This window comes from Mesorhizobium onobrychidis, assembly GCF_024707545.1.
Taxonomy (GTDB): Bacteria; Pseudomonadota; Alphaproteobacteria; order Rhizobiales; family Rhizobiaceae; genus Mesorhizobium; species Mesorhizobium onobrychidis.
The window spans coordinates 4275954-4333624 of sequence record NZ_CP062229.1; the positions used below are offsets into that span (position 1 = coordinate 4275954).

The window sequence follows — 57671 nt, forward strand, 5'->3', positions numbered from 1 at the left end:
GATGTGCCGCAATGCGGCTACTGCCAGGCCGGCATGATCATGGCTGCGGCGGGTCTGCTCATGCAGAACCCGAACCCCGCGGACGAGGACATCAACGCCGAGATCACCAATATCTGCCGCTGCGGCACCTACAACCGGGTGCGCGCCGCGATCAAGCTGGCCGCCAAAGGCGGCGAAGCCACGCAACGCGGTTGAGGAGAACAGTCATGAACGCCATAATTTCCATCTCCCGCCGCAGCTTCATCGTGGGCGTGGCCTCCACGGCAGGCGGCCTGTCCCTCGGGTTCAACTTGCCGTTCATCAAGCCTGCACTTGCCGAGGGCGCCGAGACGGCGCCGGAGATCAATGCCTGGGTGGTGATCAGGCCCGACGACACGGTGGTCATCCGTATCGCCCGCTCCGAGATGGGGCAGGGGACGCTGACCGGCCTGGCGCAACTCGTCGCCGAGGAGCTGAATTGCGACTGGTCAAAGGTCACGACCGAATATCCGTCGCCGGCCCAGAACCTCGCACGCGACCGCGTGTGGGGCAATTTCTCGACCGGGGGCAGCCGCGGTATCCGCGAGTCGCACGAGTATGTACGCATTGGTGGCGCCGTTGCGCGCGAGATGCTGATTGCCGCCGCGGCCGCCGAATGGGGCGTGCCGGCCAGCGAATGCACCGCGAGGATGGGCATGGTCACGCATGCGGCATCAGATCGCGCCACCTTTTATGGACAGTTGGCTGCCGCCGCCGCGCGGATGACGCCGCCCGCCAACGTAACGCTGAAGGACCCGAAGGATTGGACCATAGCCGGCAAGCCGCTGCCGCGGCTCGACACGGCCGACAAGCTCAACGGCAGCCAGGTCTACGGCGTCGACCTCAAGCTGCCGAACATGCTCAACGCCGCGATCCGAGCCTGCCCGTATTTCGGCGGCAAGGTGGAGAGCTTCGACGCGGCGGCGGTCGCGGCCATGCCCGGCGTGCGCACTGTCGTTCAGGTCGACGAGACCGCCGTTGCGGTTGTCGCCGATACGTGGTGGCGGGCGAAGACCGCTCTCGATGCCTTGCCGATCGTCTGGGACGAAGGTCCCAACAGGCAGGTCACCAGCGCCTCGATCACGGCGATGCTCGAAGAGGGGCTCGGCGCAAATGACGCCTTCATTGGCGCCAAGCAAGGTGACGCCGGTACTGCCCTGTCCGCCGCCGGCCGGACGGTCACGGCGACCTATGCCTACCCCTATCAGAACCACGCAACCATGGAACCGATGAACGCGACGGCGCTCTACACGCCGGAGCGCTGCGAGGTTTGGGTGCCTACCCAGAATGGCGAGGCGAGCCTTGCTGCAGCGGCCGAAGCCGCCGGCCTGCCGGTGCAGCAATGCGAGGTGCACAAGATCCATCTCGGCGGCGGCTTCGGCCGGCGCGGCAACTTCCAGGACTATGTGCGCCAGGCGGTCAGCATTGCCAAGCAGGTGCCGGGAACGCCCGTAAAGCTCATGTGGTCGCGCGAAGAGGATATGCTGCACGGCGCCTATCACCCGACCACCCGATGCCGGCTGACGGGCGCGCTCGACGCGGACGACAACCTGACCGCTCTGCACATGCGCATATCCGGCCAGTCGATCCTTGCCGCGGTGCGGCCGGAAGGCATGCAGAACGGCATGGACCCGGTCGTCTTCCAGGGCCTAGTCCTCAGCGGCACGGAAGGCACGCTGGGCTATACGGTGGACAATCTGCTCGTCGACCATGCCATGCGCAACCCGCCGATCCCGCCAGGCTTCTGGCGCGGCGTGAACCTCAACCAGAATGCGCTCTACGTCGAGTGCTTCATGGACGAACTCGCCCATGCCGCCGGCCTCGACCCGCTCGCGTTCCGCCGCAAGCTGATGGCCAAACATCCGAAGCATCTCGCCGTGCTGGAGGCGGTTGCCGAACGGATCGGCTGGGACACCCCGGCCGCGGCCGGCGTTCACCGCGGCCTGGCGCAGATCATGGGTTTCGGCAGCTATGTCGCGGCGGCAGCGGAGGTTTCGGTCACCGACGGGCAGCTCCGAATCCACCGCATCGTGGCGGCCACCGACCCGGGTCATGTCGTCAATCCCGCACAGGTGGAACGGCAGGTCGAGGGCTCCTTCGTCTACGGGCTTTCCGCCTGCATCTATGGCGAGTGCACCGTCAATGGCGGCCGCATGGAGCAGGAGAATTTCGACAGCTACGAGGTTCTGCGCATGGCCGAGATGCCGGAGGTGGAGACGATCATACTGCCGTCCGGCGGCTTCTGGGGCGGCGTCGGCGAGCCGACCATAGCGGTCGCCGCGCCGGCCGTCCTCAATGCGATCTTCGCCGCCACCGGAAAGCGCATCCGCACGCTGCCGTTGAAAAACCATGACCTCGCATGACAATGAGGCACTCGAAGAACAGGCGCGGCAGACTGGCGCTCGCGCCTGTCCTGCTTGCGGCGCTCGCGGCCAGCGCGTCGGCGTGGGCCGACGCGGCGCCTGGTGCGACGGCGTGCACCGGCTGTCACGGGCCGGCGGCGCTCGGCTCAGCCATACCCTCGCTCGACGGCCACGCGGCGGACGACATCGTCGCCCAGATGCAAGCCTTCCGGTCCGGTGAGCGCAAGGCGACGGTCATGGACCGCATCGCCAGGGGATTTACCGAAGAGGAGACGCGCGCCATCGCCGAATGGCTCGCCAAGCCGGAGGCGGCACGCCATGCCCAGCCGTAGAGCCCTGATCGGCGGCGCGGCGGCCAGCGTCGCCGCCGCAGGTGCGCGCACAGGCGCAGCCCCGCGTGATCGTCGTCGGCGGCGGCTTTGCCGGGGCAAGCTGCGCCCGCGCACTGAAGCAGTTGGATCGCGACCTTGCCGTGACGCTAGTCGAGCCAGAGACCGCCTATCTGGCCTGCCCGTTCAGAAATGCCGTGCTTGCAGGGCTGCGCGGCATCGAGGCGCAGACCTTCCGCTATGACCAATTCGGCGACATCGGGCTCATCCGCACGCGCGCCGTTGCCGTCGATGCCGAGCGCCGGCGCGTTCGGCTGGAGGATGGTACGGACATAGGCTACGTCAGGCTGGTGCTGGCGCCCGGCGTCGACCTGCGCTTCGACGCTTTGCCGGGCTACGACGAGGCGGCGGCGGCGATCATGCCGCATGCCTGGAAGGCGGGGGCGCAGACGCTGCTGCTGCGCGACCAGCTCGCAGCGATGCCGGACGGTGGGGTCGTCATCCTCTCCGCGCCAGCTAATCCGTTCCGCTGCCCGCCCGGTCCCTACGAGCGGGCAAGCCTGATCGCGCATTACCTCAAGACCAGCAAGCCACGCTCCAAACTGATCATCCTCGACGCCAAGGACGCCTTTTCGAAGCAGCGGCTGTTCGAAGCGGCCTGGCAAGAGCTCTATCCCGGCTTGATCGAATGGGTGCCGCTGTCGTCGGGCGGCAGGGTGACGGAAGTCGACCCGGCGACAAGAACGCTGGTGACTGAGTTCGGCAGCCACAAGGCCGATGTCGCCAACGTGATCCCGCCGCAGCGTGCGGGCAGGATCGCGCAGTCGGCCGGTGTTGCCGACCAGACGGGCTGGTGCCCGATCGACCCGGTCACCTTCGAGTCCCGCCTGCAGCCGGCGATCCACGTCGTCGGCGACGCGGCGATCGGCGGAGCGATGCCGAAATCCGCCTTCAGCGCCAACGCCCAGGCAAAAGCCTGCGCTGCGGCGGTAGCCGCGCTGGTCAGGGAGCGGCAGCCGGCGCAGCCAAAGCTCATCAACACCTGCTACAGCCTGGTCGCGCCCGGTTACGGCATCTCGATCGCCGGCGTCTACCAGCCGCGCGACGGCCTGCTTGCCGAGGTGGAGGGTGCGGGCGGCACCAGCCCGCTCGAAGCGCCGCTTTCCGTCCGCGAACTGGAAGCGGCCTATGCGGAGGACTGGTTCCGAACGATCACCAGTGAAGTGTTCGGATGATGAGGATGGCTAGCCTCGCTCTTGCGGGATTGCTGCTTGCGGATTTGCCCGGTGTCGGCGAGGAGATGCGATCCTACGTCGTCACCGGCGATGCGCTCATGGAGCCTCTGGTCGGCGGCAAGGGTGATCCGGCGCGCGGCGCTGCGCTGATCTCGGACCGGCAGCGCAGCCTCTGCACGCTCTGCCATAGTGGGCCGTTTCCAGACGCGCATCTGCACGGGACGCTGGCGCCTGACCTGACCGGCGTCGGAGCAAGGCTTTCGGAAGGCCAGATCCGGCTGCGCGTGGTCGACATGAAGCGGCTCACGCCGAATACGATCATGCCTTCCTACTACCGGGTCGCGGATGAGCAAGGCCGGCGTGTCGCCACCGTCTGGCGCAGCAGGCCGATCCTGAGCGGTGCCGACATCGAGGATATCGTCGCCTATCTCACGACGCTGAAAGGGTGATTATGCGCGAAGACCCGCTTCGAGTTCACGGAGGCTTGGTCGGACGGCGGCAGTTTCTTCGGGGATAGTTTCGGCGGAAGCCACTATCCATTCTCCGAAGGCAGAGATCGGCCTTGTGGAGATGCTGGTGCGTTGTGGTCTGGCGCCCTCGAAGCGAGGCGTCTGGGCTGCCCCGACGCGTCTAGGCGTGTTGGATAGCTTTCGCTGTCGGCCAAGGCAAAAGATCGTGAGCGCGTAGGGTTCAGCCCGTTGGCGACAAGGTTCGTTCAGATCGCGTTGCGCAACGCGGAACCCGCACCTCTGCTGGTTGAGGGCGGAATACGCTTGCATTCAGCTCCAGGCGTGGCTCGCCAATCCATAAACCCAAGGTTTGTTGCTTTCCCGGTTCAGGAACCGGCGGCCTTTGGACATTGTCGTCACGGTCTCGGCAATGCCGAGGCCGCTCTGCTGAAGGAACTCGGCAAACACGCCATCCCTCTCGCGCGAATCGACGCGGGCGAATCGACCTGCCAGCTTCTTCAGATGGACGGCGGTGAGATGGACCGCGTCCTGGTCGCTTCGAGCCACAATGGGGCCAATCACATGGCCGCGCCCGAACTCGCGACACATGGAATAGCCAACAACCTCGCCACCGCGGCTCAGAGTGGCTATCGAGGCATCCTCTGCGAGCAACGCAAGTAGCCCCGCACGATTTGTCCCAAACGCACGCGCGTCCAGCTCGGTGATCTCGCGAAGTCTGTCGCTGGGCAGCTCACTTAGTTCACCATCAAGAGCTGGCATTGGCGGGAGTTTTTGTGGGGCCTCGCCCTGGCGCATGTAGACGATCGCCTCGCTCGTGAAGCCGAGTGAAATATACAGAGGATAGGCGGGATGGGTTGCATTCAGGGCCAGATTGCGATCCCCGCACTGCTCAAGGACCTGTTCCATGAGCCATCGGCCACCTCCCTGCGCCTGTGCGCGAGGCGTCGTGATCACCAGGCCAATGGTGGCAAAATCGTCCCCGTGGGGAAACCACATCGCGCTTCCGAAGACGCGCCCAATTCCGTCAACGGCGACGATGCCGTGGCCGGCGCGGCGCAGTAGGTTCCAGTCCTTGGGGCGATGCGGCCAGCGGACAGAAATCGATAGTGCATGCAGCAGATCAACGTCGACATCATTGATGTCCCGCGCGACCAGTTCAAAGGATTTCAGGCGCACTGATCTCTGCATCTCAGTCGATCCGCTCCTTCAACGAATGCCCAACGCACGCGTCTTGATCCTGGCGCCTTTAGCCATGTTTGCGACAGGCCTCATTTGCCGCAGCTTTACAGGGGAAAGCCAGCAGGTTTCGCTGGTTCGAGGCGTTTTTTCGCAATCTTCAGCCAAAGCACGACACGATTCGGCAGGGAATACTGCTGCCTACGGATAGGCTGGTCGCACCCGGTGACAATGTGCAAGCAGAGCGGACCGCCATGAACGTGGAAGAAATCCTCGCGACCCTGATTGCATTTCCCTCTGTTGTGGGCACGCCGAACGGCGCGATCGTCGATTGGATCCGCGACTACTGTCAGGCAGCCGGAGCCGAGGTGACGGTTCTGCCCGGTCCCGAGGGCGACCGGTCCAACCTGTTCGTCACGGTCGGCCCGCGTGCCGGTCGGGGCTACATCATCTCCGGACATGTGGATGTCGTGCCGGCCGGCGAGCCGGAATGGAGCTCGGATCCGTTCGTCCTGCGCCGCGAGGGCGGCAGGCTTTACGGCCGCGGCACCACCGACATGAAGGGCTTTCTCGCCTGCGCATTGGCCGCGCTCCCAGGACTTGCGGCGATGAACCTGCGGCAACCAATTCATCTCGCATTCTCCTACGACGAAGAGGCGGGGTGCCGTGGCGTGCCGCATCTCTTAGCTGCGTTGCCAGGCCTATGCGAGAGGCCGCTTGGCGCGATTGTCGGCGAGCCGAGCCGGATGCAGCCGGTGCGCGCACATAAGGGGAAGGCCGCCGCGCGGCTCGAGGTGATCGGGCGATCCGGCCATTCGTCTCGCCCCGATCTCGGACTCAATGCCGTGCACGCCATGGCCGGCGTCATCACGCACGCCGTGGCCTATGGCCAATCCCTCGCCAACGGACCGCTCGATCAGGATTTCGAGCCCCCATATTCTTCGTTGCAGGTGGGCGTCATCGCCGGTGGACAGGCGGTCAACATCATCGCTGGCCAATGCACTGCCGATATCGAGGTACGTGCCGTGCCGGGCGTTTCTCCATCCTCCCTGCTTGAGCCGGTCAAGGCCGGGCTTTTTGCCCTGCGCGACAGCGGCTTCGAGGTAATTTGGCAAGAGTTGAGTTCCTATCCCGCCCTTGCACCCGCGAAGGGGAGTGAGCTAGCGGCGGTTCTGACCGAGCTGACGGGGCAGGAGCCGCTCACAGCGGTCAGTTACGGCACGGAGGCCGGGCTTTATCAGCAGGCCGGTATCGATGCGATCATTTGCGGCCCCGGCGACATCGGCCGTGCTCACCGTGCCGACGAATATATCGAGACCGGTGAACTCGCCGCTTGCCGGAAGATGATCCAGGGGCTCGGCGCACGTCTCGCGGCCTGAAGGAAGGGGCGGTTTCCATGGCGTTTCTTTTCAATTCCGATGCCGCGCGTGCTGCGGTGTTCCGCGAGGTCTTCGCGCGCGAGCTCCCGGAGCTGGAATTCTTCCATTCCGGCGAGGAGATGGAGCCGGAGAAGGTGCGCTATCTCATTACCTGGACGGTGCCGGACGAGATCTCGCGCTACCGCAATCTGGAAGTGCTGTTTTCCATCGGAGCGGGCGTCGACCAGTTCAAGCAGGACGTGGTGCCAAGCCATGTGAAGCTTGTGCGCATGGTCGAGGATGGCATCATACGCATGATGCAGGAATACGTCGCGCTCGGCGTGTTGGCGCTCCACCGGGAGATGCCCGCCTATCTCGAGCAGCAGAAAAGGTGCCTCTGGCAACCGATTGCCGCTCGACAGGCGGCCGAGCGCCGGGTCGGTTTTCTTGGTCTTGGCATGCTGGCGCAGGCAGCTATCGAGCGCCTGAAGCCGTTCCAGTTTCCGCTTGCCGGGTGGAGCCGCAGCGAAAAGCGGATAGAGGGCGTGGCCTGTTTTCATGGCGCGGATCAGTTGCCCCGCTTTCTGAAGCAGACGGACATTCTCGTCTGCCTGCTACCGCTGACACAGGAAACGAGCAGCATTCTCAATGCCGGGCTCTTCTCCTTGCTACCAGCCGGGGCGCGGCTGCTGCATGTCGGCAGGGGTCCGCAACTCGACCAGGCCGCGCTGATCGACGCGCTCGACACCGGTCACGTATCTGCGGCGATGCTTGATGTAACTGATCCGGAACCGCTCCCGGAAGACCATCCGCTGTGGTCGCATCCGAAGGTGATGATAACGCCGCACATTGCCTCGGTGACGCAACCGCATACGGCGGCGCAATCCGCCGTGGACAACATCCGGCGCCACCGCGCCGGCGAAGAACTGATCGGCCTCGTCGATCGGACACTCGGCTATTAACCAGGAGACCCCACATGTCACTGCTGACCACGATTGACACAAATCCCGCCTTCACGCCCAAGGAGGCCTTGCCGCTGCCGGAGCGGCTCATTTCCGGAACTCCATCCTTCAAGACCTGGGCGCAGGATGCCTCGAAAGGCGAGAAGGTTCTGACCGGCGTCTGGGAGGCGACCCCCGGCGAGACGCATTCGATCAAGGGCACTACCTACGAGTTCTGCCACATCATTTCGGGTCTCGTCGAAATCGAGGAGAAGGGCGGTGAGACCAAGACTTACCGCGCCGGCGACAGCTTCGTGATGAAGCCCGGTTTCGTCGGCGTCTGGCGCACGATCGAGACCGTGCGCAAGATCTACGTCTGCGTTTATGACTGAGTTCAGTGCTCAAGGTCCGGCCGAGTAGAGTGCGCGCCGGTTCCAGAACAATCGACTTTCCAAGTTCGGCCCGACGCGATTCGACGCTGTCGGGCCGCTCATCCACGACGAAAAATGCGGCGCGCCGTCCACTATTGTTCCGCTAGTGCGAATGAGGATCTCCATCAAATGAAGACCTACAACATAGCGCTCATCCCCGGCGACGGCATCGGCAAGGACGTAACCGAGTCGGCATGGCAGGTGATGCAGGCGGCGGCAAAACGAGGCGGTTTCGCCCTTGATGGCAAACGCTTCCCATGGTCCTGCGCCTACTATCTGGAAACCGGCGCAATGATGCCGCCAGACGGCATCGAGACACTTCGAAAATTCGATGCGATCTATCTCGGCGCTGTCGGCTGGTCCGCGGAAGTGCCCGACTCAGTATCGCTTCACGGACTGCTCCTGCCGATCCGGAAAGGGTTCACGCAGTACGCCAACATACGGCCGCACCGGCTGTTGCCGGGCGTTCAGGGCCCCCTCCGCTCCGATGGTTTCGATATCCTGTGCATCCGCGAGAATACGGAAGGCGAATATTCCGGCGCCGGCGGGCGCGTTCATTCCGGCACAGCCAATGAGGTCGCGATTGAGACAGCAATCTTTACGCGTGCGGGTGTCGAACGGATCATGCGTTTCGGTTTCGAACAGGCGCGGGCGCGCCGCAAGAAGCTCGCATCTGTGACCAAATCCAACGCGCAGAAACATTCCATGGTTTTCTGGGATGAGGTGACGCGCGAGATTGCGAAGGACTATCCCGATGTAGAGGTCTCGCACTACCACATCGACGCCATGGCTGCCCGCATGGTGCTTGCGCCGGAAAGCCTCGACGTGATCGTCGCCTCAAATCTTTTTGGCGACATCCTCACGGATATTGGAGCGGCCATTCAGGGCGGGCTGGGTTACGCCGCCTCTGCCAATATCAATCCCGATCGCAGCGCGCCTTCCATGTTCGAGCCGGTCCATGGTTCGGCGCCCGACATCGCGCATCTCGGCGTCGCCAATCCGATCGCCGCGATCTGGTCCGGTGCGATGATGCTCGAGCATCTGGGCGAGGGGCATGCTGCGGCAGAAGTGATGTCGGCAATCGAGTCCATAACCGCGCGGGGCATAGGCACGATCGCAGGCAAGGACCGGACTGAAACAATCACGCAAGCTGTGCTTGCGGCATTGAGCTGAAAGGGCAGAGGAAAGACCATGAATGCGATAACGAAGATTGGCACGTTTGACGATGCGGACCTGTTCCGCCAGCAGGCGTTGATTGGCGGTGTGTGGCGGGAAACGGATACAAAGGTCGTCGTCGATGTCACCAATCCTGCCACCCTGAATGTTCTTGGCAGCGTTCCCGACATGGGCGGCGACGAGACCAGGGCCGCGATCGGTGCTGCGGCCGAGGCATTCAAAAGCTGGAAGAAGACGACCCATGCCGAGCGTGCGAGACTGCTGGAGCGATGGCACGACCTCATTCGCCAGCACGAACAGGATTTGGCGCTTCTGCTGACGCTGGAGCAGGGTAAGCCGCTTGCCGAGGCGTCGGCGGAAATCCGCTACGGCGCATCTTTCGTGAAATGGTTTGCGGAGGAGGCGCGCCGGATCGGTGGCTCGACCATTCCATCACCCACCGCCGATCGCCGCATTCTGGTTCTCAAGGAAGCAGTCGGCGTCTGCGCCATCATCACCCCGTGGAATTTCCCCAATGCGATGATCACGCGCAAGGTGGCGCCCGCCCTTGCCGCCGGCTGCACGGTGGTGATCAAGCCGTCGGAGTTCACACCCTTTTCGGCGCTCGCGCTCGGCGTGCTGGCGGAGCGAGCGGGCATCCCGGCCGGCGTTATCAACATCGTGACCGGCATGCCGGGAGAGATCGGCAAGGAACTGATGGCCAACGAGACGGTGCGCAAGATCTCGTTCACCGGTTCGACCCGCGTCGGCGCGCTTTTGATGAAGGGCGCCGCCGACGGCATCAAAAGGCTCAGCCTCGAGCTCGGCGGGAACGCGCCTTTCATCGTCTTCGATGACGCAGATCTCGATCTCGCCGTCGAAGGCGCGGTAGACTCCAAATTTCGCAATGGCGGCCAGACTTGCGTCTGTGCCAACCGCATTCTTGTGCAGGCCGGCATCTATGAGGCGTTTGCTGCGAAGCTCGCCAGCCGAGTTGCAGACATGAAGGTTGGCGCCGGTACAGAGGAGGGCGTCGTCATCGGGCCGATGATCAATGGTGCCGCCATCGAGAAGATCGAGCGGCATGTCGCCGATGCTTTGGAGAAAGGGGCCCGGATAATTGCCCGGAGCGAAGCAGTGCCGGAAGGCAAGCAATACGCCCGGCCTATTCTGCTCGGCGACGCCACGACCGAAATGCTGCTGGCGTCGGAAGAGACGTTCGGGCCCGTTGCGCCGTTGTTCCGTTTTGAAACCGAGGAGGAAGCCATCGCGATCGCCAATGGAACACCCTTCGGCCTTGCCGCCTATTTCTACACGGAAAACCTCAAACGATCGTGGCGTGTGGCCGAGGCGCTGGAGTTCGGCATGGTCGGACTCAACACCGGTCTGATCTCGACGGAGGTCGCGCCGTTCGGCGGTGTGAAGCAATCGGGGCTGGGGCGCGAAGGATCGCAACTGGGGATTGAGGAATATCTGGAGGTCAAGACGCTTCACGTCGGCGGGTTGAATTAGAGCGGGGATGAATTGAGTCTGAATCGAAAGGGGATTCCCGAAGGCGAGCAAATCTGATTCAACCTGCTGGCTGGGTCAGGAGGCCAGCATGGATGGGCAAGCCTTACTCGATGGATCTTCGCACGCGGGTGGTAGCGTCGGTTGAGCAGGAGGGCCTGTCGCGACGTCAGGCGGCAGAGCGCTACGGGGTTGGAATCAGCACGGTCATCCGATGGGTGCGCCGCTTGCGCGAGACGAACAAGCTGACACCCGGCAAGATGGGTGGGCACAGACCGAAGAAGATTGCCGGAGAGCATCGGGAGTGGCTGCTGCGGCGCTGCCGGGCGGCGGAGTTCACACTGCGCGGTCTTGTGGCCGAGCTTGGCGATCACGGCCTGAAGGTCGATTACCGCTCGGTGTGGGAGTTCGTTCACGCCGAGAAGCTCAGTCACAAAAAAAGACGCTGATCGCCAGTGAGCAGGATCGCCCGGATGTGGCGCGCCGGCGGGCACAGTGGGTAAAGTATCAGGACCGCATCGATCCTTCCCGCCTGGTGTTCATCGACGAGACCTGGACCAAGACCAATATGGCGCCGCTCAGAGGATGGGCGCCGCGCGGCGAGAGGATCAAGGCCAAGGTGCCGCACGGTCATTGGAAGACCATGACCTTCTTGGCGGCACTGCGCCACGACCGTGTCGATGCACCATGGCTGATCGACGGACCGATCAACGGCGAGCGTTTCCAGCTCTATGTCGATGCGGTTCTCGTCCCAACCCTCAAGCCCGGTGACATCGTCATCATGGACAATCTCGGTTCGCACAAGGGCAAGGCCGTGCGCCGTGCCATCCGCTCGGCCGGCGCCAGGCTGTTCTTGCTGCCCAAATACTCCCCCGACCTCAACCCTATTGAGAAATTCTTCGCCAAGCTCAAGCATTGGCTGCGCAAGGCTGCCAAGCGAACGGTCGAGACCGTCTGTGACGCCATCGGCCAAATCCTCGGCACTGTCACTTCAACCGAATGCAGAAATTACTTCATCGAGGCCGGCTATGCGCCAACCTAAATTCATCCCGCTCTAGAGGCCTTTTCGGAATCTCAAGAGCGAGACAAGCAATGAGAAAGGGGCGGCCGAACCGCCCCTTTCTGATTCGATACTTCGGATGCCGCGATGGCCGGAGGCCCGCCAGCCTCAAGCAACTTCCCGAACGGGCTCCAGTCCGACGGCGGCGGCCAGACCTCCGATATCCTTGATCTCGGTATATTCGTAGAAGGGGTTCGCGGGCTCGTGGCCGCGATTCACCCAGACCTTGCTCTTGATACCGAGATCATAGGCGGTCATAAGATCGTAGCGGAATGAGGACGACACATGCGTAATGTCCTCAGGGTCGCAGCCGAGCTTGTCGAACATATATTCGAAACCCTTCATCAGCGGCTTATAGGCGCCAACCTCTTCGGCGGTGATGACGGTGTGAAAGGGCGCGCCGAGCTTTTCCACATTCGACATGATCAGGCTGTTCATGGAGTTGGACAGGATCACCAGTGGGATTTCCTTGGCCACTCTGGACAGGCCCGCCGGGACGTCGGGGTGCGGACCCCAGGTTGGCACTTCGTCATAGATGCGTTGGGCATCTTCGGGTTTGAACTGGATACCGATGCGCTTGCAGCTGCGTTCGATGGAATTCTGCACCACCTCGAGGAAGGGTTTCCATGGCCCCAGCACCTCGTCAAGGCGATAGCCTCTAAAAGCCTCCACGAAGCTGGCCATTGCCTCTGGGGAGAGGCGCTCGCCGTAGACGCGCCTCGCGGCACCGGCCATATCGAAATTGGTGAGCGTGCCGTAGCAGTCGAAGGTGATGTATTTCGGTCTGAACGTCGACATGGCGACCATCCTCCTAGTTTTCTCGGCACAGCGTGCCTGTACCGCAATCACCTTAGTCGGAGATCTGGAAGACTAACGGCCGCATTCGCCGCGACCTGAAGCAGATCGTTTCGTATTGCATCGCCGGTTTGGCAGAGAGTTGCGCCAGATGTCCTTTCGAGCTTTGGGAGCAGCGCGGCCTGTCGGCCATGCTTCGGCAGAAGATGCGGCGCGAGCGGCGAGGGATAGTGAAAACGCGTGGCGCATGGCTGCCGGTCGGGAGGAACTGCTGTCTTTGGTGGTCTACCGTAAGCACCTGAAGACGAAGGCCGGAAATTCATCATGACCACACAACAGATCATCCTTGAAGAGATGACACCGGGGCACCTGGAAGGTGCTGTCGAGTTGTCTCGCCAAGTTAAATGGCCGCATCGCCGCGAGGATTGGGAGCTGGTCCAGTCGGTCAGCCGGGGGATCGTCGCTTTGGAAGAAGAACGCGTGGTGGCGACCATCATGATGACCCCCTACGGCGACGATGCCGCCGCCATCAACATGGTGATCGTTGATGCGGCCATGCGCGGCCGCGGGCTCGGCCGAAAGATGATGGAAGAGGCGCTTGCCAAGGCGGGTGAGCGCACTTGTTGCCTGGCGGCGACACGGGAAGGCCTGCCGCTCTATGAGAAGCTGGGCTTCGTCACGACTGGCGAGATCGTACAGCATCAGGGCGAGGCATTGCCTGTTTCAGCGCCGGCACGTGTATCCTGGGCCGAGAGCGGCGATCTTGCCCGCCTCGGGGTTCTGGATCGCGAGGCATTTGGCCATGACCGTTCGGCGCTGATGAAGCTGCTTCGCGAGCGCGCGAAGTTCGCTGTCATTCGCGATGAAGGCGATACCCAGGCCTTTTCCGCCATCCGGCCATTCGGCCGGGGGCTGGTCATCGGGCCGGTGGTGGCGAGAAACGGTACCGAGGCCAAAGCCCTGATCGACTTTCTGCTCGCCCATCATCAGGGCAAGTTCGTCCGTGTCGATACCGACGTTTCAACGGATCTTGCTGAATGGCTCACCGGGCGCGGGCTCGCGCACGTCGGCGGTGGGATCACGATGCGACGCTCCATGGCCACGCACAAAGAAAGCAAGCCCGCGCATCACCGCACATATGCGTTGGTCAGTCAGGCACTCGGTTGAATCGGAGGAAGAAATGCTGGCAAATTCACTGATCGAACTCGATCGCGCACATCTTGTTCACCCGTTTTCATGCTATCGGAGCCACGAGGAGACGGGCGTGCGGGTGCTTAAATCCGCCAAGGGCGCAACGGTGACCGATGCAAGCGGGAAAACCCTGCTGGACGGATTCGCCGGTCTATGGTGTGTGAACATCGGCTACGGCCAGGAAAGTGTCGTTGAAGCAGCCGCCAAGCAGCTAAGAGAGCTTCCCTATGCGACTGGATATTTCGGGCTGGGGTCCGAGCCTGCCATTCGTCTTGCTGCCAGACTTGCCGAACTCGCGCCCGGCGATCTGAACCATGTCTATTTCACGCTGGGCGGTTCCGACGCAGTCGACAGCACGATCCGTTTCATTCGCTACTACTACCATGCCAGGGGTACGCCGCAAAAGGACCAGTTCATCTCGGTCGAGTATGGCTACCACGGATCCTCTACGGCAGGGTCCGGTCTGACCGCGATCCCCGCTTTCCATGCGGGCTTCGGTGTGCCTTACGACTGGCAGCACAAGATTCCCTCGCACTACGCCTATCGCAATCCGGTCGGTTCCGATCCGCAGACGATTATCGACGCATCGGTCGCGGCCCTGCGCGCCAAGATCGCGGAACTCGGCGCGGACCGCGTTGCGGCCTTCTACACCGAACCCATTCAGGGTTCGGGCGGTGTCCTCGTTCCACCGACAGGCTGGCTGAAGGCCCTGCACGCCGTGTGCAAGGAACACGACATTCTGTTCGTTGCCGACGAAGTCATCACTGCCTTTGGCCGCACCGGTCCGCTCTTCGCCTGTGAAGAGGACGATGTGGTGCCGGATTTCATAACCACGGCGAAGGGACTGACCTCGGGCTACGTGCCGATGGGCGCAGTCTTCATGTCGGACCATGTCTACAATACGATCGCGGACGGAGCCGGCAAAGCGCCTGTCGGCCATGGCTACACCTATTCAGCCCATCCCGTGAGCGCGGCGGTGGGGCTGGAATGCCTGCGTCTCTATGAAGAGGGCTTGCTCGAGAACGGGCGGAAGGCCGGGAAGCGCTTGATGGAAGGCCTTCGCTCGCTCGCCGACCACCCGCTGGTTGGCGATATTCGCGGTCGCGGCATGCTGGCCGCGGTCGAGTTGGTCACTGACAAGGAGCACAAGACGCCCCTGCCGGCGGCAGCCGATCCGGGTCGCCGTATTTTCGACCGCGCATGGGCGAACGGCCTCATCATCCGCGCCTTCAACAGCGGCATCCTGGGCTATGCGCCGCCGCTCTGCTGCACGGAGGACGATATCGATGGAATCCTCGAACGCACGCGGATGACGCTGGATCAAACCCTCGAAGACAAGAACGTGCGGGCGGCGATGAAAAGATGATCGTTCAGACTGCCGCCGTATGCGCGGGGCAGCCTCTTCCTCATCTGTCGAATATGGCGTCGAGCGGCAGGTGAGATTTCACGATAGGGGACTTGAGCACCACGAAGCTGAAATATTTGTCGATGCCGATGTCCATTTCGACAAGGCGCTCCATGACCGTCTGGTATTCGGTGATTCCCGCTGTGACAAACTTCACCAGGTAGTCGTAGCCGCCTGAAACAAGATGGCATTCGATGACGGAATCGATCTTCTCGACGGTGGCAAGAAACCGCGCGAAGTCGTTCTGCCGATGGTTCCTGAGCGTGATCTCGGTGAAGACCGTCAACGTCTGCCCGAGCTTGGAGACGTCGATCTGGGCGGAATAACCGGTGATGAAGCCTTCCGCCTGAAGCTTCTTGACCCGCATCAGGCAGGGGCTCGGTGACAGATACACCAGCTCGGCAAGCTCGACGTTGGATATGCGCCCGTTCTTTTGCAGCTCGGAGAGAATTTTGATGTCGATCTTGTCGAGCTTCATCAGAAACCTGTCACACGTTCGAACCGCGGATCGTCCGGCAAACGGCGTCCGTTACTTCCTGCGTGGTCGCGGTGCCACCAACGTCCGGCGTCAGCACGCCTTCCCTTGTCACCGATTCCACAGCGCGCATCAGCCGGTCGGCCGCTTCGCTTTCGCCCAGATGGTCGAGCATCTGGGCGGCGGTCCAGAAGGTGGCGACAGGGTTGGCGATACCTTTGCCGGCAATGTCGAACGCCGAGCCGTGGATAGGCTCGAACATCGAGGGATAGCGCCGCTCGGGATCAATATTGGCGGTCGGCGCTACGCCGAGACTGCCCGCAAGCGCGCCTGCAAGGTCCGACAATATGTCGGCGTGAAGATTGGTGGCGACGATCGTATCGAGGCTCCGTGGTTTCAGCGTCATCCGCGTCGTCATAGCATCAACCAGCATCTTGTCCCACGTGACGTCCGGGAATTCCCGTGCCACCTCGGCGGCGATTTCGTCCCACATTACCATGCCGTGACGCTGCGCGTTGGATTTCGTAACAACTGTCAGGAGCTTTCGCGACCGTGACTGCGCCAGCCGGAATGCATATCGCATGATGCGGGTGACGCCGACGCGCGTGAAGATCGCGACCTCGGTTCCGACCTCCTCGGGGAGGCCGCGATGGGCGCGGCCGCCGTGGCCCGAATACTCGCCCTCGGAATTCTCCCGCACGATCACCCAATCCAGATCGCCAGGGCCAACGCCCGCCAGCGGCGAAACAATACCGGGCAATATCCTTGTCGGCCGCACGTTCGCGTATTGATCAAAGCCTTGGCAAATCGGCAGCCGGAGGCCCCAGAGCGTGATATCGTCGGGCACATCGGGAGCGCCTACCGCGCCAAAGAAGATAGCGTCGAAGCGCTTCAGTTGCGCCACCCCATCTTCGGGCATCATCCGACCATGGGCCTTGTAGTAGTCTGAGCCCCAGTCGAAATGCCGGACGCGCAGCTTGAAGTCGCCGCAGCGCTCTTCAAGTGTCTCAAGCGCCTGGAGACCGGCGGCAATGACCTCTGGGCCGATCCCGTCGGCCGGAATGGCGGCAATCTCATATTCGCGCATCGTCACTTCCCCATTGTTTTCAGTGCTGGCCGCCTCGCGGCCTCGATCTCGTGTGCGACCGGTTGGACCTTGGCAAATCGGTCTTCTCAGAATTCAGCGACCTTGCCCCACGCAGCTGTCTTCAGACGCTCCGGCCGATAGGGACGCGGATCGACGATCGGCTCGCTGCCGGTGATGATATCGGCGATCATATGCCCAGCGCCGGGCCCGATCCCGAAGCCGTGGCCGCTAAATCCCGCGGCGAGAAGGAAGCCCGGAATCCCCTCCACTTCACCGATTGCCGGGATGCCATCGGGCGTGCTGTCGACATAGCCCGCCCAAGCATGAGAAATCGCGACGCGCTGGAGTTCGGGCAGCAATCCGCAGGCTCTTTGATATGTCAGGCGAATCTGCCTCATGTCAGGTTTAGGGTCGAGAATCCGATTCCGTTCCATTGGTGTCACGTCGTCAAGTACCCATTTCCTCAGGCTTTCATGACCTTGACGCCAGCCCTCGAACGCTCCCGGGGCCAGACTGCGCCAGCGGCGGGCGAACATGGGCACGAACTCGCGGCTGAACCTGAGCTGCTGCGGCGTTGGATCGACTCGCGCCCGCCCGCTGATCGCCAGCGCGTATCCACCGTTGCCGCGTCGCGTCAGCGAGACGCGCGCGGTATGCAGGGCATCCGGCAGGCCATTTGCGCCCGGCGCTACGGCTAGAATGGACTGACGCACGGCAGCTTGCGGGAAACGAATACCAAGCTGGTTGCAGAAGGAAGAAGCCCACGCGCCTCCGGCCATGACCACGGTCGTTGTCCGGATGGTTCCCGCTTCTGTAACGACGCCGCTGACCCGGCCGGCGCTCAGTTCCAGCCCGCGCGCCGCGCAATTCTGATGTACCGTGCCGCCGGCCGCCATGATGCCGCGCGCGGCAACGGGCACCGCCTTTGAAGGATCCGCCGTTCCGTCAGTTGGCGAGAACACGCCGCCTTTCCATTTGCGGCCGGTCGCCTTGCCCCGTTCGGTGGCTTCTTCCGCGCTCAACACATGCGTAGTGACGCCAACCGTCCTTGCGAAATCGCGCCACTTTGCCCAGCCTGCCAACTCGTTTTCGTCCTGCGAGAGATAGAGCAACCCGCAACGGCGAAAGCCGGTGTCTTCGCCAGTCTCCTGCGCCACTTTTTCCCAGAGATCGAGGCTCTTGGTTGCCATCGGCAACTCGCGCGCGTCACGGTTCTGCTGGCGGCACCAGCCCCAGTTGCGGCTGGACTGTTCGGCGGCAACGCGCCCCTTTTCCAGCAGGGCAACGCTGACGCCGCGGCGTGCGAGATAATATGCCGTGAAAACGCCTACCACGCCGCCGCCGATGACGACGACGTCCGCCTCGCGAGGCAGGGAAGGGCTACACTCGATGTGCATGAGCGGCGCGGGCATGGATGGGACTCCGGTAATTTGAAGCATCCTAACCTGCCGCCTGCAGAGGCAGGCTGCGGAGTTCATGCCTGGACGGAATTTCCTGCGGTTTGCAGTCAATAGAATAGGCAATTGTTGCCGAAAAAGCTCGCTGGCGCCCAACCTCGCCGGGGCAAGCAGGAGTACACTTCACCCAGCCGCGTAATCTACGGCATGGGCTTTTCGGGACGCGGCGCGCAATTGTCGACCTTGATCCGCAGTGCCCTGCCGACATTGCTGGGCCGCACGGGGTACCAATCCGCGCGACGGCAAGGCCTGTCGAGCACGAATTGCCGGACGAAGGACTGGTTGTCTGATCCCGGTTTCTGCGCCGGAACGGGAGCAGAGTGAAATGCCGAACGTGACGTTCTTTTCAGAAGTTCCTGCCGCCCGAGGGCCAAATTTCGACGACTATGCGGAAACAGAACAGTCAAACTGGCTGAAAGAACGGAGCAATCCCTCCTTATGGCAGGCAGGCTCCAGAGGACATCCGATAGGCACGGCCTGCCCGTTCGGAGAGTTCTCCAAGAAAAGGGAACAGTGTCCGGTACACGGACCGGATTTCATCAAGGGAGCCGCCAGGATGAGCAGAATCAGTCTCTCGCAGCCTCAGGGCGCGAAACGCCGAGATGACCAGACGACGGACGCTACGGTGAGGCGCTTCTGCTCAAAGCGCGATGATGCGGTCCGCAACAGCGTGGACCCGCTCGGTTCAAAGGGGAGGTGATCGCAATGGTCGCAAGCATCCAGGCTGTAGCCCCCCACGATGTGGCGCTTTCGATACGCGACCTCACGGTGAATTTGCCGCAGGGCATGGAACGGACCCATGCCGTCGAGAACATCTCCTTTGATCTGAAGCGCGGCCAGATCCTGTGCATCATCGGCGAATCCGGATCGGGAAAGTCTGTCACAGCCAATGCGATCATGGGGCTTCTGCCCAAGGTGATCCGCGTCTCCTCGGGCGCCATCCAGCTGGATGGGATGAACATCATAGGCATGTCGCCCGACAAGCTGCGCAGCCTACGCGGCCGGGTTGTGTCGATGATTTTCCAGGATCCGCTCTCGGCGCTCAATCCGCTGATGACGGTGGGCGCGCAGATCGACGAAGTGATGGCGGCACATGGCGTCGGCACCCCGAAATCCCGTCGCGGCCGCGCTGTCGAGTTGCTGACCGAGGTGGGGCTGCCCGACCCCGAACTCATGTATCACCAATATCCGTTCCGCCTCTCCGGCGGGCAGCGGCAGCGGGTGATGATCGCCATGGCGCTGGCACTCGAGCCCACGATCCTGATCGCGGATGAACCGACGACCGCGCTCGACGTGACCACCCAGGCGCAGATCCTGGAACTGATCCGCGACATTCAGCGCCGCAAGGGAATGAGCGTCATGTTCATCACCCACGACTTCGGGGTGGTGGCTGAAATCGCTGACAGCGTCGTGGTGATGGAGAAGGGCCACATCGTCGAGCAGGGTAGCGCCAAACAGGTCCTGCAGTCGCCCAGCCATCCCTACACCCGGCGCCTTATCGCGGCCGTCCCGCACCTGACCGGCGAGGACCGCATTCCTCTTGAGACGACTGACAAAGCGCCGATCTTGAAGGTCGAGGGCCTGATGAAGACCTACCGCAGCGGCAGTTCCCTGTTCGGCTCGCAGCGCGTCGTGCCCGCCGTCAACGAGGTCTCGTTCGAACTGGCGCCCGGGCGCACGTTGGGCGTCGTGGGCGAGAGCGGTTCCGGCAAATCGTCGCTGGGCCGGCTTCTGATCAAGCTGCTCGACAACGACGGCGGCGGGATTCTGTTCGAGGGCCGCGATATCGCCAAGCTTTCCGAAACCGAGTTCCGCGCGCTGCGGCCGCGGGTCCAAATGATCTTCCAGGACCCCTTCGCGTCGCTCAACCCGCGTTCGACAGTCGGCCACATCTTGACCGTTGGCCCAGTCGCGCACGGGGCGCCCTATGCCCAAGCGCGTGAAGAAGCGAAGGCGCTTCTGGCTCATGTCGGGCTCGATGCCGGCGCCTTTGGCCGCTATCCGCATGAATTTTCCGGTGGGCAGCGCCAACGCATCGGCATCGCTCGGGCACTGATGTTCAAGCCGAAGTTGCTGATCGCCGACGAGGCGGTCTCGGCGCTCGACGTGTCGATCCAGGCCCAGATCCTGCAGTTGCTGGACCAGATCCAGCGGGAGACCAGCGTGTCGATGATCTTCATCACCCACGACCTGCGCGTCGCCAGCCAGATCTGCGACGAAATCGCGGTGATGCAGAAAGGGCGGATCGTTGAACGCGGACCACCCTCGCAAATCTTCCTCGACCCGCAATCAGCCTACACACGTGAGCTGGTGGCGGCGATTCCTGGAGAGCAGCCGGGATCTACCCGTCCGGTTGCAGCAAATGGGTAAGAGCCACGGCGGATACCGCCAGAACAAGGGGAATTCCAATGACTGAACGCTCAAACACCAAATCAAACTACTCGCGGCGCGATGCACTGCGATTGATGGCGATAGGCGGGGCTGCAGGCCTCATTGCGCCCAATCTGTTGGGCAAACCCGCCTTCGCCCAGAACCCTCCAGCGAGCCCAACCGGCCGCGTCGTCGTCGGATTTTCGCAGGAACCCACCGTCTTCAATCCACTGATGCCGCATACCGAGTGCGACGACGCTGTGCATTTCTCAGTGTTTGATGCACTCGTTCGCATGGACTCTAAGGGCGTTCTTCAGCCCAATCTTGTGGTCGAAGTGCCAAGCCAAAAAAATGGCGGCATCTCGGAGGATGGACTTTTGTGGCGCATCCGCCTGCGTGATGACGTCCGCTGGCACGACGGCCAACCCTTCACGGCCGAGGACGTGAAGTTCACGCTTGAGCTCATCACCAATCCGAAATTCCGTGCGTGGCGCACGGCCGGCCATTCGCTGGTGCGCGATCTCAAGGTGGTCTCGCCGACCGAGCTCACCTGGCGGATGGAGGAGGCTTTCGCCCCTTACCTGTCGTTTCTCGCCGAAACCTTCATGGTTCCCAAGCATATCCTCGAAAAAGAGGCCGACCCCAACGCCGCCGCCTTCAATCAGGCGCCTGTCGGCACTGGCGCATTCAAGTGGGCGCAGCGCATCGCCGGCGATCATATCGAACTCGTCGCGAACGCGGATTATGCCGGGGAGGGTCCCTATTTGGAGCGGCTCGTCTTCAAATACATCCCCGACATGACAGTGCTCTATACCCAGTTCAAGAGCGGCGACATTGATCTTGTCGACCAGGCATTCATAACCGCCGACCACTATGGGGAAGCCAGCAAACTACCGGATCGCGTGGTCATGTTGGAGCGCGGCGCATCGGTCGAGTCGATCTATCTCAATCTTGAGAAGCCGCAATTCAAAGACCCGGCGGTCCGCCAGGCGCTCTACGCCGCAATAGATAGGAAAGCGATCCTCGAAGGACTCTATTACGGGGTCCACAACCCCACCGAGACCTTCATGCCGCAGAATTCCTACTACTACAATCCGAACCTGCCGGCGCAGGAGTTCAACATCGAGCGCGCGCGCCAGCTCCTCGACGAGGCCGGCTGGGTACCCGGAGCCGATGGAATACGAGTGAAGGACGGGGTGCGTCTGTCGTTCGCCAACTCCACCACCTCCGGCAACCACCTGCGCGAGCAGACGCAGCAGTTCCTGCAGCAGACATTCGCCGAGATCGGGGTGGAGATGACCATCTCGAACCTGCCGGCCGCCGTCATGTGGGGCGATTTCTGGCTCAAATCGCAGTTCGAGTCAGCGATTTCCGGTGTAACCAATGTCATCGCGGGCGACCCCGACGTTTCCAACCGCCTGCACACCAAGGCGATCGTTGCGAAGGGCGGAAAGGGCTCGAACACGGGCCAGTACTCCAACCCGGAGGTCGATGCGCTGCTCGAAAAGGGCGCCCGCACCTTCGACCGGGAAGAGCGGCGCGCCATCTATCTGCGTGTGCAGGAAATCGTTCGTCAGGATCTGCCGTTCCTGCCTCTGTTTGCCTACGCCAATGTGTTCGGCCGCAAGGAAGGGCTGGAGGGTTTCGAGGCAAATTCCAACGCCCGCGTCGCATCCTGGCATGCCGCCGGATGGCATTGGAAGGACTGACATACATACGCCGCCGCCGCCTCGCGGCGGCGGCCAGTCATCGGCGCTGTCTTGAAAGAGGAGAGTTGAAATGCGCGGCTTCCTGCTCAACCGGCTTTCGCAGAGCCTCATCCTGCTCCTGATCGTGTCGGTCATCGGGTTCGTCGTCCTGAACCTGCTACCGGGGGGGCCACTGGCGCAATTCGGGCTCGATCCCGGCATGACGCAGGACGATCTCGATCGCCTAAAAGAGCAACTAGGGCTCAATCGGCCGCTGTGGATGCAATATCTCGACTGGGCCTGGCGGCTTCTCCAGGGCGACTGGGGCCATTCCTTCCGCGATGGCGCGCCTGTGCTGGCAGTGATTGGCCGGCACGTCTTTGCCACGCTGCTGCTGATGGGTACGTCCACTGCGATTGCAATTGCGATCGGCACCTGGATCGGTATCCGCGGCGCCACACACCGCTATTCGCTGTTCGACCATGTGGCGACGGTCGGAGCCATGGTCGCGCTGTCGATCCCGACCTTCTGGTTCGGGCTCGTCGGCATCTACATCTTCTCCCTGCGGCTAGGCTGGCTGCCTGCAGGCAACATGTACACGATCGGCGACGGTTCGGTCCTGAACTACCTGCATCACCTGATCCTGCCAAGCATCGTGCTGTCGCTGGTGCATGTCGCGATCTGGAGCCGCTACATGCGAACCGCGACGCTCGACGCCATCAGCCAGGATTTTGTCAAGACCGCCCGCGCCAAGGGCCTGAGCGAGCGTCGAGTCATAATGAAGCACGTCGTCGGCAATGCGCTTTTGCCGATGATCACACTGGCCGGGGTGCAGCTTCCCAGCATCCTGACCGGCGCGCTGGTGACGGAGACAGTGTTTACCTGGCCGGGGATGGGTCGACTGTTCCTGGATAGCCTTGGCTACAGCGACTACCCGGTCGTGATGGGACTGCTGATGTTCTCAGCCATTCTCGTCATTCTGGGCAACCTGATCGCAGATATTGCCGTGGCGATCGTCGACCCGCGCATTCGTCTGGGTTGAGCGCGTAACCTCACACCCAACAGGAGGCACCCGAAATGACCGCTCTCGCCGCAAATGCAGGACCAAGCCGCTGGTGGCGCAGCCGCACCGTGCGCCGTTTCAAGAGCCATCATCTGGCGTTGCTGGGGGTGGCGATGATCACCCTTCTCACGCTGGCATGCGTCTTCGGCCCCCATCTCCTGCCCTATGATTCCCTCTACATCGATTTGCGCGCCCGCTTTTCACCGCCGCTGACCGGCAACCACTATCTCGGGACCGATCCTTTGGGGCGGGACGTGGCGGCGCGACTATTCATGGCGGGGCGGACCTCACTGCTGGTGGCTTTCTTTGCCATGCTGCTGTCGACGCTGATCGGAACTTTCGTCGGCGTGATCGCGGGCTACCGTGGCGGCTGGATCGGTGCAGCGCTGATGCGCACGGTCGACGGCTTCCTGTCATTCCCCTCCATCTTCCTGCTGCTGGCCTTGGCCGCGGCACTGAAGCCGAGCCCCGCTATGGTCACCGTCATCGTCGCTGTCACCAGCTGGATGGAGGTAGCCCGAATTGTTGAGGCCGAGGTGCGGTCATTGCGCGAGCGCGAGTTTGTGCTGGCCGGGCGCATGCTGGGGCTAAGCGGGACGCATATCATGTTCCGCGAGATCCTTCCCAATGCCATGGGCCCGATCATCGTGGCCGCTACGCTGACAGTCGCGCGCGCGATCCTGCTGGAAGCCTATATCAGTTTCCTGGGTTATGGCATTCAGCCGCCGCTGCCCAGCTGGGGCAACATGCTCGAGGGCGCCCAGCAGTATCTGGACAGTGCGCCGTGGCTGGCGATCATTCCCGGGGCCGCCATCACGATCGCCGTGACCAGCTTCAATTTCATCGGCGACGGGTTGCGCGATGCGCTCGACGTGCGGGACGACCGTGTCTGATCTCGCCGGCAAAGGCGGACCACTCCCGATCCCGAAAACCAAGCGAGAAGTGACGTGACTCAAGTACACGAGCCGAAAGTCGCCGACAAGAACACGCCCTACTGGTGGGAAGCGGCATCCGTCATGCCGCTGCCGCCGCAGCCCCTGGTCAAGAGGCTCGACGTGGTGATCGTCGGCGCCGGCTACGCCGGCCTTTCAGCCGGGCTTGCGCTGGCGCGCGAAGGACGCTCGGTTGCAGCTTTTGATGCGATGAATCCGGGCGAGGGGGCCTCGTCGCGCAATGGCGGAATTACCAGCGGTAGTATCCGGTTGGACTATGCTACGATCACCCGGCGCTTCGGCGAAGAGAAAGCCATGGCGATCGAGGCCGAGGGCAAGATCGCGCGCGAATTCCTTTATGATTTCATCAGAACGGAAAAGCTCGACTGCGACTTCAAGCTGGTTGGCCTTTTCAAGGGCGCCATCGGATACGAGCAGTACGAGAAGATGGCCCGCGGCGCCGAGGCGTTGGCGAAGAAACTTGGGATCGAGTCTTACCCCGTTCCATATGCAAAGCAGCGCAACTACATCGGCACCGACTTCTATCGCGGCGGCATGGTCCGGATGGACATCGGCGGGCTGCACCCGGCCAAGTTCCACGCTGAGCTCCTGCGGGTGGCCCTTGCTTCCGGTCTGACGGTGCATTCGAACACGCCCGTGACGTCGATCGAAAGGGATGGCTCCGGGTTCCGCGTCGTGACTTCGGCCGGAACTGTGCAGGCGCGGCAGGTCCTGGTCTGCACGAACGGCTATACCGATGGCGCCAATCCCTTCCTGCGCCGCCGCCTCGTCCCGGTTCGCAGCCGGATCATCGCGACCGAGGAACTCGCGCCTGAAGTGATGGCGCGCCTGACGCCGAAGCTGATGATGATGAGCGAGGGCCGTGAACTGGGCTTTTATTACCGGCCCTCGCCGGACGGCAGACGCATCCTGCTGGGCGGGCGCGACAGCTCCCGTGTAGGTGATCCAGCAGCCCCCACGCTCCGTCTGCGCAACGGGCTGGTCGAACTTTTCCCGGAACTGGAGAATGTTCGACTTTCGCACAGCTGGTTCGGCAATGTGGCGATGCACCGCGACATGCTGCCCCGCATCTTCGAGAAGAACGGCGTGGTCTATGCCACCGGCTTCTGCGGTTCGGGTGTGGTCTGGGCGCCATGGATTGGCACGCGTGCAGCCCACAAGCTGATGGGACATGGCGAGCAGGCGCGCACCGCGTTCGATTTCCGGCCGCCTGCGGCCATCCCGCTCTATCGTGGCAATCCGTGGTTCATGCCGGCTATCATCAAGGGCTACGCCCTGCAGGACCGAATCGCCTGGTGGCGCGCCAGCCGCTGACACCACTGCAAAATCGCGCGAGACATGTTGTTGCCGGAGAGCACTCCAGTACGGCGAAAAAATCCGTCGGGGCTGGGACTTGTCGGTGCGAAGCTGATCAGCGGTGGGACGCCTTAGCGCGGATCAGCGCGTCGGCCATGTAGAGGTCCTGTAGGGAGATGCCGGAACTGTCGAAGACCGTGATTTCGTTGTCGAAGCGGCGTCCGGGCGCGCGCTTTTCAATGACGTCGCCGATTGGTGTTACCGCAAGCACGCCGGCGTCGATCTCGTCGCGCAAATGTTGGAACTCGCCGATCTGGACGGACTGGGAAAGCAGATCACAAAACAGACGTGCCTTGGGAAATAATTCGCTCGGCAATTCGCGCTTGCCCGGAGCATCCGACCCCATGCTGACGACATGCGTTCCGGGACCGACCCAATCGGCCTGGAACAGTGGTTCGCGTGAGGGGGTCGCTGTGACCACGATGTCGGCCGCGCGCACGGCTTCTTCGGCCGATACGACGCGCGCCTTCAGGCCCCAGTCGTTGATCCGTTCGACAAGAGCGTCGCGTCGCGGCGAAGGGCGAGCCACGACCAGCACGGTTTCGATTGGGCGGATGCGTGCCAGCGCCATCACTTCGAAGCCCGCCTGGTTGCCGGCGCCAAATATCGCCAGAACCTTGGCTTGCTTCCGCGCAAGAAGATCGGCCGCAACCGCGTCGGCGGCGGCCGTCCTGTAGGCGTTGACCTTCCCGGCCTCGATTACGGCGCCGAGCCGACCTGTATGCTGATCGAGCAGCACGATGGTGGAGTTGTGGCGGGGAAGGCCACGTGCCGGGTTGCCCGACCAGAAGGAGCCAATTTTCACCCCGGTCAGGTCGTCCGACGAACCGGATTTGATTGAGAAGGTGTTGGTCGCCTCCTGTGTGCGCCCGAGAACAGCGGGAAAGACCCAGCTCTGCCGCGATGCTGCTGCCACGAGAGCCTCCCGCGCCGCCTCGAAGGCAAGTTCATGCGTGACGAGGGCGGCTGACTCCTCTTCGCTGATGTAGATCATCCAAAATTCCTCCTGAGCATTAAGCGGCTCATCGCTTCAGAGTGTTCGGCCCATGGTGTTGGTCAGGCCCGAGATCGCATCAGAGGTGTGGACGTCACGCCGACTGGCAACCATGACGGGCGACGCAAGGTGGCAGATGAGTATTTCTCCCCCGATTTGCGCCATTTTGTATGCCGACGGACGGGGTCAAAACGAATGATCCCGTCGAGTTGAAAGGGCAAAACAGCAGCGAAATCTGTCCGCCGGACGCGACTCTAAGGTCCGACTTCAATCTGACTTTGGATCAAGCGACAGCGTTGCAATCATGACCGTTGAGCATGACAGAGATATCGTCAGCGCCCCGACCGAGTTGATGAAATTCGAGACCCGCCATGTGCCGGGCGCGCTGAAGCTGTCGCAGGAGATGGGCTGGCCTTATCGCCAGGAGGACTGGGAATTTGCCGTGACGGTCGGCAATGGCCTGGTCCTCGAGCGGGCGGGAGAGGTGATTGGCTCTGCCATGTCCTGGAATTACGGACAGGCCTATGCCACTGCCGGGATGATCATAGTCACTGGCTCCGCACAAGGCGGTGGCAACGGCTCCCGGCTCTTTGATGGGTTGCTTCAGGCCACGGACGGTCGCAACGTGCTGCTCAATTCGACGGAAGAGGGGCTCGCGCTCTATAAGCGGCGCGGCTTTACCGCCTGGGGCAGGGTACTTCAGCTTCAGGGCCCGCTGACCGTCGCCGTGACGCAGAGTGCGCGCAACGACGTTCGCCAGGCGACGGTCTCCGACCTCGCGGCGATCCAGGCCTTCGACGAACGAGCCATGGGCATGCCCCGGCCGTCGATGGTGGCTGCGCTCGCCGATGCGGGCAAGGTCGTCGTTATCGAGCGCGCGGGACGGATTGCAGGCTATGCCATCGCCAGGAAGTTCGGGCGCGGCTATGTCGTCGGCCCCTGTGCGGCCGAGAGCGCTCAAGACGCGCGGCTTCTGATCCTGGCCCAGCTTTCGAAGCTTCACGGGCAATTCGTGCGCATCGACGTCTATGCCGAACACGGATTGGGCGACTGGCTGGAGAGCCTTGGCCTTAAGCAGGTTGGTTGTGCGACTGCCATGGTCAAGGGGCGGCGACCCGTCTCCGATGTACCAGCCCATATGTATGCCTTGGCAAACCAGTCGTTCGGTTAAGGAATGAGGATTCGGGAAAGATGGAGAAACATAAAAGTGCGTGAAGCGGCCAAAACGATCGATGCCCTCATCACCCCGTCGCTGCTTCTGGACCGAGGACGGCTTGAGAGCAACGTCCAGCGTCTCGCCGAGCACGCTAATAGACTTGGTGTGGTGCTGCGCCCGCACATGAAGACGGCCAAGAGCATCGACGTCGCCCGACACGTGTTTCCTCGCGAACCCGGCCCGATCACGGTCTCGACCATAGCCGAGGCGGAATACTTCGCGGGCCACGGCTTTCGAGACATGACCTATGCGGTCGGCATATCGCCGGCTTTGGCCATCCGCGCCGTGGAACTATGTGGCCGCACGGGCGTCGATCTCAAGCTGCTGCTCGATTCGGTGGAGCAGGCCGATGCACTGGCCGGCGTGCGCCAAGCCACCGGCCTGACGCCGTCCGTCTTCATCGAACTGGACTGCGATGACCATCGCGGTGGATTGAAGCCGGACGATCCCAAGCTGCTCGAGGTGGCCGACAGGGTCGTCGCAGCGGGCGCCAACCTCGTCGGCGTCCTCGCCCACGCCGGCGAATCTTATGGCTTGAGCACGCCTGATGCGCTGGTCAAGGCAGCAGAGAACGAGCGTTCGGCCACCGTGCGCGCCGCTGAAGTCCTGCGCGCCCATGGCCACGCCTGCCCGATCGTCAGCGTCGGTTCGACGCCGACGGCGCATTTCGCCGACAATCTCGAGGGGGTCACGGAGCTGCGCGCCGGGGTCTACATGTTCTTCGACCTCGTCCAGCACGGGGTAGGGGTCTGCGGCCGCGACGATATCGCGATTTCCGTATTGGCCACGGTGATCGGGTCCAAGCCGGAAAAGGGATGGGTGCTGGTTGACGCCGGGTGGATGGCGCTTTCGCGCGACCGGGGAACCGCAAACCAGCAGCTCGACCAGGGTTACGGCATGGTCTGCGACGAAAAGGGGCGGGTGCTTGAAGATGTGATCGTGGCCCAGGCCAGCCAGGAACACGGTATTCTCGCCATTCGTGCCGGTTCTGGAAAGTCCATGCCCGACTTGCCGCTCGGTTCTCGGGTCCGAATTCTGCCCAACCATGCCTGCGCGATGGCCGCCCAGCATGACTTCTACAGCGTCGTCAACGGTGAGAGCCCCGAGATTGAAGCGCGGTGGGAGCGGATCCGCGGCTGGTAGAGACTCCGATCTCCACGCTTTGCATGGCGCCCATGCAAACTGACGCTCTGATGGTGCAAAAATGAAACTTACCTCTTACTGGCTGGACACGTCTCAGCCGTTCGATGGCGGATCGTCCAAACCCCTCGAAGGCCGGTACGACGTGGCCGTGGTGGGCGGCGGCTTGACCGGGTCCTCCGCGGCGCTGGCCCTCGCCAAGAAGGGCGCGCGGGTAGCCCTGCTCGAGGCTGAAACAATCGGCAACGCCGCGTCGGGGCGCAATGGCGGCATGTGCAACAACGGTTTTGCCCAGAACTATGGGATCATGGCCGGCAAGTACGGCACGGATGCCGCGAACGCGCTCTACAAGGCCTTCGACGCCGGCGTCGACATGGTCGAGCGGCTGGTGCAGGAAGAACAGATCGACTGCAGCTTCGCCCGTGTCGGCAAGCTCAAGCTTGCTGCCAAGCCTGAGCACTACGACATGCTGGCGCGCAGCCAGGAACTCCTCGCGGCCAATGTCGATCCCGAAACGAGGATGATCGCGCGCGCCGACCTGCGAACCGAAGTCGGCACCAACCGCTACCACGGCGGGCTGCTTTTTCCCAAGAGCGCCGGCATGCATGTCGGAAGGTTCGTCCGGGGCTTGGCGACCGCCGCCGCACGTGGTGGCGCAGAGGTGCATGAACGGACTCCCGTCATGGCAATGCGCAAGGTACCCGCCGGGCATGAAGTAGAGACCCCACGCGGCAAAATCGTCGCGCGGCAGGTCCTGCTGGCGAGCGGCATTTCCAAGGTCGGTCCGCTCGGCTGGATCCGCCGCCGCATCGTGCCGGTCGGCGCCTTCCTGATCGTGACGGAACCGCTGTTGCCTGCGCAGATCGAGCGCCTCATGCCGACCCGTCGCAATGTGGTCGACACGCGCAACCTCGTTGTCTACTGGCGGCTGACCCCGGACAATCGCATGTTGTTCGGCGGCCGGGCCAGGTTTGCCGTGTCCAATCCGCAATCCGACGAGAAGAGCGGGCAGATCCTGAAGGCGGCGATGGTCGACGTCTATCCGGAACTGGCCGACACCCGGATCGACTACTGCTGGGGCGGCATGGTCGACATGACCCGCGACCGCCTGCCGCGCGCCGGCGAGCGCGACGGCATCTACTACTCGATGGGCTATAGCGGGCACGGCACGCAGATGTCCACGCTGATGGGCAGCATCATGGCCGACGTCATGGACGGGCGCCCCGACCTGAACCCCTGGAAGGACTTCGACTGGCCGGCGATCCCCGGATATTTCGGGCGTCCCTGGTTCCTGCCGATCCTCGGTGCCTATTACCGCGTGAAGGACCTTGTAGGATGATGACGCCCCTCGAACACCTGTCCCGCAGCGGCCGCCTGGACAAGTTTTTCATCGACGGCGAATGGCGCGAGCCGAGGGGCACCGCCAAGGGCGTCGTGGTCAATCCGGCCACGGAAGAGGTCGTGACCCGGTTTCCGCTCGGAAACGGCGGGGATGTGGACGCGGCCGTTTCAGCGGCCCGCCGGGCGTTCGCCACGTGGAGCCGTACCAAGCCGGAATACCGGGCGGGCCTGCTTGATCGCCTGCAGGCGCTGCTCGAAGCGCGCAGTGAACTGCTTGCGCAATGCCTCACCCTCGAAATGGGCGCGGCGATTGGATATGCGCGCACCGCGCAGGTGCCGCTCGCCATCGCCCATGTGAAGGTTGCTCGCGATGTCCTGACAGCCTTCCCCTTCGTCGAGCAGCGCGGCCGCACCGCCGTCACCCATGAGCCGGTCGGCGTCTGCGCCCTGATCACGCCCTGGAACTGGCCACTCTACCAGATCACCGCCAAGGTTGCGCCGGCGCTCGCCGCAGGCTGCACGGTCATACTGAAGCCAAGCGAGCTTTCTCCTTTGGACGCGCTGCTGTTCGCCGAGGCGATCGAGGAAGCCGGCTTCCCCGCCGGCGTCTTCAACCTCGTCAATGGTGACGGCCCTTGCGTCGGTGGGGGTCTCGCGTCTCATGCGGACGTCGACATGATCTCCATTACCGGCTCTACCCGTGCCGGCATTGCGGTGGCCCAGGCCGCCGCGCCGACGGTGAAGCGCATCGCGCAGGAGCTCGGCGGCAAGTCGCCGAACGTGATCCTGCCCGACGCCGATCTGGATCGCGCCGTTTCGCTGGGCATAGCCGCCGCCTTACGCAATCTCGGCCAGTCATGCAGTGCGCCGACGCGTATGATCGTGCCGCGCGTGCGGCTTTCCGAGATCGAGTCAATTGCCCAGCGGACCGCGGATGAGATCGTCGTCGGTGATCCTCTTTCGGAGGCCACCACCCACGGAGCAATCGCCAATCGTGCTCAGTTCGACCGGATCCAGACAATGATCGGCGTCGGCGTTTCGGAAGGCGCGAAGCTTCTCACCGGCGGACTGGGCCGTCCGGACGGCCTAGATGTCGGGCTCTATGTGAAGCCGACCATCTTTTCCGACGTGCGCACGGGCATGCGCATCGCTCAGGAGGAGGTCTTCGGGCCGGTCCTTTGCATCATCCCCTACGACACAGTCGACGAGGCCGTCACCATCGCCAATGACACCATCTATGGCCTCGGGGCCCATGTGCAGGGCAAGGATTTGGACGTCGCCAAGTACGTCGCGTCGCGGATTCGCGCCGGTCAAGTGCATCTCAACTACCCGGCGTGGGATCCTCACGCGCCGTTTGGCGGCTTCAAGCAGTCCGGAAACGGACGCGAATACGGCCTCGAGGGCATGTTGGAGTATCTCGAGGTCAAGTCCATCCTCGGCTATTTCTAGGCGACATCTTCGCCAAGCGCAGAGGGCGCGCCGGTGGCGCTCTCTATGCCAGTAGGCCGGGGCAGATCGTTAACCAGTTAAAAGACTGCGCGGCTCGCTGCGCCTGTCGCCGAGCTATACGAGAGGCGGCAGCTCGGTTTCGGCAGGCGGACATCGCGTGGGCCGAACAATATTGCGGCAAGACTCGCATTAGGAATTTGCACCCTGTCCCACTTGTCCTATCGCTGCTCTAAACGCCGTTTCACGTTTTCAACCCCAAGCACGGGGCTTGTCAGAACTGGAAGGCTGTGGGCCGTGCCCCGCACCGCACGAGCCATCGAGGCCTGCGCAAAAATGACCACATCGACCTTCTTCGACAGTTCTTCGAGAGCTAGGCGGATTTGCGCGTCATGGGCTTCGACGTCCCCGCCGGCGAGGCGTTGAAACGCTCCCTCAACAAGCACATCGTCGATCGCTACATCCTTGCCCGCGTCGTATGCCTTGCGCTTCAGCAGATCCACGGTTGGCACCAGCGTTGTGGACAAGGTCGCCAGGACACCTATGCGGTTTCCATGCTCGACGGCGGCTTTGGCCATGCCTTCATCAATACGGAACAGCGGCACAGGACAAAGCGGCGCAATGGCATCGACTGCCGGTCCGAGAGTCGAGCATGTGACGACAATCGCATCTGCCCCGGCGTCGACTGCCGACCATACGTAGGCAGCAAGCCTTCGTTTCGTCAGATCGGATAGCGACCCGCGCTCAATGGTATTTCTCAAGAGGCTCTCGTCGAGGATCGCGAACGGCTTCCAGTCGGGCAAATGTTCCTTGGCGAGGCCCTCGAACTCGGAAACAAGGCCGGAAACCGTATGGATGAAAGCCAGCTTTCTACCGGAAGCGCTCGTAGTTTGATCTGACATGTGGTTTTTCCATCAAGTTGCTGGAAGCTGAGTTGGCGGAACTGAGTGTCTGGACCAGTCGTCAACCCGGTCCTTCGTGAGAATCCTCTTCACGAAACGGTCCAGATCGCGCTTAGGCCTGTAGACATGCAAATTCGCAATCGCTCCGCGCTCTTTGGTGTCGCCATGCAGTCAATTGCATCAGAAAGCGCCAACTTCAATTTTCGATCTGTCCGAGAAGCGTGACATGCGGAATGGAGTCGGATCGACGCTTGCAGCGTCACCTGCGACCAGATCCGCCGCCAGATGGCCAATGCCAGGGCCAGCGCCGAAGCCGTGTCCGGAACAGCCTGCGGCGACGAATACTCCGCCGATGCTGTCCACCGGTGAAATCACGGGTACTGCGTCCGGTGTGGAGTCGATATACCCGCCCCAGGAGGACACGACGCCGGCATCAGCAACGGTGGGGAACAGGGCTTTTACCCGCGTCATGATGGTTGCCAACATCCGCTTGTCCGGAGCGGGATCGAGGACGCGGATGCGCTCAAAGGGGGTCGGCCTGTCGAGATGCCAGCGACGGAGTGAGTCCGGGCCCCCGAAGAACGAGCGGCCTATGCCGATCTCGACGGCCTTCAGCCGTTTCATGAACATCGGCAGAAACGGGCGGACATAGCGGATCCCCTGCGGCGTGATCTCAAGGGTCGCCCTGCCGCTGATGGCTATCGTGTAGCTGCCATCGAGCCGGCGCGTCATGGCAAAGTCGGAGGTATAGACTGCCCCGCCAAAATCCGGTGCAGGACCGGTCCGCAAGGCGGTCTGACGGACGCTGGCCTGCGGCAGCGAAACCGCATGCATGCGCAGGAAAGCAGAAGCCCAGGCACCGGCGGCACATAGGACCGCGCTGGTGCGGATAAGGCCTTTCTCGGTGACGACGCCGCTCACTTGCCCATTGGTGATATCCAGGCCGCGTGCCGCGCAGTTCTGATGAATGGTCGCGCCATGTTTGCGCGCGCCCTCGGCGATCCGAGGAGCGGCGAGCCAGGGCTCGGCCTTGCCATCATCTGCCGCGTGGACGCCGCCCAGCCATTTGCGGCCGCCAGCCGCAGGAACGGCGGCAGTGACCTCGTCGGCAGTAAGCATCCGCGTAATGACGTCGAACCGTCGGGCAACCCCGCGCCATTGGTCCCATTCGGCGAGTTGCTTTGGATCGGCGGTCGCATAGATGAGCCCGCAACGGCGGAAGCCAAGGTCATGCCCGATCTCATTGGTGAGTTCTTCCCACAGCCGCAGCGCCAGATTGGCAAGCGGCAACTCACGTGCGTCGCGGTTCTGCCGACGGCACCAGCCCCAGTTCCGGCTCGACTGTTCGCAGCCGACATACCCCTTTTCGATAAGCGCCACCGACAGGCCGCGCCGCGCCAGGAAATAGGCCGCGCTGGCGCCGACAATCCCGCCGCCGATCACCACGACGTCCGCTGACTTGGGGAGTTCATCGCTGCTGATGTGGTGGATAATAGGGGACATGGGGGCCTCGGTAATCAATGAGCGCTAGCAGTATCGGCGACTGGTGCCGCAGAATGCACTGACTGCAGCGGCATTTCGGTACTTTGCACCGAATATCCCCGGCATCCGGCAAGTGACGGCGATTTTATCGCCTTCAAGAGCTGCGGCGCTGCCGTTTTTGACGCTTTAAAATCAATGTCATAATCTCTTGACGAAGTTCCATGATCGCCTTCCGCGTGTTCGGTGGCATTCGGCGGCGCGGTATCTACGACAACATGAAGACCGCAATCGACAAGTCCGGCCGTGGCAAGGAGCGCGACTGTAAAATGCCTCAGCCCTGAGGAGGTCACAGATTTGAAGCGCCGATTTGAATAAGGTCCGTTTTGAGCGGCCGGTCGAAGCGGATGATCCCAAGCCTCGCTGATGGTGCCTCTGAGGTTCCGGAATAGGAGTCGCGTCGGAATGGATAGCGCAAGCTGGAGGCCAGCGGTTCTCGAGGGCTCCATCTTCCGGTCGGCCTAGTCGGCCCGAAGCTGCGATTTTGTCCAGTGATGAACGAAAGTTGAACGTTGCTGTCTACCAGGATCGTTCCTCACCTCCCATGCTCTCTTGATGTCCTTCGAGGCACGCCGAGATCGCCCGCAGCTGGAATTCCAGTGCGGGGCCCTCTGCCGGGAACCGGCCGTCCAGCGCAGAGGTACCGACGGTAAATCCCGCTGCGCCACTCTTGCGAATTGTCTCGACCTGATCCGGCCGGTCCACCGATCCCGCGACTATAATGGGCTTGGGCACAGTTCGGCACACAGCGTCGATGAGAGATGGCACATTGCCTGCCGAACGGTAGGCGAGAAGGTCGAGACCGGCGACACCGGGATGGCTGGCGAGCGCGACGGCGCTTTTGACGATCTCGGCCTGCGATCCTTCGAGAATGCTCGGGTGCCCGACGATGCGACCCGGAAACGGATAGTAGCGGATGGGTGTCCCTTCCAGCAGCGGCAGCACGTCTTCGGCATGGGTGCCACCGAGAAGAAAGTCGACGCCGAGGTCGATCGCCGCCTTGACCGAGCGGATCTCGCTGTCGCGGTCGAGCGATACGACTTCGAGATAGGTGCTGGCTCCGCCCTCGCGGATCTGGCGGGCGAGGCCGGCGAGCGCGTCGAACGGCAGGCCGACGTCCTTGAAGCCGATGTGGCGGATTCCGGCCCGGAGCGCCGTTTCGACGTGGACGGCGGCGTCGGCCACGGTGCGGTCGTTGCGCGTCAGCATGAAGATGAAGTCGAATTGTGTCATGGGGTGCCGGCTTTCTGGTTCTGGAGGGAAGCCTTGAGCCGAAGGGCGTAGTCGAAGGCGGTCTCAAGGCTGGAGGGGTCCGCAACGCCGGACCCCGCGATGTCGAACGCGGTGCCGTGATCGGGGCTGGTGCGCACGAACGGCAGGCCCAGCGTGACGTTCACGCCATGGTCGAGGCCCATATATTTGACCGGGATGAGACCCTGGTCGTGATACTGCGCGACCACGATGTCGAATCTGCCCTTGCGGGCCTGCATGAACACAGTGTCGCCGGGCCATGGGCCGGATGCGTCGATACCTTCGGCACGGGCCGCCTCGATCGCCGGCTGGATGATGCGGATTTCCTCGTCTCCAAAGAGACCGCCTTCGCCGGCATGCGGATTAAGGCCCGCGACAGCGACGCGCGGATGGGCGATGCCAAGCGCCTGCGCGCCGGCATGGGCCAGCCGGATCGCGTCCATCTGCGCCGCGAAATCGCCTTTGCGGATCGCCTCGGACAACGAACAATGGATGGTGACGAGGACCGTGCGAATGTCCTCGTTCGCTAGCATCATGGCGACCTTGGGCGCCCCGCCATGATCGGCCAGGATTTCGGTGTGGCCGGGATAGTGCAGACCGGCGGCTGCAAGCGCTTCCTTGTGAATCGGCGCCGTCACGATGCCGCCCACCCCACCATCCCGCGCCAGTCTGATCGCGACAACGATGGCGTCGAACGCCGCGCGTCCGCTGATGGCCGAAACCTGGCTGACGGGTGGCAGGACGCGAAGCTGCGAGGAGCAAAGCACGTTGAGCGTTCCGTCCTCGAGCACGGTCTCATCGAGGGAAGCGATCGGCCGGACCCGCACTTCAGCATCCAGCGCGCAAAGGGCGTGGTTCATCACCAGCGGATCACCGACGACGATCCAGTGCCGCTTGTCCGGCCGACGGAGATACATTTTTGCGATGATCTCGGGGCCGATGCCGGAGGGGTCACCCATGGTCACGGCTAGAGGAGCGTCAGGGGCGGTCATGGATCAGAGCCTTTCGTGAAAGCGTTTTGCCAGCAGGTCGCGGGCGGCATCAAGGAGTGTCGAAGGTGAGCCGAACCCTCCCGCCTTCATGGCGATGGTGAGCGACGTTCCGTCCGCCCGTTCGGCGTGGCCGACCGGAAAGCCGGGCTCCAACTCGCGGGTGAGACAGAAACGGCTGATGCCGAGGCGGTCGAGCATCGCCGCCATCGTCTCGCCGCCGGTGGCGATCACCGCGTCATAGTCATGCCGGGCGACCGCTGCGGCTGCTTGTCCGGCCAGGTTTGTCGTCACCGCGCTGGCATTCTCCTGCCGTTGCAGTGGTGCCCGAAGGCAAATCACACGGGCGTCGCCGGGAGCGTCGGCCAGGTCGGTGACGACGGGAACGCCTTGTACCCGCAAGGTCTCGCATTGGGCGCGCGTCACCGGATTGGCGCTTCCTGCGACGATCACCACCCGCCCGACGGCTTTGCCCGTTACCGGGCGTCCATCCGGCACGGCAAGGACCAGCGATGCCAGCGCGATGGCGAGACCAGGAGAGCCCACCCAAAGAACAGTCTCAGGATCGGGGACGCTGGCGACTTGCCGGTTCAGTACGTCCTGGCTGTCGGCGTTGAGGATCAGAATGGACCCTTTCGTCGCCGCATCGCCGGAACTGTTTGCCGCGAGAATGATCGGTATCCCCAGGGACGGGTCGATCAGATCGGCAATGCGCGATGTGACTGAGGGATGGACCGGGTCACGGCCATAGACGCTTTGACTCACGGGAATGCCGTTCACCGTCTGGATCCCGCCGACGGTGAGCCGCCCCGCTTCGGGAAAGGCTGGCGCGATGACAAGCCTGCTCCGGCCGCTTGCGCGAAAGGCGGCGGCGACTTCCACGCGGATATGGCCGCGCAGGGTCGAATCGATCGTTTTGAGGAGAAGGCGGGCATTCGAGAGGGCCGACACGGCGTCGGCCGTAGCCCTTGTCGCCTGCCGCATGGCAGAGGCGCGGCTGTTGGTATCGATCGAAGCGACGGCTCCGTTTTCCGTGCCGTCGACTTGTCGCTTGATCACAGGTGCATAGCCTCTCGCGAGAAAGGCCGCCGCGCCGTCGGCAGCGCTGGTCAGATCGTCGGCGATTATCCCGACCAGGAGAGATGTGTTCCGCTTCATGTTGGTGAGAATAGCAGAACGATCGGCATCGATTATCCATATGATCTGACGATTAGTGGTGATATGTGATCACCAATGAAACGATCTGACGTACCTTCTCTGGACGATCTGCGTGCCTTCGAGACAGTGGCGCGTCTAGGATCGGTGCGTGCTGCGGCTTTCGAACTCGCGCTGACGCATGGTGCAGTCAGCCGTCGCGTCTCCAAACTCTCCGCTGATCTTGGCTTGCGCTTGCTCGAAGCGGACGGACGCGGAGTGCGTCTGACCGCCGACGGCGAGAAGCTGGCGGAGGCGACCGGCAAGGCGTTCAGCTTAATCACTGATACGTTGGCAGAAATCAGATCCAACTCGACACCCATTCCGATCATCCTATCCTGCGAGCGCTCGCTGGCGATGCGCTGGCTGATTCCGCGCCTGTCTGGGTTTCAAGATCGATACCCGGATGTCGAGGTCCATCTGTCGACTGGCGGCGGTGGGCTCGACTTCGCGCGCGACCGGGTGACGCTTGCGATCCGCCGTCTCGATTTTCTGGTGGACCCGGAATGGACCATCATCAGGCTGATGCCCGAGCGTGTCGGTCCGGTAATGCTACCATCCCTGCGCAAGCGGTTCGAGAGTGGCGACTATGTGGCGCTCGGATCACGGACGCGACCGAATGCTTGGGAAGCGTGGTTCGACGAGCACATTGATGCGCCGCGTCCTCGAGCGACCCGATTGCTGGATCATCATTTCCTGATGGCAGAAGCGGCCCTGGGTGGTCTTGGCGTTGCTCTTGCACCACAAGCGATTGCAGCGGATGACGTCGCGAATGGGCGATTGGAAGCACCACTCGGCTTTGAACGCGACGGAACCGACTACGGCCTGATCCATCCGAAGTCGATCATTGTTTCTACCGGCCTCTCCGCATTGCGCGATTGGCTGACCGCAGAGTCCGAGAGATCGTTCAAGCGGCAGGTGCCTGAGAACACCTAAACTAAGAAAATAAGGTCGCCTTTGCGCCCGTATCGGTCGCTGCTCGCAGCACCCGCTTGGTCTGGGCATCCACCCCGTTGGCGGCTCGACTCAGGAGACAGGGCTAGCGCCCTAAAGGTCGGTTTCGGCTCAGGCGGGGCGAAAGGGACAGCACTGCGAAAGGGCGTGCTGGTTTTGCGGTCGACCGGAGGGCCTTCTGCTGAATGACCATGCATTGCGGCACATTCTGCCAAACGCCTGCGATTATGCTCGGCTGATAGGGCAGATTGACAGGAATCAAGGACATGGATCGCTTCCGGCCGAAATACGTGACTTTTGATTGCCACGGCACGCTAATCAATTTCCAAATGGCCGAAGCTGCTAAGGATCTGTTCGGTCATATTCTGGATGGACCGCGCATGGACGAATTCATCAGAAACTTCCAAGGCTACCGCCTCGATGAGGTGCTGCAGGACTGGAAGCCTTATGCAGATGTCGTTCACAACGCACTGGAACGCACCTGCCGCCGCAACAACGTCGCATTCCGAGCCGAAGACGCCGAAACGATCTACAACCGCATTCCGACCTGGGGGCCGCATCCGGACGTACCAGAGGGATTGGCTAAACTGGCCAAAGAAATTCCGCTGGTGATCCTTTCGAACTCCATGATGGCCCAAATTCCGTCGAACGTGGCAAAGCTCGGCGCGCCGTTTCATGCCGTCTACACCGCTGAACAGGCCGGTGCCTATAAGCCGCACTTCAAGGCGTTCGAGTATATGTTCGACATGCTGGGATGCGGACCCGAGGACATAACGCACGTTTCCTCGTCTTTCCGCCACGACCTGATGTCCGCCTATGATCTGGGGATCAAGAACAAGATCTGGGTTAATCGCGGCCATGAGCCTGCCAACCCCTACTACGAGTACACGGAAATCCGCGATGTGACGCAGCTACCGGGCGTTTTCGGACTCTGAGGGCGAGGACCTGCCGGGGCCTTGCAGGGCACCGCGCCCATTTTTGCGAGAGCTGCCAGCGGCGCCGTCTCAAATACCGCGAGAAATAGAACTGCGGGCGTCATCGCTGGAGCGCGCCATCTGTCGAAGCATGAAGAACAACCGTCCCCAACAGGCGAGGATCTTTCGAATTGGGTGCTTATGGTGATCTGGTCCCCGATGAAGAAGCAGGTCAGCTCAATGGCTCTATGACGGCAGGATGCGCCCATCTGCCTTGCGCGGCAGCTTCAACCGAAGCCTATTTTCGCGCTGCCGCCGCAATCCTGGCAATGCGGCCGGGCTCCTCCGAACCGGACATGTCGGCGGCCCTACTGAAGCGCCACTACGGATTGACGGGATCGATCGCGACATTGTCCTCCGAGGTTGAGCGCACCGTTGAGGTCAACCTGTCGGACGGTCGCCGGTTGATCCTGAAGACGTCGGCAAGACCGGAGGCGGTCGACAGCTTTCGTTTTCAAACCGCCGCTATGGCCGGATTGCAAGGGGCCGCGGGCTTCGTTGCACCCGAAGTGCTCCGCACCAGCAACGGCGCATTGATGTTCGAGCAAGAGGGGGTGTGCGGGTACTTGCAGACCCGGATTGAGGGCATCCCGCTGCACCAGGCTACGCCAACTCCCGACCTGCTTTTTCGAACCGGCAGTGCTCTCGCCCGGCTGGACCTAGCTCTTGAGCTGGTCAGTGTACCCGCGGTCCACCGCCCCGTTCTTTGGCACGTCGGTTGCTGGTCGCGGTTGACGGAACTACAGCAATACCTGCCATCCGGGACCATTGCCGATAGTGTACGCGTGGCGATGGCGGAGTATGTGGAGTTGGTTGAGCCACAAATCTCGAATGTGGCATGGCAGGTAACTCATAATGATCCCAGCCCGTTCAACATGATGGTGACAGGCCAGGGAATGAGCTTCATCGATTTCGGCGATGGCTGCTGGAGCCCCAGGATCCAGGATCTGGCGATCGCAGCAAGTCACGTCGTAAAGGATCCGACCCTTCCTTTGGGCGGGGCTGAACATCTTATCGCCGGCTATGCCTCTGTCATTCCACTTTCGGCGCTGGAAGCAAAACTGCTCGTCGGACTGATGCGGGCGCGACAAAGCGCATTGATCTTGGTCAACTACTGGCGATCCCACCTTTTTCCGGCCGACGCCCAGTACATCAAAAAGAATGTCGCGCGTGCCGAGCACGGACTTTCCATCCTGGCGACTCTTGGTGCCGCATCGGGCGAGGAGGCAGTCATGGCGGCAATGCCGTCGTTTCAGCCGTAACACATTTCGGTTCGCTCGACCGGCACGGTAGCCAAAAGACGAACCGCGAATTGATCAAGGTACTCTTTCAAATAGGCAGCAGCACCATGTCCACAGATCTCATGCCTAATCGCTACAGGCCCGGCGAGTCCGACCTTCCCAGGCGCGAGTCCGAGCTAATTGCTCGCCGTGACGAAGTACTTGGGGCCTCTTATCGGCTTCAGTACCGCCGGCCCGTGCACTTCGTTCGTGGCGAAGGCATGTGGCTCTACGATCCTGACGGGCGTGCCTACCTTGATTTCTACAATAACGTGCCGTCGCTCGGCCATTGCCACCCAGAAGTAAACGCCGCAATGGCTGAACAGGCGGGCCGGATCAGCGCCAACACGCGCTATCTCGAGCCAAAACTCATCGACTATGCCGAGCGACTGGTCGACACTTTCCCAAGCGAGCTCGACCGGGTGGTTTTTACTTGCACGGGGAGTGAATCCAACGATCTGGCCCTGCGTATTGCGCGATTTGCGAGCGGCAACGAAGGCGTGATCGTCTCGACTTACGCGTATCACGGTACCAGTGCGGCTACTGCCGCGGTTTCCCCGAACCTGGGCGACGCGGTCAAGCTCAGCCCATTCGTGCGCATGGTATCCCTACCTGGGCCGGCAGGGGTGCCGGAAGCCCAGGCTGCGGACTTTTTCGAGAAACAGATTCGTTCGGCCATTGTGGATTTGAACCGTCGTGGCATCGGCGTTGCGGCCCTGCTCATCGACAGTATTTTTTCCAGCGATGGCGTATGGGTCGATCCCCCTGGTTTCATTGCCAGTGGAGTTGCGGCCGTGCGGGAGGCAGGTGGTCTCGTCATCGCCGACGAAGTTCAACCGGGCTTCGGGCGAACCGGCGCTCATATGTGGGGCTTTGAGCGGCACGGGATCGTTCCGGATCTTGTTACCCTCGGCAAGCCGATGGGCAACGGATTTCCAATTGGCGCTGTCGTTGGTCGCAAAGCACCGATGGAGCAATTTGGTGCCACCTCTCGCTACTCGAACACATTCGCCGGAAATACGGTTGGCATAGCGACCGCGGACGCCGTGCTGACGATCCTGCAGCGTGACCAGATCCCCCAGAAAGCGCTTGCCATGAGCCAGCGCCTCCGAGCCGGGCTGGAGAAAATCGCGCAGCAGCCTTACGGAGTTCGTGCCATCCGAAATGCCGGTCTGTTCTTTGGCGTCGATATAGGGCCTGAGGGCACCCCGGCGGCAAGCCGGCGGGCAATGGCGCTGGATGTGGTGGACGCAATGCGGGACGACGGCGTCCTTGTCAGCACGACAGGGGCCAACGAGGATTCGCTTAAAGTGCGCCCGCCGCTCGTTTGCCAGGCCGAGCATGTCGACCTCTTCCTTGCAGCCATGGAGCGGGCGCTCATCAAGGTCGCAGGCTAGACCGCATACCTGCGAGCAGGTGGCCAGGTCCTGGTTCAATGGGTGCCGAGATTGGCGGTGTCGGTCGGCCACTTTGGGGCCTCTCGGCGGGATCAGGGAAGGATATCCTTCAGCCGATAATAGGTGCCCACCATTGGCAGGGACCACGGCTTGCCCGTATGCAGCGGGACGGCATTCCAGTCCATGCCACCGATTGGATTGGTATCTGTGCGGCCCATGGCAATGTCCGCTAGCACACTTCCGATCAGCGTCGAGAGCTGCGCGCCATGTCCTGAATAGCCCATGCCGTAGATCAGGCCATTGGCGGTGCCGGCGCGCGGATAGCGGTCTTGCGTGCAGCCGACGAGACCGCCCCATGGGGCGTTCACATCAAGATCTTATCCGGCTGACAGAGCATTTTCTCAGCGCGCAGCGATAGTCGATCCAGTCTAAAAAGACCCGTCCGTCGACCTTGATAGGTCTTCATATGCGTTTACTTCCTCAAGCCGGGCTTCAAGTGCTGGCTTGAAGGCAGCAAGTGCATCACTTCCCGCCAGAAACTGCTTCGGCGGATTTTCCATGGTGGCAATTTTCACGAGGATATTGCCGAGCTTGGCGGGATCGCCCTGCTGCTTGCCGTCATAACCCGACCACATATCCTCGGCGCTGCCTTCAACTGCGTAGTCCTCGATCGTGCCGCTGCCATACTTGGCATTTTTGGCGTCCAGCAGGTCTGTCCGGAAGAAGCCCGGTTCGACGGTCGTGATCTTGATGCCGAATTGTTCGACCTCCTGAGCCACTGACTGCGACAGGCCTTCGACGGCGAACTTGGCGGCGCTGTAGGCGCTGCAGTGCTTGAAACCCATGATCCCCGCAAGCGACGTGATGTTGATGATCCGGCCGGACCTCTGCTTGCGCATGACCGGAAGGACGGCGCGCATGACATGCATGACACCGAGGAAATTGGTCGACATCAGCCCGCCGATCTCGGCCGTGGTCAACTCTTCGAAGTTGCCGAGCAGGCTGTAGCCTGCGACATTACCCACGACGTCGATATGCCCGAAGATCTGGACGGCTTCATCGACCGCCGCCTTCACCCGGGTTTCATCCGTGACGTCCAGTTGAACGAAGGTGAGGTTGTCGCCGGTGATGTCGCTCAGAGCGTTCCGGACCTTGTCGAGATTACGACCTGTCGCCACCACGCGCTCGCCAGCCTTCAAGGCTGCCCTTGCTGTTGCTGCGCCGATGCCACTGCCCGCACCCGTGATAAACCATACCCTACTCATGTTTTGCTCCTGTTTTCGAATGCCGGGAAGATCGATGGCGCAAGGCGATCCGATTGGCTTGCATTGTCCGAATGGACCTGGAAATTGTCACGCTGGCGGGACGAATCCTTGTGTGATGACGACCGATCCTTCGGTCGAGGCGATGCGGAACTGCTTCGCGGCGGTATATTCCGGCGAGTTGTAGAACCGCTCGGCGTCGGCCACACTCGGGAACTCGGCGATGGCCAAGGCCGACTTCGGCTCGCCTTCCACCGCGTCCGCGTTCAGGTTGAAGACGATGATCTTGCCGCCGTATTTCGGAGCAAGCGGGCCTGCCTCATCCATGTATTTCTGGAAGACCGCCTGATCGGTGATCATGTAGTTCGCGATCATGTAACCCGGTGCCTGAGTATCCTGCGCATAGGCTGGTGCGCCAAGGACGAGGATGACGGCTGCGGCAACGCCAACAATGAACTTCTTCATTTTAGTCTCCTTCGATTTTTGAGTGTGGTGGTCATAACGAGCCGTCCGTCGACCTGGAAAGCTCATCGTGGCATGTCGCTCAGACGCTCCTCGATGCCGGGCATGATCATTCCGATCGCATCCGTTCCGGCGACAAAGGTTTTGGGCGGGTTTTCCATGGCGGCGATCTTGAGGAGAGCAGCGCCGAGCCGGCCAGCATCGCCAGGCTGTGCCCCGTGATAGGCCGACCAAAACGATTGCGATGTTGCCTCGTCGGCGTAGTCGTCGATACCGCTCTTCGGAACGTAGCGGACGTTCTGACTGTCCAGGAGATCGGTGCGGAAGGCGCCGGGCTCGGCGGTCGTGATCTTGATGCCGAACGGCTCGACCTCGATCCCGACAGAGAACGCAAGGCCCTCAATCGCGAACTTGGTTGCGGAATAGGCGCCGCAGTGCTTGAGGCCGACAACGCCGGCGGCAGCGCCGATGTTGATGATGTAGCCCGAGCGCTGCTTGCACATCACCGGAAGGACCGCACGCATGACATGCACGACGCCGTAGAAATTGGTGGCGAACTGGGCTTCGATCTCCGGGAGGGGCGTCTCTTCAAATTGCCGAGCAGGCAGTAGCCCGCGCTGTTGACAGCCACGTCGATGCGGCCGAAGCGCGCGACCGCCTCCTCGATGACGGACTTTGTCTGCGCCTTGCCCGTCACGTCCAACTGGACGAGCGCCAGATTGTCGCCGGCAACGTCGTCGAGAGCCTTGCGGGCCTTGTTGAGATTCCTGGCGGTCGCGACCACGCTGTCGCCAGCCCTTCAAGGCCGCTCTGGCGGTCCCGGCGCCAATGCCGCTGCTCACACCGGTGATGAGCCAAACCTTGTTCATGGCTAACTCCTGTCTTCGATGAGCAGGAAAATGGAGCGCCCGGTTTGGTCTGAATAGCAGCTATAATCTGCATGAAGTTAGAAATGGCATTGATAAATGCCCCCGCGCCGGAGGAAGCGTCTGACAGCGCAAAGTGGAAACGCTGGATGATTGATGGGTTAGCGGCTGCTATCCCCTCGAGGGCGTCGGACGACGAATGACCTTCGGCCGCGCCTTTCCCTTGTAGCGGAGTGCATCGACGAGAAGGAGGAAGGCCGGCGTATGCTGCCGTCGGCTGGGGTAGTAAAGATGATAGCCGGAGATCGGCTGGCACCAGTCTTCCAGCACCCGGATCAGACGCCCGCTGGCCACATGCTCGGAAACCTGACTTTCGAACGTGTAGGCCAGTCCCAGTCCATCGAGAGCAGCGTTTTCCAACATTTCGTTGTCGTTGAGGATGAGCGCCCCGTTGACCCGGACCTCAAGCTCAACGCCATCGCGCTCGAATTCCCAGGCATAGAGCCCGCCACTGGTGGTCTGGCGGTAGTTTGCGCAGTTGTGCTCGCTCAGATCACGCGGCGTTTGCGGAACTTTTCGCTTGGCAAAGTAGGATGGGGAGCCGACCACCGCCATGCGGATATCCGGGCTGACCCGAACCGATATCATATCCTTCTGTACCTGCTCACCCAGGCGAACGCCGGCATCAAATCTTCCGGCGACGATATCCGTCAGGCCTTCATCAACACTGATCTCGACCGCAATGTCCGGATACTCCGGCAGGAGTTTCACAAGCGCGGGCCAGAGCACCATTCTGGCGGCATGCCGGAAGGTCGTGATGCGGATCGTGCCGGCCGGCTTGTCGCGAAGTGCAGTGAGCGCGGCGACTTCGCTGTCGATATGGTCGAATGCCGGGCGCAGGCTATGAAGCAGCCTTTCTCCAGCATCCGTCAAAGACAAACTGCGCGTCGTTCGCGCGATCAATCGCAGTCCGAGCCGTTCTTCCAGCATGCGGACGGAATAGCTCAGAGCGGACTGGGAAAGGCCGAGCTTCGCGGCCGCACGTGTGAAGCTTCCCTCCTCGGCAACCGCGATGAACGCGGCGAATTCACTGAAGTCGCCCTTTCTCATTTATAAATCCCATTTCTAACTTCATGCAAATTATAGCAGCTAATTAGCATGCCCGTCCTCCGCTATTTGCTCTCCAACACCACACGTTGCGGCATCGGCAAACGGACGAGGACGAGTTCATGGCATACGATCTCAACGTCAACGGCGAGCAGCGCAGCGTCGAGGTAGATGGCGATACGCCGCTGCTCTGGGTTATCCGCGACGTGCTGGGAATGACCGGCACCAAGTACGGATGCGGCATTGCGCAGTGCGGCGCCTGCACCGTCCACATCGATGGCGAACCGGCCCGGTCCTGCCAGACTCCGGTCGACAGCGTCGGCAGCTCCACGGTCACGACGATCGAGGCGATCCACAATACCCCGAGCGGCCTCAAGGTTCAGAAGGCCTGGCAGGATCTCGACGTGGTGCAGTGCGGATACTGCCAGTCCGGGCAGATCATGTCGGCGGCGGCTCTGCTGTCCGAGAAATCCAACCCGACGGATGCCGACATCGACGAGGCCATGTCGGGCAACATCTGTCGCTGTGGCACCTATGTCCGCATTCGCGAAGCGATCAAGTACGCCGCGAAGCTCGACGGCAACGCGAAGCAGGGGGGCTGAAAATGTATAAGGAGAATCGTTCATCCAACGCATTGCCCGTTGAGACGCAATTGACTAGGCGTTCATTCCTGCGCGCCGGCGTTGCTGCCGGAAGCGGGTTGTTAATTTCCATCAATGCTCCGATGTTCGGTGCGGACAGCGCTGCTGCCGCTGACAAATCGGCGGCCGATTTCGCACCTGGTGCTTTCATCCGGATCGACAAGACCGGCCGGGTGACGGCGATCATTTCGCAGGTCGAAATCGGGCAAGGCATTCAGACGGCACTACCCATGCTGATTGCCGAAGAACTGGAAGTTGAAACCGCTCAGATTATCGTGGAACAGGCGCCGCCCAATGACGCCCTCTATGCCAATCCGATGACGGGTTTTCAGAATACAGGCGGGTCCAACTCCGTTGGAGCCTTCTACGAGCCCTTCCGGCAGGCCGGCGCCTTGGCGCGCACGATGCTCGTTGCAGCGGCAGCAGAAACGTGGAGCGTTGATGCGGCCAGCTGCCGGGCTGAAAAGGGAACGGTAATTCACGACGCGACCCAGCGGACCATTTCCTATGGGGATCTGACGACCAAGGCGGCTACGCTGCCGATGCCGGAGAAGGTCGCGCTGAAGGATCCCAAGGATTTCAAGATCATTGGAAAGTCGCTGAAGCGGCTAGATTCTGTCGACAAGACAACCGGCCGAGCCCGGTTCAGCATAGATTTCACAATGCCGGGCCTGAAGATCGCGATACCCCAGGCTTCGCCTGTCATCGGCGGCAAACTGGCCGGCATGGACGAGAAGGCCGCACTTGCCGTCGCTGGTGTTCGCCAAGTCATTCGTTTCGACGATCTCGTGGTGGTGGTTGCCGATCACACGGGCGCGGCTAGAAAGGGGCTTGAGGCTCTCAACCCGCAATGGAGCGGTGGCGCTGCAACATTTTCGACGGCCCAACTCGTGAGCGACCTTGACAACGCGATCGCCGGTGACGCGGTCGTCGCAACAAACGAGGGCGACGTCGCCACCGCTATGTCCGCCGGAGCCAAGACTTTGGAGGCTCGCTATCAATCGCCACTGCTCGCCCACGCCACGATGGAGCCAATGAGTTGCACGATCTGGAACTCCGAGAACGGCTGTGAGGTCTGGGTCGGTTCGCAAGTTCTAACGCGTGCGCAGGCGGCGGTCGCCGAAGCCATGGGGCTTCCCGTGGAAAAGGTGACAGTCCACAACTTCCCTATGGGCGGTGGCTTCGGTCGCCGCCTGGAAACCGACTATGTCGTACAGGCGGCACGGATCGCCAAACAAGTTTCCTTCCCTGTAAAGGTCATCTGGACTCGCGAAGAGGACTTCCGGAACGACTATTTCCGTCCCGCCTATGTGGACAAGCTTTCGGCGAGCCTTGATGCGGATGGGGCGCCGACGGGCTTTTCGCATCGCGTCGCTGGGTCGAGCATCATGGCGCGTTGGGCCCCGGCTTGGTTCAATAAGGGTTTGGATCCGGATAGTGTCGACGGGGCTGCCGGGCAATACAAATTCGCTAATGTGCTTACCGAGTATAGCCGTTCGGAACCCGCAGCGGGCCTGACGACCGGCTGGTGGCGGGGCGTTGGGGTGACCCATAATTCCTTCCCCGTCGAGGGCTTCATCGACGAGATGGCCGAAGCAGCGGGCAAGGATCCGGTTGCCTTCCGCAGAGAGCTGCTGACAGAGTCGCCCCGGGCTCTGGGAGTCCTGAACCTTGTCGCTGAAAAGGCCGGCTGGGGCACCCCCCTGGATAAAGGACGGGCACGTGGTGTGTCGGTGATCCATCTGTTCGGTACGCATGCAGCGCAAGTGGCAGAAGTCTCGCTCAACGACAACGGCGAGATCCGACTTGACCGGGTCTTCTGCGCAATCGACTGCGGAAGAGTAGTCAACCCGACCGGTGCCAAGGCTCAGATTGAGGGGGGCATCATCTTCGGGGCCAGCGCGGCACTCTATGATGCGATCGAGATCGAGAGCGGACAGGTCGCACAGACCAACTTCGACACCTACCGGGTCATGCGGATCGACGAGGCGCCAAAGATCGAGGTCTTTTTTGTCGACAATGATCAGCCACCCACCGGGACTGGCGAGCTTGGTACTGCGGCAATAGGAGCGGCAATCGGCAATGCAGCCTCCGCGCTGCTGGGCAAACGGATCCGCAGCCTTCCGGTTGTGACTACCGCGTGAGCGATCGATCTGTCTTTCCAGAATGGCAGGGTTCTGAAGGTCTCAGGGCAGGGCGTTCGGCATCTCCAGAGGGGACCGAAAGCAACACAAGCAGGTTGTCGACAATCTAACAAGGACGATTGTCGGGATTCTGGTGGGACGCGCTTCGGGACCGGGTGCTGATGCGTGCGGATGAGAACGCAGACCACGTCGGTGGGCGTGGAAGTCGCCTTTCGCGATTCAGCAGCGGTCTCCTCCGAGGGTCGTTCGTAGGAGTTCATTCTCAAAGCAAGGCTTGGTCGTCGCTGCCTTTCGTGTGTACCACGTGTGCATTGAGAAGTGAAATGTAGCCAAAAGGCTTGGCGGTGCGGCGGCTTAATCGTAAGTTTGGCTACGCTTCCATCGGTCTGCTGCATCGCAGTTCGATCAGGCGCCCCAACTTGCGTACTCGGGATCCAAACCGAATGTCCGCTCATGGTAGCGCAAAGCCGCCTGTTGCCTCTGCACCAACGGTGTCCGCTTTTGGGGATGGACGCGATAATTTCAATGACCGCCTTGCGGCGCAAATCGGACGTTGGCCACGTCCGACTCCAAGGGTGCCGTATGCGGTCATCACGCGGGTCCGCAATGGACTGGAATTTTACCATCTGAACCGGAACGAACAGGCAATGACTCGGGCCATTGAGGTACATTCATCAAACTCGGGCCTCGATTAGAAACGGCCCATGGCGCGACAAGGCCGCGTCAAGCAGCGTACTGAACGTCTCGCAGGTGGTGGCAACTGCTGCCTCGACTCCCAAACCGCGCGCAAGGGAGACCCAATCGATTGGGGGATTATCGAGATCGAGCATTCGTTGAGCATTTGTCCCGATGGAGGCGACCCCCACGTTACGCATCTCGGCGTGGAGGATGGCGTAAGTCCGATTCGAGAAGATGATCGTCGTCACGTCGAGATGCTCGCGGGCTTGCGTCCAAAGCCCCTGCACGGTGTACATGGCGCTCCCGTCGGCCTGGAGATTAATTACCTTTCGATCCGGGCACCCGATAGCAGCACCAGTTGCCAGAGGGATGCCGTCACCGATGGATCCTCCCGTCGGCGAGATGAAGTCATGTGGAGCCGCAAAGGCGGAGAGCGCGAAGAACCGTCGGCCAGAGGTAATCGCCTCCTCGCATATGACGGCGTTCTCGGGAATTTTGTGCGCCACAATAACCGCAACCGCATCGTCGGTCAGTTGTGCAACTGGATAGCCTTCGTTCCCATTTGGCGTGATCAGTTGCAGCGACTGCGTTCGCTTCACGCCGAGCTCGTCATGCAGTGCTTCCAGCGCTCCCTTCAAATCCTCGCCGTGCTTGGCCAAGGTCAGGACCGTACAACCATCCCGAACCAGTCTGCCGGGCTTTCCGGGGTACGCGAAGAACGCCACCGGTTCCGGCGCGCCGACAAGAACTAGCAGGTCGACGTCCTTCAAGACTTCGAGCGCCAAGTCGATCGGATAAGGAATGCGCACCGGAGCGACTCGCCCGAGGCCACGCTGAGTGTGGGCTACCAACACTTCGTTGAAGAGCCGAACGTCGCACGCAATCGCGATCCGGCCTGCGATTGTAAGAGCGTCGGCGCGCGCAGCGGTTCCGCCGACAACCATTGCGACGCGCCCCGGATTGGCGCGGATGGCGCTTGCCACCGCTCGCACCGTTTGAGGATCGGGCGCGCGAGGTGCGTCGATCGATATCTTTCGCGAAGGCGAAGGCGTGGCAACTTCTCCCCACGCGGCATCGGCAGGCAGAATCATCGTTGCAACTCCTGGCGGCGACAACGAGGCACGATAGACCGCCTCAGCCGTAGGGCCGACATCCAGGGAACCGTTGACGCGACGCACCCAATTCGACATCGGCGCTGCCAGTCCTTCGATGTCCGTGGTCAATGGCGCGTCGAGCGGAAGGTGATAGGAAGCATGGTCACCCACGATATTTATCATCGGTGTGCGAGCGCGGCGGGCGTTGTGCAAATTGGCCAGCCCATTGGCCAGCCCTGGTCCTGTGTGAAGCAAGGTTGCGGCGGGGCGACCGGTCATTCGTGCGTAGCCGTCGGCAGCGCCGGTGACCACGCCCTCGCTGAGACCGAGCACGCATCGCAATTCGGGCTTGCGATCCAGCGCAGCAACGAAATGCATTTCAGAAGTTCCCGGATTGGCGAAGCATACAGTCACATCATTCGCCAAAAGCACTTCAGCGAGGACATCCGCCCCATTCATACGAACCGCTTGACTGTCTGCCCTCACGTGCGCCCCCCGATGATCTCACCACGGGCATCTTTGCATGTCTTCGCGGATCGTCCAGAATAAGTTTTGCTGATCCGCGAAATCGAGCGCTGGCACACCCCGAAACACAAATCCCCATAGCTCACTGCGTGCGGGCCGCGGGTTCCTGCATGAGAGACTTTCGTACGCCTGACGGCACCCGAAACCCTTCAGCATTGCAGTCATTCCGACGGTCGCGTCCATTCCTCAAAAGCGGACGGCAACAGACAGCTTTGCGCCAGAAGGCAGACAACTTCCCGAGTTCAGCGAGGATCGCAGAACCCGATTTGATGCCGTCGATGAAGCACAACGGCGACGAACCGGGAGAACGCCCGATGACCCGACATAGACCGATTGCACGCAGGACCGTGCCACGCCGGCACCGGCCAACCGGATGGTCTGTGGCCGGTGCCGTGGCGCTTGCCGCCGACGAGTTCATCCACCGCTTCCTGCTCCATGTCCTGCCGCGTGGGTTCCACCGCATCCGTCACTATGGGCTGCTCGCCAGCTCCGCCCGCAAGCCAGCCTCGCACTCGCGCGCGAACTGCTGAACGTCGCTCCGCCGCCCGAATACGACACTCCGGAAGAACCGGCTGACGTCCGCCCGCCTTGCCCTTGCTGCGGCGGACGCATGGTCATCATCGAGACGTTCGAACGGCGGACGCAGCCGCGCGCGCCACCGGACACCTGTCGCGACCTTCCGCATGGGGTGCGGTTGGCGTGTCGAGGAAGCGGCTTCCGGGCGATGCCGCAGAGCCTGTCGCAGTCATTCCGATGGTATTGGTGTGCATGACGACTGGCGTCATGGCGCGCTGGCGCTCGACACCATCGCGGCGATAGTCCTTGTAGCGGAAGGTGACTCCAGCCTCGTCGAAGGCGATCAGGCGGCGGTTCGAGATGGCGACCCGGTGAGTGTAGCGCGACAGGTAGGCGAGCACCGCTTGGGGTCCGGCGAAGGGCGGCTTGGCATAGACCACCCAGCGCTTGCTGCGAACAGGCTTCAGATGACGCAGGAAGGCCCGACGGTCGGCCAGGTGCGCCGCCGATCCGAAGAAGGCGAGCCGCGTGATCGGAGCATCGGTCGACAAGATAGCGATGGAAAGTTCCTTTCGTTGAAGGGAACTCCATGGTCAGATCAGGTGCATCACCACCCAAAGCCTAAAATGATCACGCGACCGCGCCGCTCGCACCCTCCCGCGAAGCGGGTTCGTGCATGGGCGCAAAGCTGCCGTTCAACAGACGCTGTGAGAAAGACCGGATTGGGCCAAAGCAGCCGTCGAGTGATATCCAAAACGCTCCAGGAATGGACGCCCGGCAAGGCGTTCAGACGTCGTGGTGTTGATCAGCACAAAATGATTTCTTGTCGTCACAGTCAATGCTGAGCGCTACAGCTGCACTCAGTTCCAACCGCTCATCTGGGAGAACTCCCTCTGGGCCACCTGTCTGCGCCTATCAATGTAGTCTGCCAAATCCTGCAAATGGACACCCTTGGCACATTTCTGACTTGTTTCTATTCGCATGAGCGGCAGGGCAATGTCGCCTGAACTGAGCTTGCGAAGAAATTTCGGGAGCGTCAGGTGCGAAAAGAAATCGCGACGGACCTCATCGAGCGGAATGATGGCCTTACCATTGTATTGTGCCATGAGCAGAAAAGCGGTGTTGAGTGACATTGATGGTTACGCTTTGAAAAATAGAATGAAATGAGTCACATATCATAGAGGCCGGCAATGTCAGTCGGTCCAATCTCAGTGTGGTTTAAAAACTGTGGATAAATGATTGAAAAATATATGAAATTCGCCGTTGCGCCGATGATGGATTGGACGGACCGGCATTGCCGGTTCCTCCATCGCCAGTTAACGCGCCGGGCATTGCTCTACACCGAGATGGTCGTGGCCGACGCGGTCATCCACGGCGCGCGCGAGCGCTTGCTCGGCTTCGATGGTACCGAACATCCGGTCGCGTTGCAGCTCGGCGGCTCCGATCCGCAGAAGCTTGCCGAGGCGGCCCGCATCGGCGAGGCCTTCGGCTATGATGAGATCAACCTCAATGTCGGCTGCCCGTCAGACCGCGTCCAGTCGGGTACGTTCGGCGCCTGCCTGATGAAAGCACCAGTTCTGGTCGCCGATTGCGTCGCGGCGATGAAGGCTTCTGTCAGCATTCCCGTCACCGTCAAATGCCGCATCGGCGTCGACGAGCAGGATCCTGAGCCGGCGCTCGATGCGCTGGCGGACGGGGTTTTCGCGGCCGGCGCCGACGCGCTGTGGGTGCATGCCCGCAAGGCGTGGCTGGAAGGGCTGAGCCCGAAGGAAAACCGCGACATCCCGCCGCTCGACTATGGTCGCGTGTATCGGCTGAAGGCCAAAAATCCAAACAAATTCATTGGTATCAACGGCGGCATTCAGTCCGTTGAAGAAGCGCTTCACCATCTTGATCATGTCGATGGTGCCATGCTTGGCCGCGCCGCCTATCACACGCCGGGCATTCTGGCAGGCGTCGACGCCGCGTTTTACGGCGGCAAACCCAACACGTTCGATTTTGCCGCGCTGATCGATGCGATGGCGGATTATGCGGCGCGCCATATCGAGCGAGGCGGGCGGCTTGGCCATGTCACCCGTCACATGGTCGGCTTGTTCCATGGCCTGCCCGGTGCGCGCCGCTACCGGCAGATCCTTTCGACCGATGCGACCACGCCCGGCGCCGGACCGGATGTGCTGAAGGCGGCTTTCGCTGCAATCGATTTCGGCGGGACGGACGCCGAAGCGGCCTGACTGTTCAATCGCGCAAGATCATGTGGTCGCCGCGCACGTCGAAACCGGACAGTGAGCCGATGAAATTCATGCCGAGCAGGCTCTGGCCGAGCATGCCGGGCGCGGCGATCATGACCGGCATGTCCTTGCGTACGATCCCGCCGATCGCCATTTCGTCGGTTCTCACGGCGGCGGCGCGCGCCATGCCATTGGCGGTGGAAACCGGTATGGTGAAATTGAGAATGGCTGGATTGAACCCGGCCGCTTGCGCGTCCTGCGCGGTTAGCACGGTGCTGGTGGCGCCGGTATCGACCACGGCCCGGACCGGCGTGCCGTTGACCATGATGCGCGCTTCGAAATGGCCATTGCCGGCCTTATCCAGGGTCACCGTGGCATGGCCGTCTTCGAGGCCCAATGCTAGCGGACTGCCGGGAACAAGGCCGGCAGTTACCCGGCTGGCGAAATCCTGCAATTCATAACGGTACTGGTAGCCGGCGATCAGTGCGAGCACGATGACGGTCCAGGTGCCGAGGTTGCGGGCCATCGTGCCCACGGGTCTGCCTGATCTGAGCAGGCCGGCGCCGATGAGTGCGACCAATGCGCCGAGCCAGATCAGCCGGCTGAAATCGTAATTCTCGACGCCGAATGTGCTGCCGGCGGAATCGTTGAGCATGAGCAGGACCACGCCAGCCCCGATCACGATCATCAAAACCCAGAAAAATCGGTTCATATATGGCTCACGAGAGGGCGTCGCGTTCACGCGCAAGGCGGGTGCGGCGCGTTTCCCGGCGCGGTCTGCGTTCAACCGTTTCCAGCCGGGCCGGCAGCTCGGCCATGACGCTGCGGCGGGTTTCAGGGGTCATGTCGATCCAGGCGCCGATTTCCTCGCGTGTGCGGCCGCAACCGAAGCAGAAGCCGGTTTTCATATCGATCGAACAGACCAGGATGCATGGGGATTCGATGGCCGTCATAATGTTCTCTTGTCTCGCCTCCACATGGTGTAACGGCAAGGCCAATGCAAGCCCTCCGGAATGCGCCGCCGGCAACCGCTTTCGCGTCAATGCAGGTAGTTGTGCCGGCTGAGCAAGGCGGCTATGCCGCTCACCAACTCTGGGAACGATCACCACCGACATGACCAGCGCGCTGCCCTTCGACGATTTTCGCAATCTTCTGGCGAGCCTGCCGCCGGCCGACACGGCGGCCGAAGCCCGCGTCCGTGCGCTGTTTGCCAAGGCCGACAAACCCAAAGGTTCGCTCGGCCGCATCGAGGACATCGCCGTGTGGCTCGCTGCCTGGAGCGGCCGTGCGCCGCCGGCGGTGAACCGGCCCCTGGTGGCGATCTTCGCCGGCAATCATGGCGTCGCTCGGCACGGCATTTCGCCACGGCCTGTCGCTGCCACGGCGAACGCCGTCGAGCTTTGCGCGGCCGGGGGTGCGGCGGTCAACCAGATCTGCATCGCCAATGATCTCGGGCTGAAAGTGTTTGATCTAGCGCTGCACATTCCGACCGCCGACATCACCGCGGACGCAGCACTTGACGAGCGCGGCTGCGCGGCCACCATGGCCTTCGGTATGGAGGCGATCGCCGGCGGCACCGATCTGCTTTGCCTTGGCGACCTCGGCGTTGGCAATTCCACCGTTGCAGCGACTTTGTTTGCCGTACTGTTTGGCGGCAAGGGCGCCGATTGGGTCGGATCCGGATCGGGCGCCGATGCATCGATGCGGGCGCGCAAGGCGGAAGTGGTCGATGCCGCGCTAGCCTTCCACGGCACAGGTCTCAGGGACCCGCTGGAAGCGTTGCGCCGGGTTGGCGGCCGTGAATTCGCGGCGATCGCCGGCGCCATCCTGGCCGCCCGGATGCAGAAGATTCCCGCCCTGCTCGATGGGCTAGTTGCGACTGCCGCCGCCGCGACGCTGCATGCTGTCAACCCCGCCGCGCTCGACCATTGCCTGCTTGCCAGTCTGTCGCCAGAGCCTGCGCATGCTCGGGCCGCCGAGCGGCTCGGCTTGCGTCCGCTGCTTGATATCGGCGTGAGCCACGGCGAGGGGGCAGGGGCGGCACTTGCCGCGGGCCTGGTCAAAGCCGCTGCGCTCACCAGCTCGGGCATGGCGGCGGCGGTTCGCTAAGCGTCTATCGCCGGCGCGCAGCAACGGCTTTGGTCGGCAGCGCCGGCAATTCCTCCATAACCCGGCTCAACGGGAAGATGGCGATCGCCTCGGTGCCTTCGCGCAGTTTGGAATGGAGTTCGAACTCGCCGCCATGCATGGCGAGTAGGCTTTGGACGATCGGCAGTCCAAGCCCGGTGCCTTGTTCGGCGCTCTTGATAGCGATGGAGCCCTGGCCGAAAGCGGACAGCACGACCGGAATCTCGTCTTCCGGTATGCCGGGCCCATTGTCCTTGACGGAGAGGTATTGGCCGCCGCCCGCCGTCCAGCCGACCCGCACGCGGATCTCGCCGCCAGTTCCGGTGAACTTGATGGCGTTCGACAAAAGATTGAGCGCGATCTGTCGCACCGCGCGTTCGTCGGCGAACAGGCGCGGCAAGGCGTTTTCGAAATCCTGGACGATCCGGATGTCCTTGTTGCGCGCCTTCAGCTCCATCATGTGACAGCAATCCTCGACGACGGACAGCAGCATCATCGGCTCTTCGTTGAGCTGGTAGCGGCCCGCTTCGATGCGCGACAGGTCGAGGATTTCGTTGATCAGGTCGAGCAGGTGCTGGCCAGAGTCATGGACGTCGCGAGCGTAGTCGCGATAGGTCGGATTGCTCATCGGTCCGAGCACCTCGTTCGCCATCACCTCGGAGAAACCGAGAATGGCGTTGAGCGGCGTCCGCAACTCGTGGCTCATCGAGGCCAAAAACCGCGACTTTGCCAGATTGGCGTCCTCCGCCCGCCGCCGCGCTTCGTCCGACATCGATTTCGCGGTGTCCAATTCGGCGATCAGCGCATCCTTTTCGGAGCGGAACGAGAGCAACATCAAGGACGAGCGATTGAGCTGGCGCGCCACATAGGCGAAGAAGGGCAGCGAGACGATCAGCAGCCCGGCCATGATCAGTTCGACCGGCATCCACTGCCTGGCGCCGGCATAGGCATAGGCCGCGACAGGAACGGCGAAGGTCGCCAGCAACGCACCGCGCAGCGATGACGCAGTGATCGCGGTCGCCGCCATGGCAAGCAGCAGCACCACCGCCTTGATCAACTGAAACTGGTCGACCTGGCAAGCATCGCAACCGAGCCAGGCGAACCAGGCCCAGCCCAGGCCGCAAAGGAAATGGCCTATCAGGAAATCACCGTGCGTTTGCAGCGGGTTGAGTTCGGCGGCTTCCGTTCGGTCGACGCGCCTCGCCATGAACACGACGATCGTGTAGCAGATGAGTGTAAAAAGGGCCCAGACGCCAATTTCCTTACCCACTCCAGCAAACAGACCCGTGGCGGCGGCCGCCAGGACGAGAAGCGGAACGATGATCGCGCCGCCCATCATCGCACGGGCGTGGAGTTTCAAAAGCTCGCGGTCGAAATCAGGATTTCCGGCCTGCTGCGAAAGACGGTCGCGCGTCTTGCGCACCGCACGCGCCACATCGCTGTTGCGATGGGGTTTCCTGCGGTCCACAATAAACTTGTCCGCTGTGGTCGAGCGTTGCAAGGGCATGGAGACTTCAAT

General features: G+C 62.1%; 50 protein-coding genes and 4 pseudogenes (1 of these 54 only partly in view). 32 read left to right on the forward strand and 22 right to left on the reverse strand.

Annotated features, from left to right (window positions below; translation table 11 throughout):
- From IHQ72_RS21215 to soxX, 5 genes are all read left to right on the forward strand, one after another.
- On the forward strand, positions 1–195 hold the 3' portion of the coding sequence (locus IHQ72_RS21215) for a (2Fe-2S)-binding protein (RefSeq protein ID WP_258117031.1). It extends 276 nt beyond the left edge of the window; the window shows 195 of its 471 coding nt (coding positions 277–471); its start codon lies beyond the left edge, outside the window; it ends in the stop codon at positions 193–195.
- A gap of 11 nt (positions 196–206) precedes the next feature.
- The gene (locus IHQ72_RS21220) at positions 207–2381 is read left to right on the forward strand and encodes a xanthine dehydrogenase family protein molybdopterin-binding subunit (RefSeq protein ID WP_258117033.1); all 2175 of its coding nucleotides are present in this window, start codon (positions 207–209) and stop codon (positions 2379–2381) included.
- Complete coding sequence (locus tag IHQ72_RS21225) at positions 2378–2713, forward strand: c-type cytochrome (protein WP_258117034.1); 336 nt, start codon at positions 2378–2380, stop codon at positions 2711–2713. Before IHQ72_RS21220 ends, IHQ72_RS21225 begins: the two co-directional genes overlap by 4 nt.
- Before the next feature lie 65 nt (positions 2714–2778).
- The gene (locus IHQ72_RS21230) at positions 2779–3945 is read left to right on the forward strand and encodes an FCSD flavin-binding domain-containing protein (protein ID WP_309508603.1); all 1167 of its coding nucleotides are present in this window, start codon (positions 2779–2781) and stop codon (positions 3943–3945) included.
- Positions 3946–3950: 5 nt separating this feature from the next.
- Positions 3951–4394 (forward strand): sulfur oxidation c-type cytochrome SoxX, encoded by a 444-nt coding sequence (gene soxX / locus IHQ72_RS21235; protein ID WP_258117036.1) that lies wholly within the window; start codon positions 3951–3953, stop codon positions 4392–4394.
- A 330-nt stretch (positions 4395–4724) separates the two neighbouring features.
- Here the strand turns inward: soxX and IHQ72_RS21240 are convergent, their stop codons facing one another.
- On the reverse strand, positions 4725–5603 hold the full coding sequence (locus IHQ72_RS21240; protein ID WP_258117037.1) for a GNAT family N-acetyltransferase: 879 nt from the start codon (positions 5601–5603) through the stop codon (positions 4725–4727).
- Positions 5604–5845: 242 nt separating this feature from the next.
- Here IHQ72_RS21240 and argE point away from each other — a divergent pair, with 242 nt between their 5' ends.
- From argE to IHQ72_RS21270, 6 genes are all read left to right on the forward strand, one after another.
- On the forward strand, positions 5846–6970 hold the full coding sequence (argE, locus tag IHQ72_RS21245; RefSeq protein ID WP_258123897.1) for an acetylornithine deacetylase: 1125 nt from the start codon (positions 5846–5848) through the stop codon (positions 6968–6970).
- A 17-nt stretch (positions 6971–6987) separates the two neighbouring features.
- Positions 6988–7911, forward strand: a complete 924-nt coding sequence (locus tag IHQ72_RS21250) for a 2-hydroxyacid dehydrogenase (protein ID WP_258117038.1) — start codon at positions 6988–6990, stop codon at positions 7909–7911.
- Between the two features lie 14 nt (positions 7912–7925).
- Positions 7926–8282 carry a cupin domain-containing protein gene (locus tag IHQ72_RS21255; RefSeq protein WP_029352600.1) on the forward strand — a complete coding sequence of 119 codons (357 nt, stop codon included), beginning with the start codon at positions 7926–7928 and terminating at the stop codon, positions 8280–8282.
- 168 nt (positions 8283–8450) lie between these two features.
- Positions 8451–9494: a tartrate dehydrogenase gene (locus IHQ72_RS21260; protein WP_258117040.1), complete on the forward strand. Its 1044-nt coding sequence runs from the start codon at positions 8451–8453 to the stop codon at positions 9492–9494.
- 18 nt (positions 9495–9512) lie between these two features.
- The gene (locus IHQ72_RS21265) at positions 9513–10988 is read left to right on the forward strand and encodes an NAD-dependent succinate-semialdehyde dehydrogenase (protein ID WP_258117041.1); all 1476 of its coding nucleotides are present in this window, start codon (positions 9513–9515) and stop codon (positions 10986–10988) included.
- Between the two features lie 92 nt (positions 10989–11080).
- Positions 11081–12027 (forward strand): IS630 family transposase gene (locus IHQ72_RS21270; protein ID WP_143744659.1). Its coding sequence is split into 2 segments (ribosomal slippage): positions 11081–11419 and positions 11422–12027, totalling 945 coding nucleotides; the frame shifts between segments, so codons are not numbered across the junction.
- Between the two features lie 126 nt (positions 12028–12153).
- Here the strand turns inward: IHQ72_RS21270 and IHQ72_RS21275 are convergent.
- Positions 12154–12843, reverse strand: a complete 690-nt coding sequence (locus tag IHQ72_RS21275) for a haloacid dehalogenase type II (RefSeq protein ID WP_258117042.1) — start codon at positions 12841–12843, stop codon at positions 12154–12156.
- Positions 12844–13164: 321 nt separating this feature from the next.
- On the opposite strand from IHQ72_RS21275, the gene IHQ72_RS21280 reads away from it, so the two are divergent.
- Both IHQ72_RS21280 and IHQ72_RS21285 read left to right on the forward strand, forming a co-directional pair.
- Complete coding sequence (locus tag IHQ72_RS21280; protein ID WP_258117043.1) at positions 13165–14007, forward strand: GNAT family N-acetyltransferase; 843 nt, start codon at positions 13165–13167, stop codon at positions 14005–14007.
- Positions 14008–14020: 13 nt separating this feature from the next.
- Entirely contained in the window at positions 14021–15397 is a 1377-nt protein-coding gene (locus tag IHQ72_RS21285) for an aspartate aminotransferase family protein (RefSeq protein ID WP_258117044.1), read from the forward strand.
- Positions 15398–15437: 40 nt separating this feature from the next.
- Here the strand turns inward: IHQ72_RS21285 and IHQ72_RS21290 are convergent, their stop codons facing one another.
- The 3 genes from IHQ72_RS21290 to IHQ72_RS21300 all read right to left on the reverse strand — a co-directional run bounded on the left by IHQ72_RS21290 (position 15438) and on the right by IHQ72_RS21300 (position 18410).
- Complete coding sequence (locus tag IHQ72_RS21290) at positions 15438–15914, reverse strand: Lrp/AsnC family transcriptional regulator (protein WP_029352587.1); 477 nt, start codon at positions 15912–15914, stop codon at positions 15438–15440.
- A 10-nt stretch (positions 15915–15924) separates the two neighbouring features.
- Positions 15925–16998: a tartrate dehydrogenase gene (locus IHQ72_RS21295; protein ID WP_258117045.1), complete on the reverse strand. Its 1074-nt coding sequence runs from the start codon at positions 16996–16998 to the stop codon at positions 15925–15927.
- A gap of 86 nt (positions 16999–17084) precedes the next feature.
- Positions 17085–18410 (reverse strand): NAD(P)/FAD-dependent oxidoreductase, encoded by a 1326-nt coding sequence (locus IHQ72_RS21300; RefSeq protein WP_258123898.1) that lies wholly within the window; start codon positions 18408–18410, stop codon positions 17085–17087.
- Between the two features lie 370 nt (positions 18411–18780).
- Between IHQ72_RS21300 and IHQ72_RS21305 the strand changes: the two genes are divergently transcribed.
- From IHQ72_RS21305 to IHQ72_RS21330, 6 genes are all read left to right on the forward strand, one after another.
- Positions 18781–19155, forward strand: coding sequence for a hypothetical protein (locus tag IHQ72_RS21305; RefSeq protein ID WP_258117046.1), 375 nt, complete (start codon positions 18781–18783; stop codon positions 19153–19155).
- Between the two features lie 5 nt (positions 19156–19160).
- Entirely contained in the window at positions 19161–20825 is a 1665-nt protein-coding gene (locus IHQ72_RS21310; protein WP_258117047.1) for an ABC transporter ATP-binding protein, read from the forward strand.
- Positions 20826–20863: 38 nt separating this feature from the next.
- Positions 20864–22534 (forward strand): peptide ABC transporter substrate-binding protein, encoded by a 1671-nt coding sequence (locus IHQ72_RS21315; RefSeq protein WP_258117048.1) that lies wholly within the window; start codon positions 20864–20866, stop codon positions 22532–22534.
- Between the two features lie 70 nt (positions 22535–22604).
- Positions 22605–23555, forward strand: a complete 951-nt coding sequence (locus IHQ72_RS21320; protein WP_258117049.1) for an ABC transporter permease — start codon at positions 22605–22607, stop codon at positions 23553–23555.
- Positions 23556–23590: 35 nt separating this feature from the next.
- Entirely contained in the window at positions 23591–24469 is an 879-nt protein-coding gene (locus IHQ72_RS21325) for an ABC transporter permease (RefSeq protein WP_258117050.1), read from the forward strand.
- Between the two features lie 123 nt (positions 24470–24592).
- A complete protein-coding gene (locus IHQ72_RS21330) occupies positions 24593–25843 on the forward strand; it encodes an NAD(P)/FAD-dependent oxidoreductase (protein ID WP_258117052.1) in 1251 nt (416 codons plus the stop codon).
- A 97-nt stretch (positions 25844–25940) separates the two neighbouring features.
- Here the strand turns inward: IHQ72_RS21330 and IHQ72_RS21335 are convergent, their stop codons facing one another.
- A complete protein-coding gene (locus tag IHQ72_RS21335; RefSeq protein ID WP_258117053.1) occupies positions 25941–26879 on the reverse strand; it encodes an ornithine cyclodeaminase family protein in 939 nt (312 codons plus the stop codon).
- Between the two features lie 304 nt (positions 26880–27183).
- On the opposite strand from IHQ72_RS21335, the gene IHQ72_RS21340 reads away from it, so the two are divergent.
- From IHQ72_RS21340 to IHQ72_RS21355, 4 genes are all read left to right on the forward strand, one after another.
- On the forward strand, positions 27184–28050 hold the full coding sequence (locus IHQ72_RS21340) for a GNAT family N-acetyltransferase (RefSeq protein ID WP_258117054.1): 867 nt from the start codon (positions 27184–27186) through the stop codon (positions 28048–28050).
- A 3-nt stretch (positions 28051–28053) separates the two neighbouring features.
- Positions 28054–29238 (forward strand): alanine racemase, encoded by a 1185-nt coding sequence (locus IHQ72_RS21345; RefSeq protein WP_258117055.1) that lies wholly within the window; start codon positions 28054–28056, stop codon positions 29236–29238.
- Positions 29239–29299: 61 nt separating this feature from the next.
- Positions 29300–30574, forward strand: a complete 1275-nt coding sequence (locus IHQ72_RS21350) for an NAD(P)/FAD-dependent oxidoreductase (protein WP_258117056.1) — start codon at positions 29300–29302, stop codon at positions 30572–30574.
- The gene (locus tag IHQ72_RS21355; protein WP_258117057.1) at positions 30571–32025 is read left to right on the forward strand and encodes an aldehyde dehydrogenase family protein; all 1455 of its coding nucleotides are present in this window, start codon (positions 30571–30573) and stop codon (positions 32023–32025) included. Before IHQ72_RS21350 ends, IHQ72_RS21355 begins: the two co-directional genes overlap by 4 nt.
- Positions 32026–32243: 218 nt before the next feature.
- Here IHQ72_RS21355 and IHQ72_RS21360 read toward each other — a convergent pair whose 3' ends face one another.
- The 5 genes from IHQ72_RS21360 to IHQ72_RS21380 all read right to left on the reverse strand — a co-directional run bounded on the left by IHQ72_RS21360 (position 32244) and on the right by IHQ72_RS21380 (position 37861).
- A complete protein-coding gene (locus IHQ72_RS21360; protein WP_258117058.1) occupies positions 32244–32924 on the reverse strand; it encodes an aspartate/glutamate racemase family protein in 681 nt (226 codons plus the stop codon).
- A 180-nt stretch (positions 32925–33104) separates the two neighbouring features.
- Positions 33105–34427, reverse strand: coding sequence for an NAD(P)/FAD-dependent oxidoreductase (locus IHQ72_RS21365; RefSeq protein ID WP_258117060.1), 1323 nt, complete (start codon positions 34425–34427; stop codon positions 33105–33107).
- Positions 34428–34982: 555 nt separating this feature from the next.
- Complete coding sequence (locus IHQ72_RS21370; RefSeq protein ID WP_258117061.1) at positions 34983–35696, reverse strand: beta/alpha barrel domain-containing protein; 714 nt, start codon at positions 35694–35696, stop codon at positions 34983–34985.
- Positions 35693–36706: a 4-hydroxythreonine-4-phosphate dehydrogenase PdxA gene (pdxA, locus tag IHQ72_RS21375; protein ID WP_258117062.1), complete on the reverse strand. Its 1014-nt coding sequence runs from the start codon at positions 36704–36706 to the stop codon at positions 35693–35695. Before pdxA ends, IHQ72_RS21370 begins: the two co-directional genes overlap by 4 nt.
- Before the next feature lie 3 nt (positions 36707–36709).
- Entirely contained in the window at positions 36710–37861 is a 1152-nt protein-coding gene (locus IHQ72_RS21380; RefSeq protein ID WP_258117063.1) for a four-carbon acid sugar kinase family protein, read from the reverse strand.
- A gap of 75 nt (positions 37862–37936) precedes the next feature.
- Between IHQ72_RS21380 and IHQ72_RS21385 the strand changes: the two genes are divergently transcribed.
- The 4 genes from IHQ72_RS21385 to IHQ72_RS21400 all read left to right on the forward strand — a co-directional run bounded on the left by IHQ72_RS21385 (position 37937) and on the right by IHQ72_RS21400 (position 42502).
- Positions 37937–38833 carry a LysR family transcriptional regulator gene (locus tag IHQ72_RS21385; RefSeq protein ID WP_258117065.1) on the forward strand — a complete coding sequence of 299 codons (897 nt, stop codon included), beginning with the start codon at positions 37937–37939 and terminating at the stop codon, positions 38831–38833.
- Positions 38834–39117: 284 nt separating this feature from the next.
- A complete protein-coding gene (locus IHQ72_RS21390) occupies positions 39118–39786 on the forward strand; it encodes a haloacid dehalogenase type II (RefSeq protein WP_258117066.1) in 669 nt (222 codons plus the stop codon).
- Between the two features lie 170 nt (positions 39787–39956).
- Positions 39957–41087 (forward strand): phosphotransferase enzyme family protein, encoded by a 1131-nt coding sequence (locus IHQ72_RS21395; protein WP_258117067.1) that lies wholly within the window; start codon positions 39957–39959, stop codon positions 41085–41087.
- 86 nt (positions 41088–41173) lie between these two features.
- Positions 41174–42502: an aspartate aminotransferase family protein gene (locus tag IHQ72_RS21400; protein ID WP_258123899.1), complete on the forward strand. Its 1329-nt coding sequence runs from the start codon at positions 41174–41176 to the stop codon at positions 42500–42502.
- A 92-nt stretch (positions 42503–42594) separates the two neighbouring features.
- On the opposite strand, the pseudogene IHQ72_RS21405 reads toward IHQ72_RS21400, so the two are convergent.
- The 5 genes and pseudogenes from IHQ72_RS21405 to IHQ72_RS21425 all read right to left on the reverse strand — a co-directional run.
- Positions 42595–42861 (reverse strand): annotated as a pseudogene (locus IHQ72_RS21405) (FAD-dependent oxidoreductase); the annotation flags it as partial.
- A gap of 69 nt (positions 42862–42930) precedes the next feature.
- On the reverse strand, positions 42931–43701 hold the full coding sequence (locus IHQ72_RS21410; protein ID WP_258117068.1) for an SDR family NAD(P)-dependent oxidoreductase: 771 nt from the start codon (positions 43699–43701) through the stop codon (positions 42931–42933).
- 153 nt (positions 43702–43854) lie between these two features.
- Positions 43855–44229: a DUF1330 domain-containing protein gene (locus IHQ72_RS21415; RefSeq protein ID WP_258117069.1), complete on the reverse strand. Its 375-nt coding sequence runs from the start codon at positions 44227–44229 to the stop codon at positions 43855–43857.
- A 62-nt stretch (positions 44230–44291) separates the two neighbouring features.
- Positions 44292–45010: pseudogene (locus tag IHQ72_RS21420) on the reverse strand (SDR family NAD(P)-dependent oxidoreductase).
- A gap of 253 nt (positions 45011–45263) precedes the next feature.
- Positions 45264–46202, reverse strand: coding sequence for a LysR family transcriptional regulator (locus IHQ72_RS21425; protein ID WP_258117070.1), 939 nt, complete (start codon positions 46200–46202; stop codon positions 45264–45266).
- Positions 46203–46321: 119 nt separating this feature from the next.
- Between IHQ72_RS21425 and IHQ72_RS21430 the strand changes: the two genes are divergently transcribed.
- Both IHQ72_RS21430 and IHQ72_RS21435 read left to right on the forward strand, forming a co-directional pair.
- Positions 46322–46801, forward strand: a complete 480-nt coding sequence (locus IHQ72_RS21430; protein WP_258117071.1) for a (2Fe-2S)-binding protein — start codon at positions 46322–46324, stop codon at positions 46799–46801.
- 2 nt (positions 46802–46803) lie between these two features.
- Positions 46804–48984, forward strand: coding sequence for a xanthine dehydrogenase family protein molybdopterin-binding subunit (locus tag IHQ72_RS21435; RefSeq protein WP_258117072.1), 2181 nt, complete (start codon positions 46804–46806; stop codon positions 48982–48984).
- A gap of 674 nt (positions 48985–49658) precedes the next feature.
- Here the strand turns inward: IHQ72_RS21435 and IHQ72_RS21440 are convergent.
- On the reverse strand, positions 49659–51215 hold the full coding sequence (locus tag IHQ72_RS21440) for an acetolactate synthase large subunit (RefSeq protein WP_258117076.1): 1557 nt from the start codon (positions 51213–51215) through the stop codon (positions 49659–49661).
- A 464-nt stretch (positions 51216–51679) separates the two neighbouring features.
- Between IHQ72_RS21440 and IHQ72_RS37135 the strand changes: the two are divergent.
- Positions 51680–51942: pseudogene (locus IHQ72_RS37135) on the forward strand (transposase); the annotation flags it as partial.
- Positions 51943–52078: 136 nt separating this feature from the next.
- Here IHQ72_RS37135 and IHQ72_RS21450 read toward each other — a convergent pair.
- A pseudogene (locus tag IHQ72_RS21450) lies at positions 52079–52324 on the reverse strand (transposase); the annotation flags it as partial.
- A gap of 333 nt (positions 52325–52657) precedes the next feature.
- Positions 52658–52930, reverse strand: a complete 273-nt coding sequence (locus IHQ72_RS21455; protein WP_258117077.1) for a pyocin activator PrtN family protein — start codon at positions 52928–52930, stop codon at positions 52658–52660.
- 117 nt (positions 52931–53047) lie between these two features.
- Here IHQ72_RS21455 and dusA point away from each other — a divergent pair, with 117 nt between their 5' ends.
- Positions 53048–54028 (forward strand): tRNA dihydrouridine(20/20a) synthase DusA, encoded by a 981-nt coding sequence (dusA, locus tag IHQ72_RS21460; RefSeq protein ID WP_258117078.1) that lies wholly within the window; start codon positions 53048–53050, stop codon positions 54026–54028.
- Between the two features lie 4 nt (positions 54029–54032).
- On the opposite strand, the gene IHQ72_RS21465 is transcribed toward dusA, so the two are convergent.
- Both IHQ72_RS21465 and IHQ72_RS21470 read right to left on the reverse strand, forming a co-directional pair.
- On the reverse strand, positions 54033–54737 hold the full coding sequence (locus tag IHQ72_RS21465) for a TIGR02281 family clan AA aspartic protease (protein ID WP_258117079.1): 705 nt from the start codon (positions 54735–54737) through the stop codon (positions 54033–54035).
- 7 nt (positions 54738–54744) lie between these two features.
- Positions 54745–54978 carry a DUF1289 domain-containing protein gene (locus tag IHQ72_RS21470; RefSeq protein WP_258117080.1) on the reverse strand — a complete coding sequence of 78 codons (234 nt, stop codon included), beginning with the start codon at positions 54976–54978 and terminating at the stop codon, positions 54745–54747.
- 160 nt (positions 54979–55138) lie between these two features.
- On the opposite strand from IHQ72_RS21470, the gene IHQ72_RS21475 reads away from it, so the two are divergent.
- Positions 55139–56134 carry a nicotinate-nucleotide--dimethylbenzimidazole phosphoribosyltransferase gene (locus IHQ72_RS21475; protein WP_258117081.1) on the forward strand — a complete coding sequence of 332 codons (996 nt, stop codon included), beginning with the start codon at positions 55139–55141 and terminating at the stop codon, positions 56132–56134.
- A gap of 4 nt (positions 56135–56138) precedes the next feature.
- Here the strand turns inward: IHQ72_RS21475 and IHQ72_RS21480 are convergent, their stop codons facing one another.
- Entirely contained in the window at positions 56139–57659 is a 1521-nt protein-coding gene (locus IHQ72_RS21480; protein ID WP_258117083.1) for a sensor histidine kinase, read from the reverse strand.
- Positions 57660–57671: the final 12 nt, after the last annotated feature.

Coding starts and splice junctions, on each gene's coding strand:
- IHQ72_RS21415 (WP_258117069.1), bottom strand. CDS start 44,229: ATGAAGAAGTTCATTGTTGGCGTTGCCGCAGCCGTCATCCTCGTCCTT.
- IHQ72_RS21355 (WP_258117057.1), top strand. CDS start 30,571: ATGATGACGCCCCTCGAACACCTGTCCCGCAGCGGCCGCCTGGACAAG.
- IHQ72_RS21435 (WP_258117072.1), top strand. CDS start 46,804: ATGTATAAGGAGAATCGTTCATCCAACGCATTGCCCGTTGAGACGCAA.
- IHQ72_RS21250 (WP_258117038.1), top strand. CDS start 6,988: ATGGCGTTTCTTTTCAATTCCGATGCCGCGCGTGCTGCGGTGTTCCGC.
- IHQ72_RS21255 (WP_029352600.1), top strand. CDS start 7,926: ATGTCACTGCTGACCACGATTGACACAAATCCCGCCTTCACGCCCAAG.
- IHQ72_RS21340 (WP_258117054.1), top strand. CDS start 27,184: ATGACCGTTGAGCATGACAGAGATATCGTCAGCGCCCCGACCGAGTTG.
- IHQ72_RS21360 (WP_258117058.1), bottom strand. CDS start 32,924: ATGTCAGATCAAACTACGAGCGCTTCCGGTAGAAAGCTGGCTTTCATC.
- IHQ72_RS21390 (WP_258117066.1), top strand. CDS start 39,118: ATGGATCGCTTCCGGCCGAAATACGTGACTTTTGATTGCCACGGCACG.
- IHQ72_RS21275 (WP_258117042.1), bottom strand. CDS start 12,843: ATGTCGACGTTCAGACCGAAATACATCACCTTCGACTGCTACGGCACG.
- IHQ72_RS21455 (WP_258117077.1), bottom strand. CDS start 52,930: ATGTCACTCAACACCGCTTTTCTGCTCATGGCACAATACAATGGTAAG.
- IHQ72_RS21225 (WP_258117034.1), top strand. CDS start 2,378: ATGACAATGAGGCACTCGAAGAACAGGCGCGGCAGACTGGCGCTCGCG.
- argE (WP_258123897.1), top strand. CDS start 5,846: ATGAACGTGGAAGAAATCCTCGCGACCCTGATTGCATTTCCCTCTGTT.
- IHQ72_RS21380 (WP_258117063.1), bottom strand. CDS start 37,861: ATGAAGCGGAACACATCTCTCCTGGTCGGGATAATCGCCGACGATCTG.
- IHQ72_RS21335 (WP_258117053.1), bottom strand. CDS start 26,879: ATGATCTACATCAGCGAAGAGGAGTCAGCCGCCCTCGTCACGCATGAA.
- IHQ72_RS21430 (WP_258117071.1), top strand. CDS start 46,322: ATGGCATACGATCTCAACGTCAACGGCGAGCAGCGCAGCGTCGAGGTA.
- IHQ72_RS21385 (WP_258117065.1), top strand. CDS start 37,937: ATGAAACGATCTGACGTACCTTCTCTGGACGATCTGCGTGCCTTCGAG.
- soxX (WP_258117036.1), top strand. CDS start 3,951: ATGGCTAGCCTCGCTCTTGCGGGATTGCTGCTTGCGGATTTGCCCGGT.
- IHQ72_RS21220 (WP_258117033.1), top strand. CDS start 207: ATGAACGCCATAATTTCCATCTCCCGCCGCAGCTTCATCGTGGGCGTG.
- IHQ72_RS21240 (WP_258117037.1), bottom strand. CDS start 5,603: ATGCAGAGATCAGTGCGCCTGAAATCCTTTGAACTGGTCGCGCGGGAC.
- IHQ72_RS21345 (WP_258117055.1), top strand. CDS start 28,054: ATGAGGATTCGGGAAAGATGGAGAAACATAAAAGTGCGTGAAGCGGCC.
- IHQ72_RS21465 (WP_258117079.1), bottom strand. CDS start 54,737: ATGAACCGATTTTTCTGGGTTTTGATGATCGTGATCGGGGCTGGCGTG.
- IHQ72_RS21425 (WP_258117070.1), bottom strand. CDS start 46,202: ATGAGAAAGGGCGACTTCAGTGAATTCGCCGCGTTCATCGCGGTTGCC.
- IHQ72_RS21265 (WP_258117041.1), top strand. CDS start 9,513: ATGAATGCGATAACGAAGATTGGCACGTTTGACGATGCGGACCTGTTC.
- IHQ72_RS21300 (WP_258123898.1), bottom strand. CDS start 18,410: ATGCCCGCGCCGCTCATGCACATCGAGTGTAGCCCTTCCCTGCCTCGC.
- IHQ72_RS21285 (WP_258117044.1), top strand. CDS start 14,021: ATGCTGGCAAATTCACTGATCGAACTCGATCGCGCACATCTTGTTCAC.
- IHQ72_RS21310 (WP_258117047.1), top strand. CDS start 19,161: ATGGTCGCAAGCATCCAGGCTGTAGCCCCCCACGATGTGGCGCTTTCG.
- IHQ72_RS21290 (WP_029352587.1), bottom strand. CDS start 15,914: ATGAAGCTCGACAAGATCGACATCAAAATTCTCTCCGAGCTGCAAAAG.
- IHQ72_RS21260 (WP_258117040.1), top strand. CDS start 8,451: ATGAAGACCTACAACATAGCGCTCATCCCCGGCGACGGCATCGGCAAG.
- IHQ72_RS21305 (WP_258117046.1), top strand. CDS start 18,781: ATGCCGAACGTGACGTTCTTTTCAGAAGTTCCTGCCGCCCGAGGGCCA.
- IHQ72_RS21325 (WP_258117050.1), top strand. CDS start 23,591: ATGACCGCTCTCGCCGCAAATGCAGGACCAAGCCGCTGGTGGCGCAGC.
- IHQ72_RS21470 (WP_258117080.1), bottom strand. CDS start 54,978: ATGACGGCCATCGAATCCCCATGCATCCTGGTCTGTTCGATCGATATG.
- IHQ72_RS21365 (WP_258117060.1), bottom strand. CDS start 34,427: ATGTCCCCTATTATCCACCACATCAGCAGCGATGAACTCCCCAAGTCA.
- dusA (WP_258117078.1), top strand. CDS start 53,048: ATGAAATTCGCCGTTGCGCCGATGATGGATTGGACGGACCGGCATTGC.
- IHQ72_RS21440 (WP_258117076.1), bottom strand. CDS start 51,215: ATGAATGGGGCGGATGTCCTCGCTGAAGTGCTTTTGGCGAATGATGTG.
- IHQ72_RS21315 (WP_258117048.1), top strand. CDS start 20,864: ATGACTGAACGCTCAAACACCAAATCAAACTACTCGCGGCGCGATGCA.
- IHQ72_RS21320 (WP_258117049.1), top strand. CDS start 22,605: ATGCGCGGCTTCCTGCTCAACCGGCTTTCGCAGAGCCTCATCCTGCTC.
- IHQ72_RS21400 (WP_258123899.1), top strand. CDS start 41,174: ATGTCCACAGATCTCATGCCTAATCGCTACAGGCCCGGCGAGTCCGAC.
- IHQ72_RS21475 (WP_258117081.1), top strand. CDS start 55,139: ATGACCAGCGCGCTGCCCTTCGACGATTTTCGCAATCTTCTGGCGAGC.
- IHQ72_RS21280 (WP_258117043.1), top strand. CDS start 13,165: ATGACCACACAACAGATCATCCTTGAAGAGATGACACCGGGGCACCTG.
- IHQ72_RS21295 (WP_258117045.1), bottom strand. CDS start 16,998: ATGCGCGAATATGAGATTGCCGCCATTCCGGCCGACGGGATCGGCCCA.
- IHQ72_RS21370 (WP_258117061.1), bottom strand. CDS start 35,696: ATGACACAATTCGACTTCATCTTCATGCTGACGCGCAACGACCGCACC.
- IHQ72_RS21350 (WP_258117056.1), top strand. CDS start 29,300: ATGAAACTTACCTCTTACTGGCTGGACACGTCTCAGCCGTTCGATGGC.
- pdxA (WP_258117062.1), bottom strand. CDS start 36,706: ATGACCGCCCCTGACGCTCCTCTAGCCGTGACCATGGGTGACCCCTCC.
- IHQ72_RS21480 (WP_258117083.1), bottom strand. CDS start 57,659: ATGCCCTTGCAACGCTCGACCACAGCGGACAAGTTTATTGTGGACCGC.
- IHQ72_RS21330 (WP_258117052.1), top strand. CDS start 24,593: ATGCCGCTGCCGCCGCAGCCCCTGGTCAAGAGGCTCGACGTGGTGATC.